Raw genomic sequence first — 49,574 nt, forward strand, 5'->3', positions numbered from 1 at the left:
CGTCGCTGGCAGCGGGGGCAGAAGTGGCTCGACCGGTTCATGAACGAGACCCGCACGATCGGGCGGCCGCAGCGCGCGCACGGCTCCCCCGTGCGTCCGTAGGCGTTCAGCGAGTGGGCGAAGTAGCCCGAGCGGCCGTTCACGTCGACGTACTGCGCGTCGAAGCTCGTGCCGCCCTCGGCGAGCGCCTTGTGGAACACCGCCCGCACGTCGGCGAGGAGGCGGCCGGCCGTCCGCGTCGACAGCGCCGCGGCGGGCGTCTCGGGATGGATGCGGGCCGACCACAGCGCCTCGTCGGCGTAGATGTTGCCGATGCCGCTCGCCACGGTCTGGTCGAGGAGCACGCGCTTGACGGCAGACCGCGATCGCCGCAGGACGGCGCGGAACGCCGCGTCGTCGAAGGCGGGATCGAGCGGGTCGCGCGCGATGTGCGCGACCTGGCTCGGGGTGGACGCGGCATCCGTCCCCCAGCCGCCGGCGGCGCCGTCGGGCGTCGGCACGAGCGCGTCGACGGCCAGCGAGCCGAACGTGCGCTGGTCGGCGAACACGACGGCCAGCTCGCCGTGTCGCGGATGCACGATGTCGAAGCGCACGCGCTCGTGACGCTCGGGCGCGGCGCCGGGCGCGCGCAGCAGGAGCTGGCCGCTCATGCCGAGATGTGCGACGACCGCCTCGCCGCCGGCTCCGCGCGACAGCGGGTCGACGAGCGGCATCCACAGGAACTTGCCGCGCCGGGCGACGGTGTGCACCGTCCGGCCGGTGAGCGCGGCCTCGAAGTCGACCGCACCACCGGGATGGCGCGTCAGCGCGCGCCCGTCGAGCACGGTGACGCCGGCGAGCAGCGCGCCGGTCATCGCCGGCGCGAGACCCGCGCGGACGACCTCGACCTCGGGCAGCTCAGGCACGTGGGCCGCTCAGGAACGCGCGGTCAGCTCGCGCCACACCGCGAGCGCGGCGGCCATCTGCGCCTGCTTCTTGCTCGTGCCCTGACCGTGCAGCGACACGTCGCCGACGGTCACCGTCGCGGTGAACAGGCGGCTGTGGTCGGGCCCGTCGGACTCGAGGTCGTACGTGGGCGGCGGCAGCTCGAGGCGTGCGGCGAGCTCCTGCAGGCTCGTCTTCGGGTCCATCGCGGCGCCGTAGCGCGTGGGGTCCTCCAGCAGCGGCTGCACGAGGCGGAGCACGAGCGCGCCCGCCGCCTCGGGACCGGCCGCGAGGAACGCCGCCCCGATCACCGCCTCCATGGTGTCGGCGAGGATCGAGTCCTTGTCGCGCCCGCCGGTCTGGTCCTCGCCGCGGCCGAGACGCACGTGAGCACCCAGGTCGATGCCGCGCGCGACCTCGGCGAGCGCGACGGTCGACACGACACTGGCGCGTCGCTTGGCGAGCGAGCCCTCATCGAGATCCGGATGCTGTCGGAACAGGTGGACGGTCACCGCCTGGCCGAGGATGGAGTCCCCCAGGAACTCCAGCCGCTCGTTGTGGGCGATGCCGCCGTTCTCATACGCGTACGAGCGATGAGTGAGCGCAAGGGTGAGCAGCTCCGGATCGATGTCGACCCCGAGCTGCTCGATCAGCACGTCGTGCCCCAGCAGGACGTCGGTCACGGCAGTGGGTAGGCCGCGGAAGGTCAGATGTCGGCGACCTTGCGGCCCTTGTACTCGAGGAACAGCTCGGTGCCCTGCGAGTCGGTGACGACCTTCGCCTGGTGCGGGCGGCTGTAGACGACCTTGCCGTTCTCGACCGACTTGACGAGGGCCGGGGCCTCCGCCTTCCACTGCGCGCGACGCGAGCGCGTGTTGGAGCGGGAGACCTTGCGCTTGGGGGGGTTGCCTGCCATGGCTAGCTCTTCTCTGTGTTGTCGGCGGCCGGGCGTGACGCCTCGGTGCCGCGGGTGAAGTTCTGGAGTTCGGCCCAGCGCGGATCGGCGACGGCGGGCTCGTGCCCTGCCTCGACGGTCAGCCTCTCGCCCGTGACCGGGTCGAGTCCGGGGCAATCCGGCTGACATACCGGCTGGAACGGAAGCGCGAGGACGATGGCATCACGAACAGGAGGTTCAAGATCCACGTGGTCGTCTTGAACCTCGAAGTCCGTCGCTTCTGTTCCAGGGTACCCGAACAGTTCCTGAAACTCGACTTCGACAGGCTGTGCGATGTCGATGAGGCACCGGCCGCACACGCCCTCGTACCGCGTCGCGATGTCGGCGGTGACCAGGATGCCTTCGTGCACGGACTCGAGACGGACCGACAGATCGATCGGTTCGCCCGCGGCGACGGCGACGAGTCCCTCGCCCCACTTCTCGGGGACGGGGACGTCGAGCTCGAACTCGCGCATCTCTCCCGGACGATGCACGATGTCGCGCACGGGGAGGATGAAGGGACCGTTCATGCGCTTCCTGACCACGGTCGTCCATGCTAGCCGCCGTGCGACGGCCCGGGGCCGAACTCAGTGGGCGGGAGCGCCCGTGTCGAGGAAGCGGGCGACGGCGGACGGCACGAACGGCGACACGTCGCCGCCGAGGGCCGCCACCTGCCGCACCAGCGAGCTGGAGACGAGCGCGTGCGCAGGGTCGGGTAGCAGGAACACCGTCTCGACGTGCGTGAGGTGGCGGTTCACGATCGCCATGGGCGTCTCGTATGCGACGTCGATCTGGGAGCGGATGCCTTTGACGAGCACGCCCGCGCCCACCTCGGTGGCGTAGTCGACGAGCAGGCCCATGCTCCACGACGCCACGACGACGTCGCCGGTGACGCCGGCCTCGGCGATCGACTGCTCGAGCAGGCTCACGCGCTGCGCGATCGGCAGCATCGCCGCCTTGTCGGGATTGTGCACCACCAGCACGTGCAGCTGGTCGTACAGCGTGGCCGCGCGCTGGATCACGTCGAGGTGCCCGAGGGTGGGCGGATCGAAGGAACCGGGGACGACCGCGATGCGGTTGCTCATGCCGCACAGCCTATCGGCCCCACGTGCACGCGAAGCGGGCGCGGTCGACGGGCGGGCGGAGCGGCGGCGTGCGCCCGCGTGTCAGTTCTTCGCGAGCGCGGCGCGCTCCTGCTGCCCCACCCGTCGTTCGATCGCCTCGGCGAGCCCGGGATGGCGCAGGAGCGCCGGATCCTCGTCGAGCACGCGCTCCGCCTCGTCGCGGGCGAGCGCGATGAGGTCGGCGTCGGCCACGACGCGCAGCAGCCGCAGCGACGAGCGCGCACCGGACTGCGCGTCGCCCAGCACGTCGCCCTCGCCGCGGAGCTGCAGGTCGACCTCGGCGAGCTCGAACCCGTCGCCCGTGGCGGCCACGGCCTCGACGCGGATGCGCGCGGGCGTTCCGGCGGGCGCCTCGGTCACGAGCAGGCACAGCCCGGGGATGCTCCCCCGCCCGACGCGACCGCGGAGCTGATGCAGCTGCGAGACGCCGAACCGGTCGGCCTCGAGGATGACCATCGTCGACGCGTTCGGCACGTCGACGCCCACCTCGACCACGGTCGTGGCGACGAGCACGTCGATCTCGCCGCGTGCGAACGCCTGCATGACCGCGTCCTTCTGCTCGGACGGCAGCTTGCCGTGCAGGAGCTCGACGCGGATCGACGCGAACGCGGGATGCCGCGACAGCAGGTCGCGCACCTGGACGACGCCCCACCGCGTGCGGCCGTCCTCGGGCGCCGCGGCATCCGTCGCGGGGTCGGCCTCCTCGCCGGTGGCGGTCTCGGCGTCGATGGCCGCGCACACGACGAAGGCCTGGCGCCCGAGCGCGACCTCCTCGGCGATGCGCTCCCACACGCGCGCGAACCAACCGGGCCGCTCGTCGAGCGGGGCGACGAAGGTCGAGATGCCGGACCGTCCGGCCGGGAGCGTCCGGATCGTCGAGACGTCGAGGTCGCCGAACACCGTCATCGCGACCGTCCGCGGGATCGGCGTGGCGGTGAGCACGAGGACGTGCGGCGAGGTGCCCTTGGCCCGGAGCGTCTCGCGCTGCTCGACGCCGAAGCGGTGCTGCTCGTCGACCACGACGAGCCCGAGGTCGGCGAACGTGGTGGAGGCGCTCAGCAGCGCGTGCGTGCCGACGACGATGCGGGCCTGGCCCGACGCGACGCGCAGCGCCGCCTTGCGCCGCTCGGGTGCGGAGAGCTGACCCGTCAGGAGCGTGGGCATGAGCTCGGGCGCGAGCTGCGGCCCCAGCATCCGGGCGATCGAGCGGAGGTGCTGCGCCGCGAGCACCTCGGTCGGGGCGATGAGCGCCGACTGGCCGCCCGACTGGGCGACCTGCAGCATCGCGCGCAGCGCCACGAGCGTCTTGCCGGAGCCCACCTCGCCCTGCACGAGCCGGTTCATCGGCCACGCGCCCTCGAGGTCGCGGGCGATGCGGTCGCCGACCGCGACCTGGTCGGGCGTGCGCTCGAACGGCAGGGCGGCGTCGAAGCGCTCGAGCAGATCGCCCGGCGGCCGCGCGGTGGCCGACAGCGCGCGCACGAACTGCCGCTGCTGCAGGAGAGCCGCCTGCAGCACGAACGCCTCGTGCATGCGCAGGGTCTGGCGCGCGGGCTCGACCTGCTCGATGAAGTCGGGTGCGTGGATGCGGTCGAGCGCGGTACGCGCGTCGAGCAGCCCCTGCCTGCGACGGAACCCGTCGGGGAGCGGGTCGGGCACGGGGCCCAGCACGGTGCGCGCGAGCTCGACGACCTTCTGGATCTGCCAGCTCGGCAGGGTGCTCGTGGCCGGGTAGATGGGGATGGGCTCGTGCTGCCGGGCCTCGGCGCTCATGCGGGCCTCGTCCTCGTCGTCGAACAGCTCGTAGTCGGGGTGCGCGAACTGTCTGTGCCCCTTGAACTCGCCGACCTTGCCCGAGAAGATGCCCTGCCTCCCCGCCTTGAGCTCGTTCTGCCGCCACGCCTGGTTGAAGAACGTGAGGGCCACGGTGCCGTGTCCGTCGCCGATCACGACCTCGAGGATCGAGCCCTTGCGGTTGCGCATGTGCCGCGCGTTCACCGAGCGCACCTCGGCGACGATCGTGACGGTCTCGCCCACGGGGAGCGACGAGATCGGCGTCAGCTCGCCGCGGAGCGCGTAGCGCCGCGGATAGTGCGCCAGGAGGTCGCCGACGGTCGCCATGCCGAAGGCGCGCGAGAGGGCCCCCGCGGTCTTGCCGCCCACGACGCCGTCGAGGCGCGAGGACAGCGTGACCGGCATGGCTCCGAGTCTAGGAGCGCGGTCCGACACCCGGCGAGACGTCGCCGAATGGCAGCGCGGCACGATCCGTGTCGGGTCCGCCCCGGCGACCCGGTTATCGTGAGCGTGTGACGCGCATCATCGCCGGCCGCGCCGGCTCGCTCGCCCTCGCGGTGCCGGGCTCGGGCACGCGGCCCACGAGCGATCGCGTGCGCGAGTCGCTGTTCGGCGCGCTCGACGCCGCCGATCGCGTGCGGGATGCCGCCGTGCTCGACCTCTACGCCGGATCCGGCGCTCTCGCGCTCGAGGCGATCAGCCGCGGCGCCGCGTCGGCGGACCTCGTCGAGAGGGCGCCGGCCGCGGCATCCGTCGCCGAACGGAACGCCCGGAACGTCGCGCGCGCGGCGGCCGGCGCCCGCGTGCGCGTCCACCGCGCGGGGGTCGACGCGTTCCTGCGCCGCGAGCCGGGCCCGTACGACCTCGTGTTCCTCGACCCGCCGTACGACCTCGGCGAGTCCGAGCTGGCCGCGACCCTGGAGCTGCTCGTGCCGGCCCTGGCCCCCGATGCCGTCGTCGTGATCGAGCGCGCAGCCAGGTCGCCGCAGCCCGCGCTGCCCGCCGGAGTGGAGCTCACCCGCTCGAAGCGCTACGGCGACACGACCCTGTGGTGGGTCGCCCGACCCTGATCGGCTCGGCGACCAGCCCTTCACCGAGCCCGATACGAGGCCGCCCGCGTGAGGCGCGCGCTCTGTTCGCTCGTGCGAGTCCGCGCCGTCGCACGCGGATACGCTGGTGCCGTGGGCGTGCGCGCGGTGTGCTGGGACTGGAACGGGACGCTCCTCGACGACGTCGAGCGCTGCCTGCGGATCATGAACAGCACGCTCACGGCGTTCGGCAAGCCGGTGATCGACGACACCGACGGCTACCGGGCGCTGTTCCGGTTCCCCCTGCAGGACTTCTACCTGGATGCCGGCATCCGCCCGCACGAGTACCGCCCTGCGGTCGACCACTACCTCGCCCTCCTCGCGCGCGACGACAGCGCGCTCGTGCTGCACGAGGGAGCGCGCGAGACCATCGCCGCGGTACGCGCGCGGGGCATCGGGCAGGTGCTCGCATCCGCGACCCAGGCGCCGCTGCTGGCCGCGCAGATGCGTCCGCACGCGCTCGACGGCGCGTTCGACGCGATCCTCAGCATCACCGACGCGCACGCCGCGTCGAAGCGCGACGTGATCGCGACGTGGCTCGACGGCGCCGGCCACGCGCCGCGCGAGGTGCTGCTCGTCGGCGACACGAACCACGACCACGAGATCGCCGAAGAGCTCGGGACGCGATACGTCCACTTCACGCGCGGGCATCAGCGGCCGCCGCGCCACGACGGCGTCGCGCGGATCTCGGCGCTCGAGGAGCTGATCCGCCACCTGGACTGACTCCGTCGCGCGGCCGTCCGGGCGCGGCGTGCGAGCCGGGTGGACTCAACCGGTGCGGTGGTCCCAGTCGCGGTAGGGGTCCCACCCGCCGGCGCGCTCGTAGGGTGCGCCGGCGACCGTGACGGGGGCCGCGGCGCGCGCCGTGACGCGGCCGATCGCGCGGAAGCCGTCGGGCAGCGACCGCCCGGGGAACGCGGCCAGCAGCGCATGGTCCTCGCCGCCGTCCAGCGCCAGGGCGGGATCGTCGCCGAGCGCCGCGACGTCGAGGTCGATCGTCACCCCGGAGGCCTCGGCCATGCGCCGCGCGTCGAGCGCCAGCCCGTCCGAGACGTCCATGAGGGCGTGGGCTCCGGCATCCGCCGCAGCGACGCCCAGCGTCACCGGCGGCGCGGGCCGCAGCTGCGCACGGAGCGCCCGGCGATCGTCCGCGGACAGGATGCCGTCGTCGACGGCGACCGGCTCGCCCGCGGCGTCGCGGAAGCGGTCGAAGAGCACCGCGAGGCCGCGCGCGGCGAGGCCGAGCTCGCCCGCGACGGCGACCACGTCGCCCGGCCGGGCGCCGGAGCGGAGGACCGGTGCGACCCCGTCGAGGACGCCGATCGCGGTGACGGCGATCGTGAGCGTCTCGGACACCGTGAGGTCGCCGCCCTCGACGGCGCAGCCGGGTGCGAGGGCGTCGCACGCCTCGCGCAGGCCCGCGGCGAGCTCCTCGACGAAGCCGATGCGCGTGTCGTCGGGCATCGCGAGGGCGACGAACAGCGCGGTGGGACGGGCGCCCATCGCGGCGACGTCGGCGAGGTTCACGGCCGCCGCCTTGAAGCCGAGGTCGCGGCCGCCCGACCAGGCCAGGCGGAAGTCGGGGCCGTGCACGAGCGTGTCGGTCGTGACGACGACGCGGCCGCCCGGTGCCGCGAGCACCGCGGCGTCGTCGCCCGGGCCGACGACGGCCCGCGAGGACCCCGCCAGCACCGCGAGGATGCGGTCGAGGATCTCGCCCTCGCTGAGCTCCCCCACCGTCGCCTCGTGCACCCCCCTACGCTACCCGGCCCCGTCCGCCCGCCCGCTCGGATGCCGCCTCAGACCGCGAGAAGTCAACGGTGCACCGAGAGTGCGCGACCAGCATGCGCTCTCGGTGCACAGTTGCACTCTCGCGGTCAAAAGGAGTCGGGGGTCGGGGGGAGGGGGCGAGCGCGGGTAGCCTGGAGGGATGCCCCGCCTCGCCCGTGCGCTCGTGGTCGTCGTCGCCGCGGCATCCCTCGCCGGCTGCGCCTCGTCGGTGTCGCTGCAGCCCGCGAAGGACGCGGACGATCCGCTGTGCGCCGAGGTCACCGTGCGCCTTCCCGCCACGATCGACGGCCAGGAGCGCCGCTGGACCGACGCGCAGGCGACCGGTGCGTGGGGCGAGCCGGGGAAGGGCACCGCGGTGATCCTGACGTGCGGCGTCGAGCCGCCCGGCCCGACCGAGGCGCGCTGCATCACGGTCGGCGGCGTCGACTGGATCGTCGACGAGTCGCAGGCTCCGCGCTACCTCGTCACGAGCTACGGTCGCACGCCCGCCGTCGAGGTCTTTCTCGACAACGAGGTCGTCGCGTCGAACGAGGTGCTCTCGGCGCTCGGCCCGCTCGTGCAGCGCATACCCGCCGAGCGCGCCTGCACGAACGTCGAGACCGTCGAGCCCTGACCGCTGTCAGCGACGCGAGCGCGCGATCTCGACCAGCTCGGTGATCAGATCGCCATAGGCGAGCCCCGACGCGATCCAGCACTTCGGGAACATCGAGATCGGCGTGAAGCCGGGCATCGTGTTGAGCTCGTTGACGTACAGCCCGTCGTCGGTGAGGAAGAAGTCCACGCGCGCGAGGCCCTGCCCGTCGACCGCGGCGAACGCGCGCAGCGCCTGCGCCTGCACCGCCTCGATCTGCTCGGGCGTGAGCGCGGCGGGGCACACGACCTCGGCGCCGTCGCCGCCGAGGTACTTGCCCTCGAAGTCGTAGAACTCGCGCGTCGTCAGCACGATCTCGCCCGGCAGCGACGCGCGCGCGGGCGCGCCGTCGCGGCCCTCGAGCACGGCGACCTCGATCTCGCGACCGGCGATGGCCTCCTCGACGAGCACCTTGTGGTCCTCGGCGAACGCGACGGCCATCGCGGCGTCGAGCTCGTCGGGACCGTGCACCTTCGACACGCCGACGCTGGATCCCGCGCGTGCGGGCTTGACGAAGACGGGGAAGCCGAGGGATGCCACGTCCGCCCGCACCCGATCGGCGTCGGCGTTCCAGCCGGCCGTCGTCACGGTGACCCAGGGCACGACGCGGACGCCGGTGGCCTCGAGCACGATCTTCATGAAGTGCTTGTCCATGCACAGCGCGGAGTCGAGCACGCCGCCGCCCGCGTACGGCACCTCGAGGGTGTCGAAGAAGCCCTGGATGGTGCCGTCCTCGCCGTGCGTGCCGTGCAGGATCGGGAGCACGACGTCGACCTCGCCGAGCTCCTCGACCGTGCCGTCGGCGCGGCGCACGCGCAGCTCGCGCGTGCCGGCGGCCTCGGGCCACAGCACGCGGGTGCCGTTGTCGGCGACCTCGGGCAGCCGCTCCGGGTCGAGCGCGAACTTCGCGGCGTCGTCGTCCTCGAGGACGAACGCGCCGTCGCGCGTGATGCCCACCGGGATCACGCGGTAGCGCTCGCGGTCAATCGCCCGCAGGACGCCCCCGGCTGTTGCGGAGCTGATCGAATGTTCGCTGGACCGACCGCCAAAGAGCACCGCCACCGCCGTCTTGTCCATTCTGGGTCCTCTCGCCGGTCGGCTGGTCGTCGTCGGTCGTCAGGTGGGGTGCGATGTCGCGGGGGTTCATCGTGCCGTCGAGCACCATCTTGACCTGCTCGACGATCGGCATGTGCACGTGCGTCGCCCGGGCCAGCTGCAGGACCGGCGCCACCGAGGCGAGTCCCTCCGCGGTCTGGTCCATCTGCTTCACGACGTCCTGGAAGCTGTATCCCTGGCCGAGCAGACGCCCGGCGGTGTTGTTGCGGCTCAGCGGCGACTGGCACGTCGCGATGAGGTCGCCGAGGCCCGCGAGGCCCTGCAGCGTCTCGGGCTCGGCGCCCTGCGCGACCGCGAAGTCGGTCATCTCGACGAGGCCGCGCGTGATGATCGACGCCTTCGTGTTCTCGCCGTAGCCGACGCCGTCGACGATCCCGATCGCGACGGCGATCAGGTTCTTGAGCACTCCCCCGAACTCGGTGCCGATGACGTCGGTGTTCACGAACGTCCGGAAGTACGAGTTGCGCGCGCGACGGGCGACGTCCTCGGCGGTCGTGCGGCTGATCGACGAGATGACGGCCGCGGTGGGCTGCTCGCGCGCGATCTCGAGGGCGAGGTTGGGGCCGGATGCCACGGCGATCCGCTCCGGGTCGCAGTGCAGCTCCTGCTCGATCACCTGGCTCATCCGCAGGCCGGTGCGCCGCTCGACGCCCTTCATGAGCGACACGATGGGCGCGCCGGTCTCGGCGACGAGGGGCCGCACCGCCTTGAGGTTCTGCCGCAGCGCCTGGCTCGAGATCGCGAGGTAGACCTGTGTGGCGCCGTCGAGGGCCTCGGAGATGTGGTGCGTGGCCGAGATCGACCGCGGCAGGTTGACGCCGGGGAGGTACTCGCTGTTGCGCTTCGCCTCCTGGATCTCGTGGGCGAGCTCGGCGCGGCGCGCCCACATCGTGACGTGCGCGCCGCCGTCGGCGAGCACCTTTCCGAACGTCGTGCCCCAGCTGCCGGCGCCCAGGACGGCGACGCGCGGCTTCGGCGCGGTCTGCTTAGGAGTCAAGGCGTCCCGTCTCCTTCTGCCCGTGCGTGGCCGGATCCCAGCGCTGCGCAGGCGCGGGCTCGCCGCGCAGCTGCGCCAGGAGGCCCGCGATGTCTGCCATCACCCGATCGGTCGCGGCCGCGAGGGTGGTCGGCTGCGACCGCGTGCGACGGTACTCGTCGAGGTCGACCGGCGGTCCGACGAGCACTCGCACCCGACGGCGCGGCGGCCACAGCCGCAGCTTGCCGTACCGCGGCATGATCTCCTGCACGCCCCAGTGCGCCAGCGGGATGACCGGGATGTCGCGGGTGAGCGCGAGCCGCACGGCGCCGGTCTTGCCGCGCATCGGCCAGAGGTCGGGGTCGCGCGTGAGCGAGCCCTCGGGATAGACGATGACGCCGCGACCGTGCGCGACGAGCTCCGCCGAGCTCTTCAGCGTCTGCCTGGCGGCGGCCGCCGAGGCGGAGCGGGCGACCGGCACCATGCCGGTCCTGCGCAGCGCCCAGCCGAGCACCGGCACGCGGAACAGGCTCTCCTTGGCCATGAAGCGGGGAGCCCGGCCCATCCGCCACGTGGCGACCGCCACGATGACCGGGTCGATCTCGCTGCAGTGGTTGGGGGCGAGCACGAACGCGCCTTCGCGCGGCAGGTGCTCGGCGCCCTCGACGTCGATCTTGGCCAGGAGTCCGACGAGCGGGACGACGATCGCGGCGAGCGGCCAGAAGATCGACGGACGGGTCTTCTCGTCGGATGCGCGCGGCATCGGGGCGGGCACGGCGCTATCCGATGATGTCGAAGTCGGCGCCGAGCGCGGTGAGCTTGTCGAGGAACTGCGCGTAGCCGCGGCGGATGATCCCGATGTTGCGCACGACCGACTCGCCGTCGGCGGTCAGCGCCGCGATCACGTGGCTGTAGCCGCCGCGCAGGTCGGGCACGACGATGTCGGCGCCGTGCAGGGGCGTCGGCCCGGTCACCACGGCCGCCTGCTCGAGCTCGCGCCGACCGACGCGTCGGTACGGCCCGTCCAGCCCGCGCGGATGGACGACGATGTCGGCGCCCATCTTCACGAGCGCCTCGGTGAAGCCGAGCCGGTTCTCGTACACCGTCTCGTGCACCACGGAGGTGCCCTCGGCCTGCGTGAGCGCGACGATGAGCGGCTGCTGCCAGTCGGTCATGAAGCCGGGGTGCACGTCGGTCTCGACGGTGACGGGCTTCAGGGGTCCGCCGCGACGGAAGCGGATGCCGTCCTCGGCGATGTCGAACGAGCCGCCGACCTTGCGGAACACGTTGAGGAACGTGAGCATCTCCTGCTGCTTGGCGCCGCCGACGAAGATGTCGCCGTCGGTCGCGAGCGCCGCGCTCGCCCACGAGGCGGCCTCGTTGCGGTCGAAGATGCAGCGGTGGTCGTAGCCCGTGAGCGTGTCGACGCCCTCGATGAAGATCACGCGGTTCGGCTCGTACGAGATGATCGCGCCCATCTTCTGGAGCACCGCGATGAGGTCCATGATCTCGGGCTCGATGGCCGCGTTGCGCAGCTCCGTGGTGCCGCGCGCGCGCACCGCCGTCAGCAGCACCTGCTCGGTCGCGCCGACGCTCGGGTAGGGCAGCTCGATGTCGGCGCCGCGCAGCCCGCCGGGGGCGGAGAGGCGGATGCCGCTGGGCTGCTTCTCGACGATCGCGCCGAACTTGCGGAGCGCGTCGAGGTGGAAGTTGATCGGCCGGTCGCCGATGCGGCATCCGCCGAGATCCGGGATGAACGCCTGGCCGAGCAGGTGCAGGAGCGGACCGCAGAACAGGATCGGGATGCGGGAGGCCCCCGCGTGCGCGTCGATCTCCTCCATGTGGGCCGAGACCGCGCCGCGCGGATCGAGCCGCAGGACGCCGTTGCCGTCGTCCTCCACACCGACGCCGTGGACCTCCAGGAGCGAGCGGACCACGTGCACGTCGCTGATGTCGGGCACGTCGCGCAGGACGCTCTCGGTCTCGCCGAGGAGCGCGGCGACCATCGCCTTCGTCGCGAGGTTCTTGGCGCCCTTGACGTCCACGCGTCCGGTCAGCGGCCGACCGCCCCGGATCGCGAGCACCTCGGCGCCCGCGTCTCGGTTGCGATCGGTGTCCGACGCCGACTCGCTCAGGAGGGTGTTCATCCGATGGACCTCACTCGTGTCTCGTGGAATCGCCGTGCGGATGCCGCGCCGCGGCTGCGGGGTCTGCTCCACGCTACGCGACCGGGAGCGTGCGCGGACGCCAGGCCTCGCGGCGCGCCTCGAACTGTGCGATGGCGCCCTCGTCGTTCAGGGTCAGCCCGATGTCGTCGAGGCCCTCGAGCAGCCGCCATCGCGTGTAGTCGTCGATGTCGAACGGCACCTCGAGCTCGCCCAGGGTCGCCGTGCGGCGCTCCAGGTCGACGGTCATCGGGACGCCCGGCTCGGCCTCGAGGAGCGTCCAGATGCTCTCCAGAGCGTCCTCCGAGATGACGCCGGTGAGCAGGCCCTGCTTGCCGGCGTTGCCGCGGAAGATGTCGGCGAACTTCGGGCTCAGCACGGCCTTGAAGCCGAAGTCGCGCAGCGCCCACACCGCGTGCTCGCGGCTCGAGCCGGTGCCGAAGTCGGGACCGGCCACGAGGATGCTGGCGCCGGCGTACGCGGGCTGGTTGAGCACGAACTCGGGATCCTGCCGCCAGTTCGCGAACAGCGCGTCGTCGAAGCCGGTCTTGGTGACCCGCTTCAGATAGACGGCCGGGATGATCTGGTCGGTGTCGACGGCGGCCCGCTTCAGGGGCGCCGCGATGCCGGTGTGCGTCGAGAACTTCTCCATGTCAGACCTCCACCCGGTCGTTCGCGCCGGCGGCTCGCGCGTCGTCCGCCGCCAGGTCGGACGGGCTCGACAGCGTGCCGCGCACGGCGGTCGCCGCGGCGACCAGCGGCGACACCAGGTGCGTGCGGCCGCCCTTGCCCTGCCTGCCCTCGAAGTTGCGGTTGCTCGTCGACGCGCACCGCTCCCCCGGAGCCAGCTGGTCGGGGTTCATGCCCAGGCACATCGAGCAGCCCGCGAAGCGCCACTCGGCGCCGAAGTCGACGAAGACCTTGTCGAGCCCCTCGGCCTCGGCCTCCAGCCGCACGCGCGCGGAGCCGGGCACGACCATGACCCGCACGCCCGGTGCCTTGGTGCGGCCGCGCACGATCGAGGCGAACTCGCGCAGGTCCTCGATGCGGCTGTTGGTGCAGGAGCCCATGAAGACCGCGTCGACCGGGATCGCCTTCATCGGCGTGCCCGCTTCGAGGTCCATGTACGCCAGGGCGCGCTCGGCCGCGGCGCGGTCGTTCGCGTCGGCGAACGACGCCGGGTCGGGGACCGCCTCGTTCAGCGACACGCCCTGGCCGGGGTTGGTGCCCCACGTCACGAAGGGCTCCAGCTCTGCGGCGTCCAGGTACACCTCGGCGTCGTACACGGCGCCCTCGTCGGACGGCAGCGTCCGCCAGTAGGCGACGGCATCCTCCCAGTCCTGGCCCTTGGGCGCGTGCGGACGGCCCTTCAGGTACGCGAACGTGGTCTCGTCGGGGGCGACCATGCCCGCGCGCGCGCCGGCCTCGATCGACATGTTGCACATCGTCATCCGGCCCTCCATCGACAGCGACCGGATGGCGCTGCCGCGGTACTCCAGGACGTAGCCCTGGCCGCCGTTGGTGCCGATCTTCGCGATGACGGCGAGGATGACGTCCTTCGCGGTGACGCCGGGCTTGAGCTCGCCCTCGACCGTGATGGCCATCGTCTTGAACGCCTTCAGCGGCAGGGTCTGCGTGGCCAGCACGTGCTCGACCTCGCTCGTGCCGATGCCCAGCGCCATGGCGCCGAAGGCGCCGTGGGTGGAGGTGTGGCTGTCGCCGCACACGACGGTGATGCCGGGCATGGTCAGGCCCAGCTGGGGCCCGACGACGTGGACGATGCCCTGCTCCTTGTCGCCCAGCGAGTGCAGGCGCACCCCGAACTCGGCGGCGTTGCGGCGCAGCGTCTCGATCTGCGTGCGACTGGTCAGGTCGGCGATCGGCTTGTCGATGTCGAGCGTCGGGGTGTTGTGGTCCTCGGTCGCGATCGTCAGGTCGGGCCGGCGCACCGGCCGCCCCTCGGCGCGCAGGCCGTCGAACGCCTGGGGGCTGGTGACCTCGTGCACGAGGTGCAGATCGATGTAGATCAGGTCGGGCTGGCCGTTCTCGCCCTTCACGACGAGGTGGTCCTCCCACACCTTCTCGGCGAGAGTGCGCGGGCGATCGGGGATCTGGATGGTCATGTGTCTCGTTCTCCTGGGATGGGGATCAAGCCCGCGACGGACTCCGCGACGAGAGAGGGCTCAGAACGAGGTCTCGTCGCGGCCGCTAAGGAGAAGACGAGCGATCCGCACCCGCCCAGAATACCACCGCCTCGCTGGGCGTCCGCCGAGGCGGCGTCGGACGCCCAGCGCGCGATCAGTGCTCGATGCGGCCCGCGGCGCGCTCGCGCGACGAGGCGACGAGGCTCGCGACCGTCGCGACGACCATCGAGACGACGATGACGCCGAGCGACATGAGCGTGGAGATCTCCGGCGCCCACTCGATGTGCTGGCCGCCGTTGATGAAGGGCAGCTCGTTCTCGTGCATCGCGTGGAACACGAGCTTCACGCCGATGAAGGCGAGGATGAACGCGATGCCGTAGTGCAGGTACTTGAGGCGGTCGAGGAGGTCGCCGAGGAGGAAGTAGAGCTGCCGGAGGCCCATCAGGGCGAAGATGTTCGCGGTGAACACGATGAACGCGCTCTGCGTGATGCCGAAGATCGCCGGGATCGAGTCCAAGGCGAACAGCAGGTCGGTCATGCCGATCGCCGCGAAGACGATGATCATCGGCGTCCACATCTTCTTGCCGTCGACGACCGTGCGCACCTTCGCGCCGTCGTAGCTGTCGCTGATGTCGATCGTGCGGCGCAGCACCCGCACGATGAAGGTCTCCTGCTTGACGTCGGAGTCGTGGTCGCCGCCGGGGAACGCCTGCTTCCACGCCGTGTAGACGAGGAACGCGCCGAAGATGTAGAACACCCAGCTGAACTGCTCGATGATCGCCGCCCCCGCCAGGATGAACGCGCCACGCAGGATGAGGGCGATGATGATGCCCACCATGAGCACCTTCTGCTGGTATCGGCGCGGCACCGAGAACTGGCCCATGATCAGCACGAACACGAACAGGTTGTCGATCGACAGACTGTACTCGGTCAGCCAGCCCGCGATGAACTGCCCGGCGTACTCGCCACCGGCGAACACCCACATCAACACCGCGAAGATGAGCGCGAGGGTGACGTAGAACACCACCCACAGCGTCGACTCCTTCGTCGAGGGGATGTGTGGACGCTTGACGATCAGGAGCAGATCGGCGACGAGGATGAGCAGTAGAACGACGAGTGAGCCGATCTCGAACCAGACGGGGAGGTCCATGCGGGCCTTTCAGCGGGATGACGGATTCTCGAAAGTCTCTCCCCCGCACGACGCGGCGCACGCCCGGGACCCCAACCGACGGGTTCCGTGATGACGGACGTGCAAGGACGGGATACTCCCTCTCGCTGAACGACCACTCTACAGGGCGGATGTTACGAGCATGAGACGAAGTCCGCGTCGCCGACACTGATCAGGTGAGAGACGATGGGAGCGGCATGATCGGAACGGATGCACGCGACGACCTCGAGCTGGTCGCGGCCGCCGCGGGCGGCAGCGAGCACGCGTTCCGCGCGCTCTACCGCCGGCACGTGCGCCCCGTGTTCTGGCTCGCGCACGGGCTCGTGGGGAGCACGGCCGACGCCGAGGATGTGACCCAGGAGACCTTCGTCGTCGCATGGCGCAAGCTCCCCGGCCTCGACCTCGCCGGCGAGTCGCTGCTGCCGTGGCTGGTCACGATCTGCCGCTACCAGTGCGCGAACCGCATCCGGCGTCAGCAGCGCGACCGGCTGCACACGTCCGAGGCCGCCGACGACGCCCTGCCGTCGACGGTCGACGTCGAGCGCCAGGTCGCCGACGCGCAGCTCGTCGAGCGGATCCTCGCGGAGGTCGCCGCGATGAGCCCGCTCGACCAGCGGATCTTCCGTCTGTGCGCCGCCGAGGGGTACGCGTACCAGGCGGCGGCCGCCGAGCTCGGCGTCAGCCATGGCGTCGTGCGCAACCGTCTCTCCCGCATCCGCACACGCGTGCGGACCGCCGTGGACCCGGAGGGATCATGAACGCCGAAGACATCGCACTGCCGCCTCTCGCCGACGCGCGCATCGACGAGATCGAGGATGCCGTGTTCGCACGGATCGCGCGCGAGCGCACCGCCGCCGCGCACGCCGAGCGGACGCGTCGCACGCGTCGCCGCCGCTGGTGGGCCGCCGGCGGCGCGGCGGCCGCCGTCGTGGTCGTCGCGGCCGTCATCGCGCCGACGGTGACCGGACTGATCGCCGGCCCCGCCGGCGGCGCCCACTCCACCGCCGAGCAGGCGTACGTCGAGCCCGCGCCCGACGCCCGCGACGCGGCCGGCGGTCCGGTCGCGCTCGACCCCGCGACCGGTGCGGCGGAGGACCTCAAGCTCGTCGAGCCCGGGGCCGGCGGCCCCGTGGCGGGCCGCGAGGTGATCACCACGGCATCCGCCACCGTCGAGGTCGACGACGTGCAGGCCGCGGCGCGCGCGATCGCCGCGCTCGCGGACGAGGAGGGCGGCTACGTCGAGTCGATGAGCGTCGGCGACGACCGCGCCGGTGTGAGCGGGTACGCGCCCGAGAGCCTCGTCTACCCGGGACCGACCGGCGCGTGGGTCACCGTGCGGGTGCCCGCCGACCGGCTGAGCGCCGTGACCGAGAGCCTCTCGGAGATCGGCGAGGTGTCGGGCTCGCGCATCGACCGCGCCGACGTCACGACCGCGGCCGTCGACCTGCGCGCGCGCGTGGCGGCGCTCGAGGCCTCGGTGGCGCGCCTGACCGAGCTGATGGCGCAGGCGACCAGCACGGGCGACCTCATCGCCGCCGAGAGCGCGCTGGCGCAGCGCCAGGGCGAGCTGGACTCGTACCGGCAGCAGCTCGAGGGGCTCGAGGGCCAGGTGGAGCTGTCGTCGCTGACGGTGTCGCTCGTGACGCCGGTCGAGCACGTCGAGGCCGATCCGGCGGGCTTCGTCGACGGCGTCCTGGCCGGCTGGAACGGGCTCGTGGCGACGCTCAACGGCATCGTCGTGGCGCTCGGCTTCCTGCTCCCCTGGCTCGTCGTGCTGGGCGTGCTCGGCATCGCGCTGTGGGCGGTGCGCCGCGTCGTCCGTCGCCGCCGCGCGCGCCGCCGCGCGGGCGACGACGCACCCGCGGACGCGCCTCGGCCCGGCGAGGAGCGCGTGCGCCCCTAGCTCTCGTCCGCGACGTCGAGGACTCCGTTGACGACCGCCGCCTGGATGCGCTCCGTCCGCAGCACCGCGCCGCCGGCGGCGGCGACCTTCTCGGCCAGCACGCGCATGTACGCGAGCTCGAATGCGACGATCACGGCGGATTCTCCCGGTGGAATGTACTCCGCCATCTCGTCGATGTCCTCGGCGCTCGCGATGCCCGCCTCGAGCAGCTCGATCCCCTCGATGCCGTAGTCGGCGGCCACGTCCGCGAAGTCGGCCACCGCGATCTCGCCGAACTCGGACTTCGTGACGAGCACGAGATCGAGCAGGCGGAGCGTGCCGCCCTCGACGAGCTCCATGAGCGCCCGGGCGACGGCGGGATCGGGACGCTCGCCGGCGAAGCCCACGAGATGCAGCTCGACCGGACCGTACGTGAAATGTGCCATTCGTGCTCCTTCGCTGCGCGGCGGTCGACGTGCTCGCGAGGCCGGTCGCGCCGAGACGGCGAGGTCGCGGCCCTCTGCCACTGAACCTATCGCGCGTCGAGGGACGGGCGCAGCGCCGACGGCGGCGGCGGGATGCCGTCCGCTCAGCGCCCCAGGAACCGGAGCACGCGTGCCCGCACGAGCCCCGCGCGCCGCCGCAGGCGCATCGCCCGCGGAGCGTCGGCGACGGCCGCCATGCTGCGCCCCGCCCGCAGGCCGTGGAGCTCGCGCGCCCACCGGCGTGTGATCGCGGCATCCGAGAACTCGCGCGCCCGCGCGCGGGCACGTCGCCGCATCGCCTCGAGGCGCGCGTGCGGCATGCGCTGCAGGTCGACGATGCGGCTCGCCATCGCGTCGATGTCGCCCTCGGCGACGAGGAAGCCGTCGCGTCCGTCGCGGATCATGTCGGCCGGTCCGTAGCGGATGTCGTAGGCGATCGGGATGCAGCCCGCGCCCATGCTCTCCACGAGCACGAGCGGCAGACCCTCCGACGACGAGGTCAGCAGGCTGAACCCGGCGCGCTGGAAGGACTCGCGCGCGTGCGGGTCGTGCCCGCGCAGGCGGACGACGTCCTCCGCGCCCAGGTGGGCGATCCGCCGGCGGACGGCATCGGCGTCCTCGCCGTCGCCGTAGACGTCGAGCACGACCCGCGGCTCGGCCGCGTGCGCCCGGACGGCGGCCTCGACGGCGTCGGCGACACGCTTGCGCGGTGTGAGGGATGCCAGCATGACGCCCTGGGCGGGCGCGTGCCCTCGCCGGCCGGAGCGCGGGACGGCGACGCCGTTCGGGATGACGCGGAGCCGGCCGCCGACGCCGTCGGCGACGAGGTCGTCGCGCTGGCGGCGCGTCAGCACCACGATCGCGTCGAAGTCCTCGGCGCGCCGCAGCGCGTACTCGCGCGACGAGCGCAGCTCGCCCGGTGCCGTCTCGTCGCGGTGGGCGCCGTGCACGACGTGCACCGTGACCACGTGGGCGCGGCGGTAGCCGGTGACGAACCGCGCCGCGGTCTTCGAGTCCACGAGCAGGAAGCTCTGCCGGCCGCCCGTGACGCGGTCGAGCCACCAGCGGTAGAGCCGCCAGGTCGAGGCCCACGCGCGCAGCGGCGACCCGTCGAGACCGTGGACGACGATCCGATGGTGCTTGCCGACCAGGCGGTCGGTGGCCAGCAGCGTGCCGTCGCGGCGGAAGCGGTCCACCGCGATCGTGCGCCCCTCGGCATCGCGACGCTCGCGGACCAGGACGACGCCCTCGTGCACGACGACGGTGTCGTCGTCGTGCGGCTCGAGCGGGTCGGCCGCGTCGACCGGCTGCCCCTTCGGCCGGGGCGGCCGCTGCCGCAGGTCGTCCCAGAGGTTGCGGATCCGCACGCCCGCGACGAGCTCGCCGGCGCGCAGCAGCCGCTGCTCCAGCTCGGGGTAGTCGGGACGGTCGTCGAGGGTCAGGATGCCGACGTCGACGCCGCCGAGGCGCCGGAACGCCCGCGAGCGATGCAGCAGCGCGCTCGTCATCCCGCCGTACTGGTCGGGGATGCCCCAGGTCAGGGCGAAGTGCCGGCCGCGCGGCAGAAGGGCTGATCCTCGGAGCACGTGATCAGGATAGGGGTCGGCGGCACCGCCGCGCGGGCCCTTTCAGACCGGCCGCGTTGCTGCTATGGATCCGCCGATGCCGTGAACGACGAGAGAGCCGGCCCTTGCGGACCGGCTCTCTCGTCATTGGTGACCCCAGCGGGATTCGGCCACTCCGCCACTCCACACGCCGCTGCGCGGCGCGCGGAGCCTCGGGCGGAGCGGGACCCCCCGAAGCGGGTCCTCCGCACCAACCGGCACCAGCAATGACAAGAGAGCCGGCCCTTGCGGACCGGCTCTCTTGTCATTGGTGACCCCAGCGGGATTCGAACCCGCGTTACCGCCGTGAGAGGGCGGCGTACTAGGCCGCTATACGATGGGGCCGCTGACAACCGTTCAAGTATGCATGACGATCACCCGCCGTACAAATCGGCGGCGACCGCCTTGCCCCGGCCGCCGCGGAGGGGCTTGACTGGAGCCATGCGCGTCACGAAGCACGAACACGCCTGCCTCCGTCTCGAGGAGCAGGGCAAGACCCTCGTGATCGATCCGGGGAACTTCACGCGCCCTCTGGAGGGCCTGCACGACGTCGTGGGGATCGTCCTGACGCACGAGCATCCCGACCACTGGACGGGCGAGCACCTCGACCGCATCCTGGCCGGCTCCCCCGGCATCCCGATCTTCGGTCCCGCCGGGGTCGCCGCGGCCGCGTCGGGCTACGACGTCACCGTCGTGGCGCCCGGCGACACCGTCACCGCCGGCCCGTTCACGCTCTCGTTCTTCGGCGGACGGCACAACGTCATCCACGAGTCGATCCCGGTGATCGACAACGTGGGCGTGCTCGTGAACGGCGCGTTCTACTACCCGGGCGACTCGTACGCGGTGCCCGGCGACGTCGACGTGCAGCTGCTCGCCGCCCCGGTGGGCGCCCCCTGGCTCAAGATCGGCGAGGCGATGGACTTCGTGCTCGCCGTCGCCCCGCGTCGCGCCTTCGGCACGCACGACATGACCCTCTCGGCGATCGGCCTGGGCATGCACCGCCAGCGCCTCGACTGGGCCGTCCAGCAGGGCGGCGGCTCGTTCGTCGCGCTCGATCCCGGCGACCACGCCGACGTCTGATGCGACGGGACGGAAGACGATGACACCCTTGCGGATCGCGCTGTTCGCGATGCTCTGGCTGCTGCTCGGCATCTGGGGGCTCGTCGGCGGCAACCTCCTCTTCGGCTTCGGCGGCGCCGCCCTCGCGCTCGCCTTCCTCGTCTACGCGTGGGTGCTGCGGCGCGGCTCGGGACGCGGCTCCCGCCCGCGCGACTGACGCCGCGCGAGCGCGCCAGGCCGGCGAGTCGGCGGGACGAGAGAAGCGGATGCCGTGGGCGTGAACCCACGGCATCCGCTCTTCGTCCGCGCGATCAGGCCGCGTCGTGGTCGATCTCGAGGAACGCGACGAGGCTGTCCAGCGCCTCCTCGGCGCCCTCGCCCTCGGCCTTGAGGGTCACGACGCTGCCGTGCGTCGCGCCGAGGCCCATGAGGGTGAGGATGCTGCCTGCGTTCAGGTCGGGACCGCCCTCGACGGCGATCGTCACGGGCACGCCGGTGGCCTGGACGGCCTGCACGAAGAGCTTCGCGGGACGGGCGTGGAGGCCCGAGCTGCTCGCAATGGTGGCGGTGCGTTCTGCCATGTTCTTCTCTTTCTGGTTGGGGTTGTGACGGATGGAAGGGTGTGCTCAGGCGGCGACGGCGACCGGCGCGGCGGCCTCCTCGACCACCGGACGCTTGCGCACGAACGCCTTGAGGGCGATCACGACGAGCGCCGTGACGACGGTCCCCGCGGCCAGCGCGACCACGAAGCCCCAGAAGGGGTCGATCGCGAAGAACACGAAGATGCCGCCGTGCGGTGCGCGCGACTCCACGGCGAGGGCCATGCTCAGGGCGCCGGTCACGGCGCCGCCCACCATCGAGGCGGGGAGCACGCGGAGCGGGTCGGCGGCCGCGAACGGGATCGCGCCCTCCGAGATGAAGGCCGCTCCGAGCAGCCACGCCGCCTTGCCGTTCTGCTGCTCCACCGGGGTGAAGAGCTTGCGGCCGAGCACCGTGGAGGCCAGCGCCATCGCGAGCGGCGGCACCATGCCGGCGCACATGACCGCGGCCATGATGAGGTACGGCGTGGTGTTGGTCGCCGAGCCGGCGCTCAGACCCGCCGCGGCGAACGCGTAGGCCGTCTTGTTGACCGGACCGCCGAGGTCGAAGCACATCATGAGGCCGACGATGATGCCGACGACCACGATCGCGCCCGTGCTCGCGAGGCTGTTCAGGCCCTCGGTCATCGCCGCCATGAGCGAGGCGATGGGCCGCCCGAGGAACGCGATCATGAGGCCCGACGCCACGATGGAGGCGAGGAGCGGGATGATCACGACCGGCATCAGGCCGCGCAGCCAGCGCGGCACGTCGAGCCGGCCCAGCCACCAGGCGATGAAGCCGCCGAGGAGACCGCCGATGATGCCGCCGAGGAAGCCCGCGGACATGATGTTCGCGACCGCGCCGGCGACGAAGCCGGGCGCGATGCCGGGTCGGTCGGCGATCGCGAACGCGATGTAGCCGGCCAGCGCCGGGACCAGGAAGCCCATCGAAGTCGAGCCGATCATGAACGCGACCGAGCCCAGGTACTGTCCGACGCCGCCCGCGGGCAGATCCCACAGCGAGTTCTGGATGATCACCGTCGCGGCGTCGTCGGTGACGTTGTAGCCGCCGAGCAGGAAGCCCAGCGCGATCAGCAGACCGCCGCCGGCGACGAACGGGATCATGTAGCTCACACCGGTGAGCAGCCACCGCTTGATGCGTGCGCCGACCGACTCGCTCGGCGCGTCGGCGGCGGCGGCCGCCGCGGCGGCCGAGCCGCTCACGCGCTCCGCGCTCGGGTCGTTCACGGCCGCCACGGCCTGCCTGATCAGCTCGCCGGGACGCTCGATGCCCGCCTTCACGCCCGCGCGGACGACCGGCTTGCCGGCGAAGCGCTGCGGGACGCGCACGTCGACGTCGACGGCGAAGATGACGGCATCCGCGCGGTCGATGACGTCCTGCGGGAGCGCCTTGTAGCCGCTGGAGCCCTGCGGCTCGACGATGAGGTCGACGCCCTCCTTCTTGCCGGTCGCCGTGAGGGCGTCGGCCGCCATGAAGGTGTGCGCGATGCCGGTGGCGCACGCCGTGACCGCGACGATGCGCGCGGGGCGCCCGTCGACGGTCAGACCGCTCGCGACCGGTGCGGCGGCCGCTGCCGCCGCGACGGGGGCGGCGGTCTCGGCCACGGGTGCGGCCTCCTCCTCGCCGATCGCGACGCGCACGATGTGCGCGACCTCGTCGGCGCTCGAGGCGGCGCGCAGGCTCGAGGTGAACTCGTCCTGCATGAGGCTGCGGGCGAGCTTGGAGAGCACGGCGAGGTGCTCCTCGGCGGCCGTGTCGGGCGCGGCGATGAGGAACACGAGGTCGGCCGGGCCGTCCGGGGCGCCGAACTCGACGCCCGGCTTCAGCCGCGCGAACGCGAGCGAGGCCTGCTGCACGGCGGGGCTCTTCGCGTGCGGGATCGCGATGCCGCCCGGGAGGCCGGTCTCGTCCTTCTGCTCGCGCGCCCACGCGTCGGCGGCGAGCCGCTCGGCGTCGTTCGCGCGTCCCTGAGCGGTCACGCGCGCGGCGAGCGACGCGATCACGGCCTGCTTGTCGGCTCCCAGATCCTCGTCGATGCTGATGAGCGCGGGCGTGATCGTGCCGGTCTCGGCGACGGGCGCCGGCTCCTCCTCGCCGATCGCGACGCGCACGATGTGCACGACCTCCTCGGCGCTCTTGGCCGCGCGCAGGCTCGAGGTGAACTCGTCCTGCATGAGGCTCCGGGCGAGCTTCGACAGCACGGCGAGGTGCTCCTCGGCCGCGGTGTCGGGCGCGGCGATCAGGAAGACCAGATCGGCGGGCCCGTCGGGTGCGCCGAACTCGACGCCGGGCGTCAGGCGGGCGAACGCGAGCGAGGCCTGCTGCACGGCGGGGCTCTTCGCGTGCGGGATCGCGATGCCGCCGGGAAGCCCGGTCTCGTCCTTCTGCTCGCGCGCCCATGCGTCGGCGGCGAGCCGGTCGGCATCGGACGCACGACCTTCGGCGGCCACACGCGCCGCCAGCGACGCGATCACCGCCTGCTTGTCGGCACCGAGATTCTCGTCAAGGCTGACGAGCGCCGGTGTGATGGTGTCGGACACGTGGACCTCCTCTGGTCAACGGGGGTTCAGGGGCTGGACCGACACGTCCCCGGCGGGGAGATCGGCGGGAGTGGGGGCCTGGGTGCCGGGCAGCGACGCCGCGGCCGCGCCGTAGCGGATGCTGTGGCGGAGGCTCTCGTCGGCGGCGCTGCCGGCGGTGTCGGCGAGCAGGAAGCCGGCCAGCGAGCTGTCGCCCGCGCCGACCGTGCTGCGCACCTGGATGCGCGGCGGCGTTCCCACGAGGGCGCCGTCGGCGGTGACGAGCACCGCGCCGTGCGCGCCGAGGGTCACGAGCGCCGCGCGGGAGCGCTCCGGCACCAGCGTGCGCGCGACCGAGAGCACCGCGTCGGCGAGCTCGGCGGACGGGTCGAGGTCGATGCCGGCGAGCTCGGCGAGCTCCTCGTCGTTGGGCTTGATGAGATCCGGGATGCCGTCGGCCACCACCGCGTGCAGCGCCGGGCCGGACGTGTCGACCGCGATGCGCGGCGCCGCGCTCCCCCAGCGCTCGCGGACGGCGCGGATGACGGTGACGTAGAAGTCGGTCGGCAGCCCCGGCGGCAGCGAGCCGGCCAGCACGAGCCACGTCGCCCCCTCGGCGGCGTCGACGACCGCGTCGACGATCGCCGCGGCATCCGCGTCGGTGAGGGTCACGCCGCGGAGGTTGAGCTTCGTGGTCGTCCCCGCTGGATCGGTCACGGCGATGTTCGAGCGCGCCGACCCGGTGATCGGGACCGCCCGGGTAGGGATGCCGGTGCCCGCGAGCGCCGCCGCGAACGGGTCGGCGTCGTCGAGCGGCAGCACGGCGATCGTGGGCACGCCCGCCGCGGCCACGACGCGCGACACGTTGATGCCCTTGCCGCCGGCGTCCTCGCGGACGTCCGTCGCGGTCTGCACCTGGCCGGGCCGCAGCGGGGCCTCGAGCGTGATGGTGCGATCGAGCGAGGGGTTGGCGGTGAGAGTGACGATCATGCGATCCAGACCTCCGTGTCGGCGTCGCGAAGCGCTGCGGACAGCGCGGTCGGTGGGGGGCAGTCGGTGACGAGCACGTCGATCTCGGCGAGGTCGGCGAACGAGAAGAGCAGCTCGTGGTCGAACTTATCGGCGTCGGCGACGACGATGACGCGACGCGCGGAGCGGACGATGGCGCGCTTGACGGCGGCCTCGTCGGGGTCGGGCGTGCTCATGCCGAACGCGGCGGAGATGCCGTTCGTACCGACGATCGCGAGATCGGGGCGCAGCGCCGAGATCGCCTGCACGGTGCCGGCTCCCACGGCCGCGGCGGTCAGGCTGCGGACGCGTCCGCCGATCGCGGTGAGCTCGACGCCGGGCGCGCCGGCGAGGATGTGGGCGATCGCCATGGAGTGGGTGACGACCTCGACCTGGCCGCCGCCGTGGCGCACGCGGTCGGCGAGCTGCTGCGCGACCGCGGCCACCGTCGTGCCCGCGTCGAGGTAGACCGAGCCGACCGCGGCGGTGTCGACGGCGGCGAGCGTGCGGTGCCCGATCGCCTGCTTGCTCTCGTTGTGCCGGAAGGCGCGCTCGGCGATCGACGGCTCGGCGGTGCTCGCGCGGCCCGGGGCCACCGCACCGCCGTGCACGCGGCGCACCGCGCCGGCGCGCTCGAGCTGGTCGAGGTCGCGACGCACCGTCTCGGTGGTGACCCCGAAGCGCTGCGCGAGCTCGACGACCGCGACACGACCGTCGACGGCGATCAGCTGCTCGATGTGCTGCTGGCGCTCCGTCGCGTACATGCGGTCCCCTTCGGGTCAGGCCACACGTTACAACACAGACCAAAGCAAAGACAACGGTGCGCACCGGGAAAAAGCGGCGCCCCGGTCCGCGTGGACCGGGGCGCCGTGAGGGAATCGCCGTGCGATCAGGCCTCGCTCATCGCGAGGACCTCGGCCTGGCCCTTGGCGGCGTAGTACGCCGCGCGCGCGGCGTCCTTGCGGGCCTGCTCGGCGTAGCCGGCGTCGAGGATCTCCTGCGGCACCTCGACGCTCTCGACGTGGTTCACGCCGTTGTGCTTCTCGATGTAGGCGTCGAGCTCGGGGCCGCTCGTCCACGACGTGATCAGGCAGTAGCGCGGCTCGGTGCCGTTGTGCGTCGCGGCGTGCCACAGGCGCTGCGTGTCGATGATCAGCTGCGCGCCGGCCGGGAGCGCGATGCGGACCTCGCCCTGCGGGTCGGTGCGGTTCTCGCGCAGGACGAAGTAGCTGTCCTTGTCGTCGGTGAGGTTGAAGAAGCCGCGCACGACCCAGCCGGTGCCGTCGGGGTTGAGACGGTTGTTGTCGTCCTGGTGCAGGTTGTAGAGGCACTCGCCGTAGGGCGTGGGCTGCAGCTCGATGACGCGGCAGCGGCCGACGTTGGCGCCGGGCTCCTGCGCGCGGCGGGTGAGGTTCGGGGCCTTCTCGACCTGCGAGTCGATCCAGACGCCGTCCTTGTCGGTGCGCGGCGGCTTGTGGTTCCAGAAGCCGTTGCACTCGATCTCGCCGAACGCGCTCGCGAGCGGCGCGAAGCGGGTGTCGCCCGAGGACTTCCAGTCGTTGTACTCGATGTCGAGCCACTCCTTGGGGTCCAGCTCCTGGTTGTAGCTGTCGAGGACCACGTAGCCGGTCTCCTCGAGAGCGGCGGACTTGATGTAACCCATGATGTGAATCATGCCTTTCGTAGGGGGCCAGCACGTTTTAACAGGCCCGACTTAGGCGAGCCTACCTTCGAGGGTCTGAAAGGCCGCTCAATCACGGCCGAGGATATTCGCGCGTACTAGACTCGGCGGCGTTTGGAGAGGTATGAGCACTGCCACGAACGTCGAAGCGACCGCCGTCAACACGATCTCCTGGCTCTCGGCATCCGAGACCACGATCGTCGTCCCCGTCTATCAGCGGCAGTACCGCTGGGACATCGGCGGGTGCGAGCAGCTGCTCGGCGACGTGCGCGCGGTGGCCGCGGCCGACGACGCGCACACCCACTTCATCGGGTCGATCCTGTCGACGGCGAGCACCCACGGCGACGACGACGCGCACCTCGTGCTCATCGACGGCCAGCAGCGCATCACGACCCTCATGCTGCTGGTCGCGGCCCTGCACCACTCGCTGAAGGGTCAGGACGCCGCCCTCGCGGCCGAGCTGGAACGCGTGCTCGTCCGCGCCGAGGACGCCGGCCGCACGAAGCTCCGCCCCCACCGGGCGTGGGCGGACGTGTTCGAGAGCGTCGTGCTCGACCGCCGCGCGCCCGAGGACGCGCAGCGCGAGTCGCGCTTCGACGACAACTACGCGTTCTTCCGCAGCCAGATCCGCCCCGACGAGGCCGCGCACGTCTGGAACGGGCTCCGCAAGCTCGAGCACGTCTCGATCACGCTCGGCGAGGACGCCAACGCCCAGCAGATCTTCGAGAGCCTCAACTCCACCGGCGAGCCGCTGCGCGACCACGAGCTGATCCACAACTACGTGCTGATGGGCCTCTCGCACGCGGAGCAGAGCGAGATCGAGGACGAGTACTGGCTGCCCATCGAGCAGAACACGGGCGAGGCGATCGGCGCCTTCTGGCGCCACTACCTCGTCATGCTCACCGGTCGCGAGGTGACCGCCGCCGGCGGCCGCGGCGTGTACGACGCGTTCCGCCAGGAGTTCCCCCGGCTGGAGGCCGAGACCCTGCGCGAGCACGCCGCGCGCTGGCGCGAGCTCTCCGAGATCTACGGGCTGCTGCTCGACCCGGCACGCGTCCCCGACCCCGGCATCGGCCGCCACGTGGCCCACCTCAACACGTTCGGGCGCGCGACGTACCCGCTCGCGATGCGCCTGTACCGCGATCACGCGCACGGGTCGCTGAGCCGCGACGAGCTGATCGCCGCGCTCGAGCAGCTGCAGTCCCTGCTGCTGCGCCGCAAGGTCGTCGGCATCGGCGACGACCGGCTGGTCGCCCGCCTGTGCCGGGCCGCCGACGAGGGCGGCGACGCGCTCGCGCGCGCGTTCGCCCGCATCACCCCCTCCGACGAGCGCATCCGCATCGCGCTCCGCTACAGCGCGCTGCCGCACGCGGCCTACGTGCTGGGCCGGCTCGCCGACGTCGACCCGCGCGGTCTCGACGTCGAGCACGTGTTCCCGCTCGTCCCCTCCGAGGACTGGAGCGGCGACGGCATCCGCCCCTGGTCGGAGTACTCCGACGACGAGCAGAACAGCCATCGTGCCCTCGCGCCCACGCTCGGCAACCTGGCCCTCCTCGAGCAGCCGCTCGCCGAACGCGCGCTCGACGCCTCGTTCCCGCAGAAGCGCGCGCTGTACGCGCGCAGCGCCGTGCCGCAGACGCGTGCGCTGGCGGATGCCACGGCGTGGGGCACCGGGGCGATCGCCGCGCGCACCGAGGCGCTCACCGACCTGTTCGTGCGGGTGTGGCGCCGGCCCGTGGTGACCGACATCGACGACGACGGCCTGACCCCGATCCTCGACGCCCGGCAGCGCCGCGGCTGGCCGCCCGGCTGGCAGCGCGAGTTCGACTACGTCGAGTACCGCGGCGAGCACTGGGAGGTGCCCGACGTCAAGTACCTCTTCAACCGCATCTTCAAGCGGCTGTGGGCCGACTCGCGGCAGAGCGTCGTCGACTTCAGCGCCCGTCGCGGCGGGCCGGTCTATCCCGCGCGCGCGTGGAACGGCCAGTGGGACGAGCTCGGCGAGGGGCAGTACCTCTACATGGGCTGGGACTCGAAGTACATGCTCACCGCGGTGCAGGGGGTGCTCGACGAGGCGGGCTACGCGCCCGAGGTCTTCCTCAAGTACTCCTACATCGGCGACGCGATGTAGCCGACGGCGTCAGTCGACCGCCGGAGGCGCGGACGCCTGCGCCCTCCCCCACGCCGCACCGAGCGAGAAGTGGCTGGTGACGCCGAAGTGGGCCATCGCCTCGGCGACGCGACGACGTCCCGTGCGCGGGGTGAGGCCGAGCGCGTGCGCGGCCGCCTCCATCGTCAGGCCGCGGCTCATGAGCCGCAGCATCGGCTCCCACGAGCGCGGTCCCGTGCCGCCCACCGGCAGCGCCTCGCCCCAGAGCCGCTCGAACAGCCACGCCAGCACGGCGGCCAGAGCGGGCGACTGCACGGCCATGACGCTCGTGGGCCATCCCTGGCCCCATTCCAGGGGGATGCCGACGGTGTCGCGATCGGACACCCAGAACAGGCTCGGGAGGTGCGGGTGCATGCGAACCTCCACGCCGGCGTCGAGCTCCGCCTGCAGCCGGGCGCGCGCGGCCGGGTTCGTCGCGTCGGCGACGCTGAGCAGCAGCCGGACGCTCAGCCCGTCGCCGACCCGCGCCGCCCACAGCGACGCGGCGTCGCGCGGGCGGTCGAACAGCAGCGAGGTCTCGGGCATGCACAGGTCGCAGTGCGCCGGAGTGCTGCGCGCGAAGTGCAGCGTCCACATCTCGGCGGGCGCCCACGGGCCGTGCAGCACGTCGATCGGCAGCGCGTGCTCGCCCGAGTTGCCGAGGTTCCACGCCTGGATGAGGCCGGGCAGCGCCTGCAGCACGTCCTGCGCGTTCGCGATCGTCTCGTCGAGGTGCTCCGACACCGTCATCAGCAGGCGTCGCGACACGCCCGAGACCGTGACGTCCGGGCGACGGTAGGTGATCACGCCGCTCGTGACGCTGAGGAAGCCGAGCCGCTGGAGCTGGCCGACCGCCTCGCGCGTGGCCTCGGGATCGGCGTCGGTCAGGGCGACCAGCTCGTCGACGCTCGCGACGCGCGTGCGCAGCGCCGTGTTCAGCAGCGCCGTGAGCTCCGGCATCCGTCCCATGCGTCCTCCTCGCCCGCTGTGGGCCAGTATTCCGCATCGCGCGGTGGACGGGAGCGGCCATTCGCCGATGCGGCCGCGAGACGCTAGGAGAAGAACGCGCCGGAGTAGCGGTCGAAGTGGATCGCGTCGCCGATCAGGTACTCGTACAGCTCGTCGACGATGTCGACGCCCTCCCGCAGCGACCGCTCATAGCGCTCGTGCTCGGGCTGGCCCGGGTAGCGCACGCGATCGACGCCCTCGGCCGGGCGCGACGACGTCAGCTCGTCGAGCATGCGGCCGATCTCGGCGGCGAACCCGCCGTCGCCGCGGAAGACGGCGGGGTCGAGCGCGATCTGCAGCTGGCCCAGCTCGCGGCCGGCGGTGAGGTCGCCGTACATCGACGTGACGTGCGGACCGAACGGCAGGCCGAGCATGGGGCCGGACAGGATGTCGACCATCGCCATGAGGCCCATGCCCTTGGGGCCCGCGATCGGCAGCAGGCCGTGCACGTCGTTCGGGTCGGTCGTCGGCAGGCCGTCGTGGCCGACCGCCCACGTGTCGGGGATCGCGACGCCCCGAGATCGGGCGTCGAGCACCTTGCCCCACGCCTGCACGGTCGTGGCCATGTCGACGACGAACTCGCGGTCGTCGTCGACGGGCGCCGCGAACGCGATCGGGTTGGTCCCGAAGAACGGGTCGGCGCCGCCGAAGGGCACCGCCATCGGATCGGACTGGCACAGGGTCAGGCCGACGAGGCCGGCCGCGGCCAGCTGCAGCGAGTAGTAGCCGATCGGGCCGGAGTGGCCCATGCGGCGCGTGCCGACCACGGCGACGCCGTGCTCGCGCGCGGTCTCGATCGCGAGCGCGGTCGCCGCGCGGGCGGCCACGAAGCCCGAGCCGTTGCCGGCGTCCACGACGTGCGTCGTCGGGGTGCGCGAGGTGATCTCGATCGGCGCCGGCACGGTCAGGCCGCCCTTGGCGATGCGCTCGCAGTAGTACTCGACCCGCACGACGCCGTGCGAGTGCACGCCGCGCGCGTCGGCCCAGGCCAGCACGTGCGCCGTGAAACGCGCCGCGTCGTCGTCGAGCCCGGCCGCGCGCAGCTTGGCGTCGATGAGCTCCTCCAGTCGATCGATCGGGACGAGCACGGCGGACCTCCACGGGACGATGGGGCGGACGATGTGCCCACATGGTATGCCATCAGAGAGGATCGTGCACCCTGGCCGTGGCGCCTTCGCTCGAGCCGCGCCAGCATCTACTGTGGTGGTAACGAATATCCACGGTGAACCGGTCCCGTGGTCGATTCTCGCTTGGTATACAACCGAGACGAGAACGTCTGAACGAAAGGATGCCGATGTCCACATCGACCGAGACACCGCCGCGCGCGACGACGCGATGGTGGGTCGTCGCCCTCCTGTTCTTCCTCGGCTGGGTCTTCATCTACGCCGATCGCACGATCCTCAACCCCGTCATGGCGGACATCGGCGCGGAGTTCGGCCTCGACAAGGCGGGACTGGGCCTGCTGAACTCGGTCTTCTTCCTCGTCTACGCGATCGTGCAGGTGCCCTCCGGCATGCTGGGCGACAAGTTCGGGCGCCTGAAGTTCATCGTCATCGGCTTCTTCATCTTCGGCATCTTCACCGGGCTCACCGGGTTCGCCGGAGCCGTCGGCATCCTCTTCCTGATGCGCGCGTTCGCCGGCTTCGGCCAGGGCTTCTACTACGGCCCGCAGTACTCGCTGTCGGGTCAGATGATCCCGGAGCGGTTCCGCACGCTCGGCACCGCGATCATCAACTCCGGACAGGCCTTCGGCATCTCGATCGGCCTCATCGCCTCCAGCTACATCGCGTTCGACCTCGAGGCCGGCTGGCGCGCACCGTTCTACGTCTTCGCGATCCCGACCGTGATCGCCGGCATCCTGATGTGGATCTTCATCAAGGAGCCGCCGCGCAAGGCCTTCGACGCGGACGCCGGTCCCAAGCCGGGCCTGTCGAGCCTGTTCAAGAGCCGCAACCTCGTGCTCACGTTCATCATGGTGTTCTGCTCGATCTACGGGTTCTTCGTCATGATCACGTGGCTCCCGACCTACCTCGCCGAGGTGCGCGGGGTGCCCGCCACCGAGACCGGCTTCGTCTCGTCGCTGACCGCGTGGACGTCGGTGCCCGCGGCGCTCCTGATCGCGTACTTCTCCGACCGGATCGGGCGCCGCAAGCCCCTGCTCATGGTCGTCTTCCCGACGGCGATCGCCTCGATCCTGCTGCTGATGTTCGCCCCGTCGATGCCGCTCGTCATCACCGCGCTCATCCTGTACGGCGTGTCCGGCAAGCTCGCGACCGACCCGCTGCTGGTGGCCCTCGCCGGCACCAACGCCCCGCCGCAGATCACCGCGACGGCGTTCGGCATGTTCAACTTCATCGGCATGTCGTCCGCGATCCTCGCGCCGTACATCACCGGCTTCCTCGTGGACGCGACCGGATCGTGGGACACCGGCTTCTACTTCGCGATCGGCCTGCTGGCGATCGCCTTCATCGCCGCCCTCGCCCTCAAAGAACCCAGAAAGGCCGTGAGCTGACGTGCTGTCGATCGTCATCAAGCCCAACACCTATCAGGACTCCGTCAGCCTGATGATGCTCAGCTCGCAGCTGAGCGGACTGCCCGAGGTCGACCGCGTGTCGATCATGATGGGGACCCCCGCCAACAAGGACATCTTCGCCGACACCGGGTTCGGCTCCCCCGACCTGGAGCCCGCCGGCCCCACCGACATGGTGATCGCGCTGGAGTCCGCGGACCCCTCCGCGGTCGCCCTGATCGAGGAGAAGGTCGCCGAGTTCATCAAGAACCAGGCGAGCCGCTCGGCCGCGGCGACCTACCCGCGCGTGCGCTCGCTCGAGCGCGCCCTCGCCGCCGAGCCCGACGCGAACCTCGCGCTCGTGTCCATCCCCGGCGAGCAGGCGGCTCCCGAGATCGAGCGGCTCATCGACAAGGGCCTGCACGTGTTCGTCTTCTCCGACAACATCCCGGTCGACGACGAGGTGCGCCTGAAGTCGAAGGCCCGCGACAAGGGACTGCTCGTCATGGGCCCCGACTGCGGCACCGGGAGCCTCGGCGGGCTGCCGCTCGCGTTCACGAACGTCGTGAACCCGGGCCCGATCGGCATCGTGGGCGCCTCCGGCACCGGCACGCAGGAGGTCATGGTCCAGATCGACAAGGCCGGCGGGGGCGTCAGCCAGGCCATCGGCCTGGGCGGCCGCGACCTGTCCGAGAAGGTCGGCGCGATCACGTGCCTGCAGGCCCTCCGGGCGCTGGATGCCGATCCCGCCACGCGCGTCATCGTGCTGGTCTCCAAGCCCCCGGCCCCCTCCGTGCGCGCCCGCGTGCTCGAGGTCTGCCAGGAGCTCGCCACGCCGGTGGTCGCGATCCTCCTCGGCGAGCGTCCGGAGACGGAGCAGGACGGCAACATCCGCTTCGCCGGCACGCTCGAGGAGGCGGCGCGCCTCGCGGTGAGCGTCGCCGGCCCGGTCGGCGAGGCCCCCGCGGCCTTCGCCGCGGGGCAGCGCACGATCAGGGGCCTCTTCTGCGGCGGCACGCTCGCCAGCGAGGCGGCGATCCTCATCGCGCGGGCGCTCGACGTGCCCACCGACGCCGACCACCACGCCGGGTTCATGCTGCACCACGACGGCCACACGGTCATCGATCTGGGCGACGACATGTACACGCAGGGCCGCCCGCACCCGATGATCGACCCGTCGCTGCGCGCGCACATGATCCGCGACGCGTTCGACGACCCGGAGCTCGCGGTCCTGCTCCTGGACGTCGTGACCGGCTTCGGCTCGCACGCCGATCCCGCCGGCGCGATCGCCCCCGCGCTCGTCGAAGGTCAGGAGGCCGCTCGCGCCGCCGGGCGCGAGGTCGTCGTGATCGCCAGCGTGTGCGGCACCGACAAGGACCCGCAGCCGCTCGACGAGCAGGTGCGCATCCTCGAGGACGCGGGCGTCGTCGTCCTCGACTCCAACGCCGCCGCCGTCCGCCACGCCCTCGCCGTGCTCGAGGGCATCGGCGCGTCGCGCACCGCGCAGGAGGTGCCGGAGGCGACCCGCCGGCTGGTCTCCGAGACCCCGCAGGTCGTCAACGTGGGCCTCCCCGCCTTCGCCGACCCCATCCAGCAGTACGGCGGGCGCGTCGTGCAGTACACCTGGTCGCCGCTGGCGGGCGGCAACCGCCGCCTGCAGCGCATCCTCGCGGCGCTGACGTGACCCGCTCCGACTCTCACCTGACAACCAAGGAGGTCCCCATGAACCACGCCGCCACCATCGAGGCCGCGAACGAGCGGGTCGTCGAGAAGATCGCCGCCGCTCAGCCCGTGCTCGTCGACGTCGTCCGCGCCGGCGACGTCATCCCCGAGCTGGAGGAGGGCAAGGTCCTGCTGCACGCCGGACCGCCCATCACCTTCGAGGAGATGACCGGCCCCATGCAGGGCTCGTGCGTCGGCGCCGCCCTCTTCGAGGGCTGGGCCGACAACGAGGAGGACGCGCGCGCGCTCCTCGCGTCGGAGGTCGCCTACATCCCGTGCCACCACGTCGGCGCCGTCGGCCCGATGGGCGGGATCACGAGCCGCTCCATGGCCGTGCTGGTCGTCGAGGAGCGCTCGAACGGCAACCGCGCCTTCTGCACCATGAACGAGGGCATCGGCAAGGTGCTGCGCTTCGGCGCCTACGACGACGAGGTCGTCGCGCGCCTGCACTGGATGGCCGACGACCTCGGCCCGGCGATCGCCGGCGCGCTCGCGACCATGCCGGACGGCCTCGCCCTCATGCCGCTCATCGCGCGCGCCATCACGATGGGCGACGAGTTCCACCAGCGCAACATCGCGGCATCCGCCCTGCTGTTCACCAAGCTCGCCGGCCCGATCGCGACGCTCGACCTGGAGCCGGCGCGCAAGGAGCGCATCCTCACGTTCCTCGCCGACACCGACCAGTTCTTCCTCAACGTCATGATGGCGACCTGCAAGGCGATCATGGACGCCGCGCGCACGATCGAGGAGGGCTCGATCGTCACCGCGATGACCCGCAACGGCAAGAACTTCGGCATCCGCGTCGCGGGCCTGGGCGACCAGTGGTTCGAGGCGCCGGTGAACACGCCCGAGGGCCTGTTCTTCACCGGGTTCAGCCAGGACGACGCCAACCCCGACATCGGCGACTCGGCCATCACCGAGACGTACGGGGTGGGCGGCATGGCGATGATCGCCGCTCCCGGCGTCACGCGCTTCGTGGGCGCCGGCGGGTTCGGCGACGCCCTCGCGGTCTCGAACGAGATGCTCGAGATCGTCCATGGCCACAACTCGGGCCTGCCGATCCCGACGTGGGACTTCCAGGGCGCGTGCATCGGCGTCGACGTCCGCAAGGTCGTCGCGACCGGCATCACCCCGCTCATCAACACCGGCATCGCGCACCGCATCGCCGGCAAGGGACAGGTCGGCGCGGGCACCGTGCGCGCGCCCCTCGCGTGCTTCGAGCAGGCCCTCGAGGCCCTCGCCGCGAAGTACGGCGTCGAGGTCGACTGATCCCGATGGAGCCGATGTGGGTCGGGGCGACGGCGGCGGAGCACCTCCGCCGTCGCCGCCGGTGGCGCGTGCACAGCCTGTTCGCGTCGTCGGCGAACCTGCGCCTCGAGCCGGACGCGTCAGGCCCCGCGCCCGCCCTGATCCACATCGGCGCCGGCGCCGTCGAGGCGCCGTTCGGCATCGACGTCACCGCCGCGGACTGGCGCGCCTGGCGGAGCCGCCTGCACGGCGCCTCGGCCCGCGGCGACTGGGACCCGGTGCGAGGCCGCCTCGGCGGCGTCGCACCGCTCGACCTCGGCGCGCGGTGGCGGGAGGCGACGGGCGACAGCACCGTCCCCGCGCTGCCCTCGGCGGCATCCGTCGCGGTCCAGCCGCCGGCGCCGGTCGTCGCGGTGCACGCGTCCGGCCTGTCGGCCGGGTCGGATGCCGCGACCGTGCTCGATCGGGTGCGCGCCGCCTTCGACGGGCTCCTGGCCGGGAGGACGGATGCCGCGACGTGGCTCCTCGGTCGCGGCCCCGGCGTCACCCCCAGCGGCGACGACGTGCTCGTCGGCATGCTCGGCGTCCTCCACCGGACCGGGCTCCCGGGCCGGTCGGCCGACGCCGCCGCGTCCCTCCGCGAGCGCGTCACGGCCGACCCGGTCACCACCGACGTCTCGATCGCCTACCTCGACGACGCCTGCCGCGGGCGCTTCGCCTCGCCCTTGCGCCGCGTCCTCCTCGCGGCCGACCCGGCCGAGGGGGTCGCGAGGCTCGCGGCCCTGCGCACGATGGGTCACACCTCGGGCGCCGACACGATCCTGGGCCTCGCCATCGCCGTCGACGCCCTGCGCCACCTCCCCGCCCCCTCTCCACACACGCCGAGGTCGCACACATGGGCCGCATGACCCGCCCCCAGCCGAATCCCGCCGAGACGGACGGCAGTCGCCGCTGGGTGCTCTACAGCATCCTGTTCTTCCTCGGCTGGGTGATGATGTACGCGGATCGCTCGATCCTCGCCCCCGTGCAGTCGCTGGTCGCCGACCAGTTCCAGCTCACCAACGCCGAGGTCGGCCTCGTCTCCAGCGTCTTCTTCGGCGTGTACGTGCTCACTCAGATCCCCTCCGGGATCCTCGGCGACCGCGTGGGACGCGTGCGGCTGATCTTCGTCGGCTTCCTGATCTTCGGCGTCGCGACCTCGCTCACCGGCGTCACGGGGCTCATGCACGTCTTCGGCCTGTTCCTGCTGATGCGCGCCTTCGCGGGGCTCGGCGAGGGCCTCTACTACGGTCCGCAGTACGCGAAGTCGGGCGAGGAGACGCCGCTGAAGCACCGCGCGCTGGGCGCCGCGATCATCAACTCCGGACAGGGCTTCGGAACCGCGATCGGCATCACCGCGGCATCGTTCTTCACGTTCACGCTCGGCTGGGAGTGGCCATGGACGTTCGTCGTCTTCGGCGGGCTGACCCTCGTCGTGGGCCTTCTCATCCGCTTCCTCATCCCGGAGTCCAAGCCCGCCCGCGAGCCGGAGCGGCTCTCGAGCGAACTGCGCCGGTTCGGTTCGCTCCTGAAGTCGCCGGTGCTGCTCGGCACCTTCGTCATGCTGTTCTGCGGCGTGTACACGTTCTTCGTGATGGTCACGTGGCTGCCGACCTTCCTCGAGGCCGAGTGGGGCCTCGAACCCTCCCAGGCGGGCCTGATGGCCTCGCTCGCGTTCTGGATCGCGATCCCCGGCGGCATCCTCATGGGCTTCCTCTCCGATCGCGTGCGCAGCCGGCGCCCCTTCGTGCTCGTGCTGGTGCCGCTCGCCGTCGGCGCGATCCTGCTCCTGACCTTCGCGCCCAACGAGGGCGTGCTGCTCGCCGCGATCCTCCTCTACGGCGCGTTCGGCAAGCTCGCCCTCGACCCGGTGCTGATCAGCTCGGTCGCCGACAACATCCCCAACGACATGCGCTCCAGCGCCTACGGCCTCTACAACTGCATCGGCATGGCGGCGGCGATCCTCGCACCTCCCGCCACCGGCGCGCTCGTCGACACGACGGGGTCGTTCCAGACCGCCTTCCTCGTCGCCGCGGGCCTGCTGGTGCTGGGGGCGGTCGTGTTCCTCAGCCTCTTCCGCGAGCGGAAGAACCCGATCGGACCCCGCGAGAACGCCGTCACCCCCCACACCGCACCCGTCGCCGACGCGGCATGAAAGGACACACCCCATGAAGATCGTCGCAGCCCTCGGCGGCAACGCCCTCTCCCGGCGCGGTGAGGCCATCACCGCGCAGAACCTCCGCAAGAACGTGCGCGAGGCCGTCACGCCGCTCGCACGTCTGGCACTGGAGCACCAGCTCGTCCTCACGCACGGCAACGGTCCGCAGGTCGGCCTCCTGGCGCTGCAGAACCTCGCCTATGGCGAGGTGGCCGCCTACCCGCTCGACATCCTCGGCGCCGAGACGCAGGGCATGCTCGGCTACGTCGTCGGCCAGGAGCTCATGAACGCCGTCAAGCTCAAGAAGGAGATGGCGACGATCCTGACCACCACCGCGGTCTCGGCCGACGACCCGGCGTTCCAGAACCCGACCAAGTTCGTCGGACCCGTCTACCCCGAGGCCGAGGCGCGCGCGCTCGCGGAGAAGTACGGGTGGGACATCGCGCAGGACGGCGACTGGTGGCGCCGCGTCGTGCCGTCGCCCGAGCCGATGCACATCCGGCAGGCCGACACGATCAGCATGCTCTCCGACACCGGTCTCATCGTCCTGTGCGTCGGCGGCGGCGGAGTGCCGGTCATCGCCGACTACGAGAAGGGCACGATGCGCGGCGTCGAGGCCGTCATCGACAAGGACCTCGCTTCGGGCGTGCTCGCACGCGACGTGGGGGCCGACGTGCTCCTCCTCCTCACCGACGCGGATGCCGTCTACCTCGACTGGGGCACGCCCGAGCAGCGCGCCATCAAGCGCGCCACGGTCGACCAGCTCGCCGGCTTCGGCTTCGCCGCCGGCTCGATGGGGCCCAAGGTCGACGCCGCGCGCCGGTTCGTGAGCGAGGGCAGCGGCGAGGCGATCATCGGATCGCTGGCGCGGCTCGACGACATCCTCGACGGCACGTCGGGGACCCGCATCGTCGCCGAGGGCGAGCTGGAGTTCTACTCTTGAACACGTGACCTCGCAGACCCCGCCGCTGAAGGCCTCGGCGCCCAAGGCGCCGGCACGGCGCATCGACGTGGTCGACCGCATCCGTCGGCAGATCGTCGAGGGCGACCTGATCGACGGCCAGCGACTCAACGAGCGCGACCTGTCGCTGCAGTTCGGCGTGTCGCGAGTACCGGTGCGCGAGGCGCTCCTCGTGCTCGCCGGCGAGGGCATGGTCGAGATGCGTCCGCGGCAGGGGGCCTTCGTCGCGCCGCTGACGCGGCGGGTCGTGCGGGAGCTGTTCGAGGTGCGCGGCGCGCTCGAGCCCATGGCGGCCCACTGGAGCGCTCTGCGCGCCACGCCCGCCCACCTGGTCGAGTTCGGCGCGCTCGTGGAGCGGGCGCGCAACGCGGCCCTGTCGCACGACATCGACAAGGGCTCGCACGCGAACACCGACTTCCACGAGCTGCTCTTCCGCGCCTCCGGCAACGACCTGCTCGGGGGCGTCATGCCCGCCGTCATCGGCATCACGCGCCGCGTGTTCCGGCTCAGCATCGTCGATCACGAGACGATGATGTGGGAGGAGCACCGCGACATCGTGCGGGCGATCGAGCGCGGCGACCCCGACGAGGCGGCGGCGCTCACCGCCGCCCACCTCGAGCACACGCGCCGGCACACGTTCGAGATCTTCGACTCGATCGACGACGAGCCGCCCCGACAGGGGTCCGACGGCGGGGCCGCACCGACCAGGTGACCGCTCCGCGTTCCCCGCGCGCACGATGCCCGGGTCAACCCTCGAGCTGATCGTCGGTGACCGGGCCCCGCTCGTGGCGCGGCCGGATCCATCGCGTCAGATCGTAGCCCTGTCGCTCCGCCTCCCCGAGGAAGACCTCCTCGACGGATGCCGCGACGCCGGGATCGCGTGCCAACAGCCACAGGTACCTGCGATCGGGCGTTCCGACCAGCGCGTGCCGGTAGTCGGCATCCACCATCAGCACCCAGTAGTCCGCGCGCGTGAACGGGATCCAGCGCAGCACCTCGGGCAGAAAGCTCACGCGCAGGCGCCCCGCGTGCTCGTCGTCGACGACCGCCTGTCCGAGCGCTCGCGTCGGTCGCCCCTCGTCGTCGTAGCAGCGATTGTCGACCCGCACCGTGCCGTCGTCGCGCAGCGAGTACTCGGCCGTGACGTCCGTGGCTCCCTCGTCCTCGAACCGGAGGGGCAGCCGTCCGACCTCGTACCACAGTCCGAGGTAGCGACCGAGGTCGAGTGCGGGCACGGAGGCGACCGAGGGTCGTGTGTCGTCGTCCATGCCCTCACGCTACGCGCCCGAGCCGCGATGCGGGCCGGTCAGTGCGTTCCCGCGACGCGGACGAAGCGCAGCGTCGCGATCTGGAAGCGGCCGAGCTCGAGGTGCACGACGCCGTCGTTCACGGCGCGCACCGCGCGGGTCGGCACGGTGCGCTCCAGCAGGTCGGTCTCCTCGACGCTCCGCCACGCGAAGCCGGGTCGCACGCGCGCGCGACGGAACGACCCGAACGCCTCGTAGAGGCGCACGATCACGTCGCCCGAGCGGTCGTCGGCGAGCTTGACCGCCTCGACCACGACGCCCTCGTCGGCCTCGACGAACGGCGCGATCGCGCCGGTGGCCTCGCGCAGCGGCAGGTTCAGCCGGAAGCCCTCGGCGATGGCATCCGCGACCCCCGCACCGGGCAGGAGCGACACGGTGAACTCGTGTCGGCCCTCGTCGGCGGTCGGGTCGGGGAAGAGCGGCCCGCGCACGAGCGTCACGCGGGCGATCGTCAGGTGGCCGCCGTCGGTGCCGCCGCCGCGACGGACGTCGTGCCCGTAGCTGGCGTCGTTGGCGACGCAGACGCGGTACGCCCCCTCGTCGAGGAGCATCCACCGCTGCGCGACCGTCTCGAACCGCGCGGCATCCCACGACGTGTTCGCGTGCGTGGGACGCGACAGGTGGCCGAACTGGATCTCGGAGGTCGCCGTGTCGGCGGCGAGGGCCAGCGGGAACGCCAGCTTCAGCATCTTCTGGCGCTCGTGCCAGTCGACCTCGACCCGGATCTCGAGGGCGCCGGTGCCGGCCACGCGGTACGTCTGGACGATCGAGGTCCGGCCGACATGGCGGCGGACGACGACGGACGCGCCGTCATCGCCCACCGCCACGTCGTCCACGACGAGAGGCTCCGCCACCAGATCGGAGTCCTCTCGGTCGATGTTCCACGCGTCCCAGTCGCGTGGCGTGTCCCGCAGCAGCTGCAGGGCACCTGCCGGGTGCGCCGGATCGACCAGCTCGCGGTCGGTCGTCTGGTCGACGGCCGACACGACGAGCCCCAGCGGACCGATGGTCCAGCGCATGCTCCCGGCCGCGAGGACGTGACCCCGCTCCGCGACGGTGAGCGACGGCACGGATGCCGCCGCCCCGGGGGCGGCCGACATCGCCGGCACACCCCCCACCGCCACGGGCGCCCCATTGACGAGCGCGGCCGGTCCGGTCTCCCCACCGAGTCCGGCCAATGCCCGTCCGATCACATCCTCGACATCTTCTCGTACTTCCTCGTATCTCCGCTCCGCCTCGCGGTGCACCCACGCGATGGACGACCCGGGCAGGATGTCGTGGAACTGCTGCAGCAGCACGGTCCGCCACGCCCGCTCCAGTCGTTCGTAGGGGTACTCCGCCCCGGTGCGCACCGTCGCCGCCGTCGCCCACAGCTCGGCCTCGCGCAGGAGGTGCTCGCTGCGCCGGTTGCCGCGCTTGGTGCGCGCCTGCGCGCTGTAGCAGCCGCGGTGGTACTCGAGGTACAGCTCCCCCGACCACACCGGCGGGTGCGCGTACTCCGCCTCGGCGTCGGCGAAGAACGCCGCGGGCGACGCCATGCGCACGCGCGGCGAGCCCTCCAGGTCTGCCGTGCGGTGCGCCTGGGCGATCATCTCCCGCGTCGGGCCGCCGCCGCCGTCGCCCCAGCCGAACGGCACGAGCGACGAGCCCGCGTGCCGCTTGTCGGCGTACTGCCGTTCGGCGCGCGCGAGATCGGCCGCCGACAGGTCGGAGCTGTACGAGTCGACGGGCGGGAAGTGCGTGAACACGCGCGTGCCGTCGATCCCCTCCCACAGGAAGGAGTGATGCGGCATGCGGTTCGTCTCGTTCCACGAGATCTTCTGCGTCAGGAACCACCGGGAGCCCGCCGCGGCGAGGAGCTGCGGCATCGCCGCCGAGTAGCCGAACGAGTCGGGCAGCCACACCTCGCGCGGCTCGACGCCGAAGCGGTCGAGGAAGAAGCGCTTGCCCGCCACGAGCTGACGGGCCAGCGACTCGCCGCCGGGCAGGTTGGTGTCGGACTCCACCCACATGCCGCCGACCGGCACGAAGCGACCCGCGCGCACGGCATCCGCGACGCGCGCGAACAGCGCCGGATAGTGCTCCTCGAGCCACGCGTACTGCTGCGCCGACGACGCCGCGAACACGAACTCGTCGTCGGACTCGATCAGCTCGAGCACGTTCGAGAACGTGCGCGCGACCTTGCGGACGGTCTCGCGCGCCGGCCACAGCCACGCCGAGTCGATGTGCGCGTGCCCGACGGCCGTGACGCGATGGCCAGTGGCGGATGCCGGCGACGAGAGCACGCCGGCCAGTTCGGCGCGCGCGCGCGCCGCGGTGCCCGCGACGTCGTCGGGGTCGAGCGCGTCGAGCGCGTCGAGCATGGCCTGGACGACGCGCGCGCGACGCGTGCGGTCGGGCTCGAGCACGTCGACGAGGCCGCGGAGCGTCGTGAGGTCCTGATCGAGCTCCCACACCTCGAGGTCGAGGAGGGCGAGCTCCAGGCGCTCCAGCCGGTACAGCGGGCCGTCGCCGGCCGTGGCGAGGTCGCCGTACGGCGTGGGCTCGAAGGTGAACTCGCGCGCGACGTTCGGGTTCGCGGCGGCCTCGACGAACAGGTCCACCCGGTCGCCGACGACCCGGACCTCGCGGTTGCGCGGCTCGACCGCCTTGACGACGTGCCCGTCCGGCCGGAACACGAGCCCCTCGGCCTGGAACCCGGGCAGCGTGGACGACACGAAGCCGAGGTCGGCGACGAGCACCGTGGCCGCGGCATCCTGCCCCGCCCACTCGGCGGGCACCGCGCCCTGCACGCGGAACCACACCGTGCCCCACGGGCGGCCCCACGCGTCGCCGACGGCCACGGGCGCGAACTCCTGCGCCGCGGCGACCTCGAACGGCACGGGCTCGCCCGGCACGGTCCACGCGGTGATCTGCAGCGGCGCGGTCGCGCGGTAGCGGGCCGGCTCCACGCGGTCGCGGCGCAGGCGGTCGATGCGCTGCAGGCTCAGTCGGTCGTCGGTGTGCATGCGGTCATCCCTTGACGGCGCCGGACATCGCGAAACCCCCGCCGAAGACTCGGGTCACGAGGACGTAGAGCATCAGGACGGGGAGCGAGTAGAGGATGGAGAAGGCCGCGAGGCGCCCGTAGGCGATCGCCCCGTACTGGCCGAAGAACGAGTAGATCGACACCGCCGCCGGCTGCCACTCCGACGAGGTGAGCAGCACGAACGGCACGAAGAAGTTGCCCCACGCCTGCAGGAAGCTGAAGACGAACACGACCGCGATGCCGGGGCGCATGAGCGGCACGACGATGCGCTGCAGCGCCACCATGCGCGAGGCCCCGTCGACCCAGCCGGCCTCTTCGAGCGAGACCGGGACGGAGTCCATGAAGTTCTTGGTCATCCAGATGCACATCGGCAGCGAGCTGGTCGCGAGGAACAGCACCACCGCCCACGGCTTGTCGATCAGCTGCAGGCGCACGAACAGCGAGTAGACCGGCACCATGATGGCCGTGATGGGCAGGCAGCTGGCGAACAGGATGCCGTAGAGGAACGGCCCGTTCACGCGCGAGCGGTAGCGCGACAGCGGGTAGGCGGCCAGCACCGACACGATCACGGTGAGCGCCCCGGCGCCGAACGAGAGCAGGAGGCTGTTCGCGAGCGGCAGGAGGGTGAGCTCGGGCGTGAGGATCGAGGAGAAGTTCTCCAGCGTGAACTGCTCGGGGATCTTCGCGCGGTAGTCGGCGCGCGCGTCGAACGCGGCGAGCACCACCCACGCGAGCGGGATGAGGAACAGGAGCGCCACCGCGAGGAGGACGACGTCGGCGGCCACCCGGCCGCCGCGGCGCCGCGCGGTCATGGTGGCGGTCACGACTCGCGCTCCCCGCGCCGCAGCGAGAAGACGTAGGCCGCGGCGAACACGGCCCCGATCGCGACCATCACGACGGCGATCGCGTTGCCGTAGCCGATGTCGCCGAACTTGAACGCCTCGCGGTACGCGAGCACCGGCAGCGTGCTCGACAGGTCGCCGGGCCCGCCTGCGGTCATGACCCAGATGAGGGTGAAGACCGACAGCGTCTGGAGGGTCGTCAGCATGAGGTTGGTGAAGATCGAGCCTCTGATCATCGGCAGGGTCACGTACCGCAGCCGCTGCCACGCGGTCGCGCCGTCGAGCATCGCCGACTCGGTCAGCTCGGGCGGCACCTCGTTCAGTGCCGCGCGGTAGATGAGCATCGAGAACGCGGTCCCCCGCCACGTGTTGGCGAGGACGATCGCCGCGAGCGGCGTGGCGTAGAGCCAGTTCTTGCCGGTGACGCCGAACCACGCGAGCACCTGGTTGAGCGTGCCGTCGCCGGAGAAGTACGCGTAGCTGATGAACGCCGCGACGATCTCGGGCAGCACCCACGCCGTCACGACGATCGTCCCCGTGACCGCGCCGCTCCAGCCGCTCGAGACCCGCATGAGGAGGGCGAGGCCGATGCCGAGCACGTTCTGGCCGACGATCGCCGAGCCGACCACGAACGCGACGGTCACGCCGAGCGAGAGCAGCAGCACCGGATCGGCGAACAGCCGCTCGTAGTTGTCGAGCCCGACGAACTGCGGGTTCGCCGCGGCGGGGCCGGTGAGCGCCGTGTCGGTGAGCGAGCCGACGACCGCCCAGACGATCGGGCCGGCGAGGAAGATCGCGATCAGCGCGACCGCGGGCAGCAGCGGCGTCATCCGGAGGCCGCGGCGCGACCCCGGTGACACGCTGCGGCCCGCGGACGCGCGCGGGCGCGCGTCCGCCGACCCGACCGTCGGGAGGCTCATCGTCTGCGGCGGGTCAGCCGGTGGTGACCTTGTCGTCGCCCACGATGCGGCGCACGGCCGCGTCGTAGTCGGCGGCGGCATCCTTCGCCGACTTCTGACCGGTGATGACCGCCTCGGTCGCCTCCTGCACCGCGACGGAGATCTGCGGGTAGTCGCTGTCGGCGGGCCGGAAGTGGGTCACCGGGACTGCGGCCGTGACATCGGCGACGAAGGGGTTCGCGGCCTGGTAGCTCGGCTCGTCGGCGACGTCGGAGCGCACCGCGATCTGCGCGTTGTTGATCGCGTACCAGAGCGCGTTCTCCTTGTTCAGCGCGTAGGTCATGTACTCGAACGCCAGGTCCGCGTTCTTCGTCTTGGCGGATGCCGCGAGGGTCCAGCCGCCCGACATGCTGACGCCGCCGGGCTCCTCGCCGTTCTGCGTCGGGAAGAGCGCCACGCCCATGTCGTCGGCGTACTCGGGCCACGCGTACGAGCCGCCCTCGATCCAGAACGACGGCGTGTACGAGCCCTCGACGGTGCCGCCCATGCGGCCCTGCGGCAGGTACTCGCCGAACACGGCCTTCCAGATGTTCGGGTCGAGCGCCTGGTCGACCGGCAGCGCGTAGCCGTCGGCGTAGAGGCTCTCGAGGAACTCCAGCGAGTCGACGAAGCCCTGCGACTCGACGATCCACTTCCCGCTCTCGTCGTCGAACAGGCCCTTGCCGTCGCCCGTCCCGTAGAGCAGCTCGTAGAAGCTCTGCATGACGGTGCCCTCGCCGGTGCCCGTGCCCGCGTACATGTTGAACGGCACGACGTCAGGGCTGCTCGTCTTGATCTGCGCGGCCGCGTCGAGGATGTCCTGCCAGGTCTCCGGCTGCCACGGGACGTCGACGCCGGCGGCCTCGAGGACGGTCTTGTTGTACCAGATCACCCGGGTGTCGGTGCCGAGCGGGATCGCGTAGACGGTGCCGTCGGCACCCGCGCCGGCGAGCTTGGCGTTGTCGTCGAACAGCTTCCAGTCCGCCCAGTCGGCCAGATGGTCGTCGAGGTCGAGGAGATAGCCGGCCTCGGCGTCGCTGCGCACCGTGAAGGTGTCCTCGTAGAACACGTCCGGCGCGGAGTCGCCGGATCCGAGGGCGAGCTGGAGCTTGGTCTTGTAGTCGTCGTCGCTGGCGGTCACCGGCTCGAGCTTCACCGTGACGCCCGGATTGTCCTTCTCGAAGTCCTCTTTGGCCTTCGTGAGCACGGTGTCGAGGGCCGTGAAGGAGTCGGTCTTCGAGTACATCACGGTGATGCTCTCGTCCGCCCCGTCGTCGGAGCCGGAGGGGGCGCCGCCCGAACATCCGGCCAGTCCTGCCATGCCGACGGCCGCGATCGTCGCGGCGGCCAGCGTGCTGCGCGCTTTCATGATGCTCCTTTGCCGTGCGCCCGATCTGGGGGTACGGGCGTCTCTGATTAGTAAAACAATTGGAAGTATTGAGGACAAGGGGGTCGCGTGCACGCGGCTCGCGATGCGTGTCCGAGCATCGGGTCGCTCACTGCAGGATCAGCGAGCTCGTCCGCGGCGTGTGCACGGCGTCCAGCACCAGGCAGGCGGCGCCGACGGCGCCCGATCCGCCGCCGAGCAGCGAGTCCTCGACCTCGACGCGGTGCACGCCCCGCGCCGCGCGCAGCTCGTCCAGCAGGGCGGCGACCCGCGCGAACACCTGTCCGCCGATGCGGTCCCACGCGGGTCCCCCCAGCACGACGCGGTCGACGTCGAGCAGGTTGCACACGACGGCGGTCGCACGCGCGAGCCGCTGGGCGAACCGGTCGAGCACCGCGACGGCGCCCGGGCGGCCCGAGGCGGCGAGGTCGACGAGGGCAGTGACGCGGTCGTCGATCGTGCCGACGTCGTCGCCGGTGCCCGCGGCATCCAGCACGCCCGCCTCCTCCGCCTCGCGGACCAGGTCGGCCGGGCCCAGGGTCACCGCGATGCAGCCGCGCATGCCGCACGAGCACGGCGGACCGTCCGGGTCCACGATGATGTGCCCGATCTCGCCCGCGTTGCCCGATCCGCCGCGTACGACCTCGTCGTGCACGACGAGGCCGACGCCGAGACCGGTGCCGAGATACAGGTACGCGAAGCTCGCGCCGACCTGCTCGCTCATCCACAGCTCCGCGACCGCGGCGGCGGTCACGTCCTTCTCGAGCACCACCGGCAGGCCGGTGGCCTCGGCGACGGTGTCGCGCAGCGGCACGCGATGCCAGCCGGACAGGAACGGCGGGTCCACGATCGCGCCGTGCGCGACGTCGATCGGGCCGGGCGCCGCGATGCCGATGCCCGCGATGCGCGCCCGCTCGATGCCGGCGCGATCGACGATCCGCTCGATCTCGTGCGTGATGTACGAGCTGATCTCCTGCGCCGGGATCTGCGCCGGGGTCGCGCGGCGCTCGGTCGCCACCACCCGCCCGCTCAGGTCGAGGATCGAGAACGTCACGACCGACGGATCGATGTGCACGCCGACGGCGAACCGGCTGCCGGGGTTCAGGCGCAGGAGGGTGCGGGGCTTGCCCGGCTTGCCCTGCTCGCTCGTGCGGCCGGCCTCCTCGATGAGGCCCTCGTCGAGGAGGCGCTGACAGATGTTCGAGACGGTCTGGGCCGAGAGCCCCGTGCGACCGGCGAGCTCCACGCGGCTCACCGAGCGGGCGCGCCGGATCTGGTCGAGCACGACCGCCTGATTGAACTCCGCCACGCTCGGCAAGTTCGTCCCCCTGCGCACGGCCCTCCCTCCGTCCGGCTCCAGCATCGTCCCCATCGACGGTACTCCCCCGCGCCGCGCGGGCCTACCGTCGTCCGCGCCGAGACGGCGACCGAGATCGGGACACGTGTCCCGTGACAGCGGGACACGCGGGCTGACACGATGATCGGATGACCCGCGCCGACCCGATGATCCCCTCTCAGGGCATCGACACGGGCCGCGTCGCAGGTCTCGCGTCGAGCCGGGTCGCGACCGTCGTCGCGATCTGCGTGTCGGCGATCGCCGCCGTGGGCGCGCTGGCGTTCGACGCCGTGCTCCTCTCCGCGAACGCACCCGCTCCGCTGTCGTCGGGGTGGTCGGGAGTGCTGCCCGGCGTCGCGATGCTCGTGCCGGGATGCCTTCTGCTCTGGCGGCTGCCGTGGCATCCGATCGCCGTCGTGCTCACCGCGTTCGGCACGCTGTGGGTGCTCGACGGGCTCGCCTCGGCCGCCGTCAACGCGGCGTGGTCGTTCGACCGCACGGCCTGGTGGGCGGTGCCCGCCTTCTGGTTCTTCAGCCGGTTCGGCGCCGTGCTCATCTACCCGATCGTGCTGCTCCTCGTGCTGTTCCCCGACGGACGGCTCCGGCGCGGCCCGTGGCGCCTCGTGTCGATCGCCGCGATGGTGCTCGGCCTCGTGCTGCCGTTCGCGTTCCTGTTCGCGCCGGCCGACGCCCTGAGCGCCGACAACGCCGACCGGACCGACCTCATCGACGCGTTCGAACCGCACCTCGCCACTCTCCCGCTGCCGCACGAGACCTGGCTGGTGCTGCTCGCGGCGGCGGGACCGTGTCTCGCCCTCGCGCTGCTGCTCGCCCTCGCCGTGTGCGTCGGCCGTCGCTTCGGCGCCTCGCCCGAGGAGCGCGCGCAGCTGCGCTGGCTCGTGTGGTCGGGCTCGCTGTTCCTCGTGGCGCTCGTCGTGGTCTTCCCGCTCGTGCCCACGGTCGTCGTCGACGTGCTGCTCGGCGTCACGATCGGGCTGGTCAGCGCGTCGGTCGTGGTCGCCGTCACCCGGTACCGTCTGTACGCGATCGACCGGCTGCTGTCGTGGACGCTCGTGTACGGCATCCTCGTCGCCGGGATCGTCGCCCTCGACGTCGTGCTCGCCCTCGCGATCGGCGGCGCGATCGACGACCGCGTCGCGATGCTCCTCGCGGTGGTCGCCGTCACGGTCGTCTACGCGCCGCTGCGCGGACGCCTCTACGCGCTCGCGACGAGGCTCGTGAGCGGCCGTCGCGGCGACCCGTACTCGGTGGTCTCGTCGCTCGGCGACCGTCTCGACCGGTCTGCGGATGCGCGCGCGCAGCTGGCCGAGCTGGCCGCGGCGATCGCGGAGGCCTTCGCGTCGCCGTACGTGCGGGTCGAGCTCGACCGCCCGGGCGGCGAGCCGGCCGTGGCCGATCACGGATCGGCGCGGGCCGTGCCGGAGGAGCTCCCCATCACGCACGGGGGCGCCGTGATCGGCCGCATCCTCATGGAGCCCGGACGCCGTCCGCTCGTGTCGTCGCGCGATCAGCGACTGCTCGGCGACCTCGTGCGCCTCGCGGCCGCGTCGCTGCACGAGGCCGAGCTGAGCCGCGAGCTGCAGGCCGGGCGCGAGCGGCTCGTGCTCGCGCGCGAGGAGGAGCGCTCCCGCCTGCGACGCGAGCTGCACGACGGGCTCGGGCCGTTGCTGGGCGGGGTGAAGCTGCGCCTCGAGACCGCCCGCAACCTCGCCGCGCGCGAGCCCGCGCGCTCGCTCGAGCTGCTCGACGCGGCGATCGCCGAGCAGGCGGACGTCATCGACGAGATCCGGCGCATCGTCCACGACCTGCGTCCGCCCGCTCTCGACGACCTCGGACTCGTGCGCGCGCTCGAGCAGCTCGCGGCACGCCTCACCGGTGCCGGCATGACCGCTGAGGTGTCGGGCGAGGCGCCGGCGACGCTGACCCCGGCCGTCGAGGTCGCCGCGTACCGCATCGCGTCGGAGGCCCTCGCCAACGCGCGCAAGCACTCCGGCGCGCGCCGCGTGCGCGTGCGGATCGACCACGACGAGCGCGTGCTGCACGTCGAGGTGAGCGACGACGGCACCGGCATCCCGGCCGACGCGGTGCCCGGTGTGGGGCTGCGCTCGCTCCGCGAGCGGGCCGCGGAGCTCGGCGGCACGCTCGAGGTGCGCACGGATGCCGGGGGCACCGTCATCCGCGCCGCGCTCCCGCTCGCGCACGAACGGCCGGGGGCGTTGCCCGCGTCC

Annotated in this window: 45 protein-coding genes and 1 tRNA gene; 16 read left to right on the forward strand and 30 right to left on the reverse strand. The window is 72.1% G+C overall.

Annotated elements, in window-relative coordinates; translation table 11 throughout:
* The 6 genes from mutM to WML84_RS00605 form a co-directional block, all read right to left on the reverse strand.
* Window positions 1-905: bifunctional DNA-formamidopyrimidine glycosylase/DNA-(apurinic or apyrimidinic site) lyase (mutM, locus tag WML84_RS00580; RefSeq protein WP_347344211.1), on the reverse strand; the 905-nt coding region annotated here is incomplete at its 3' end.
* A gap of 9 nt (window positions 906-914) precedes the next feature.
* Entirely contained in the window at window positions 915-1,607 is a 693-nt protein-coding gene (gene rnc, locus WML84_RS00585; protein ID WP_347344212.1) for a ribonuclease III, read from the reverse strand.
* 23 nt (window positions 1,608-1,630) lie between these two features.
* Window positions 1,631-1,840 carry a 50S ribosomal protein L32 gene (gene rpmF / locus WML84_RS00590; RefSeq protein ID WP_347344213.1) on the reverse strand — a complete coding sequence of 70 codons (210 nt, stop codon included), beginning with the start codon at window positions 1,838-1,840 and terminating at the stop codon, window positions 1,631-1,633.
* A 2-nt stretch (window positions 1,841-1,842) separates the two neighbouring features.
* Window positions 1,843-2,388 carry a YceD family protein gene (locus WML84_RS00595; protein WP_347344214.1) on the reverse strand — a complete coding sequence of 182 codons (546 nt, stop codon included), beginning with the start codon at window positions 2,386-2,388 and terminating at the stop codon, window positions 1,843-1,845.
* Window positions 2,389-2,445: 57 nt separating this feature from the next.
* Window positions 2,446-2,943 (reverse strand): pantetheine-phosphate adenylyltransferase, encoded by a 498-nt coding sequence (gene coaD, locus WML84_RS00600; RefSeq protein WP_347344215.1) that lies wholly within the window; start codon window positions 2,941-2,943, stop codon window positions 2,446-2,448.
* A gap of 81 nt (window positions 2,944-3,024) precedes the next feature.
* The gene (locus WML84_RS00605; RefSeq protein WP_347344216.1) at window positions 3,025-5,181 is read right to left on the reverse strand and encodes an ATP-dependent DNA helicase RecG; all 2,157 of its coding nucleotides are present in this window, start codon (window positions 5,179-5,181) and stop codon (window positions 3,025-3,027) included.
* A 107-nt stretch (window positions 5,182-5,288) separates the two neighbouring features.
* Here WML84_RS00605 and rsmD point away from each other — a divergent pair, with 107 nt between their 5' ends.
* Together rsmD and WML84_RS00615 are read left to right on the forward strand one after the other, a co-directional pair.
* Entirely contained in the window at window positions 5,289-5,846 is a 558-nt protein-coding gene (rsmD, locus tag WML84_RS00610) for a 16S rRNA (guanine(966)-N(2))-methyltransferase RsmD (RefSeq protein ID WP_347344217.1), read from the forward strand.
* 111 nt (window positions 5,847-5,957) lie between these two features.
* Window positions 5,958-6,587, forward strand: a complete 630-nt coding sequence (locus WML84_RS00615; RefSeq protein ID WP_347344218.1) for an HAD hydrolase-like protein — start codon at window positions 5,958-5,960, stop codon at window positions 6,585-6,587.
* A gap of 45 nt (window positions 6,588-6,632) precedes the next feature.
* On the opposite strand, the gene thiL is transcribed toward WML84_RS00615, so the two are convergent.
* A complete protein-coding gene (gene thiL / locus WML84_RS00620; RefSeq protein WP_347344219.1) occupies window positions 6,633-7,616 on the reverse strand; it encodes a thiamine-phosphate kinase in 984 nt (327 codons plus the stop codon).
* A 178-nt stretch (window positions 7,617-7,794) separates the two neighbouring features.
* Here thiL and WML84_RS00625 point away from each other — a divergent pair, with 178 nt between their 5' ends.
* Window positions 7,795-8,268 carry a DUF3515 family protein gene (locus tag WML84_RS00625; protein ID WP_347344220.1) on the forward strand — a complete coding sequence of 158 codons (474 nt, stop codon included), beginning with the start codon at window positions 7,795-7,797 and terminating at the stop codon, window positions 8,266-8,268.
* Between the two features lie 6 nt (window positions 8,269-8,274).
* Here WML84_RS00625 and WML84_RS00630 read toward each other — a convergent pair whose 3' ends face one another.
* The 7 genes from WML84_RS00630 to WML84_RS00660 all read right to left on the reverse strand — a co-directional run bounded on the left by WML84_RS00630 (window position 8,275) and on the right by WML84_RS00660 (window position 15,837).
* Window positions 8,275-9,363 carry a D-alanine--D-alanine ligase family protein gene (locus WML84_RS00630; protein WP_347344221.1) on the reverse strand — a complete coding sequence of 363 codons (1,089 nt, stop codon included), beginning with the start codon at window positions 9,361-9,363 and terminating at the stop codon, window positions 8,275-8,277.
* A complete protein-coding gene (locus WML84_RS00635) occupies window positions 9,269-10,399 on the reverse strand; it encodes an NAD(P)H-dependent glycerol-3-phosphate dehydrogenase (protein ID WP_347344222.1) in 1,131 nt (376 codons plus the stop codon). The genes WML84_RS00630 and WML84_RS00635 overlap by 95 nt, the downstream gene beginning before the upstream one ends.
* Window positions 10,389-11,141 carry a lysophospholipid acyltransferase family protein gene (locus WML84_RS00640; protein WP_347344254.1) on the reverse strand — a complete coding sequence of 251 codons (753 nt, stop codon included), beginning with the start codon at window positions 11,139-11,141 and terminating at the stop codon, window positions 10,389-10,391. The genes WML84_RS00635 and WML84_RS00640 overlap by 11 nt, the downstream gene beginning before the upstream one ends.
* Before the next feature lie 16 nt (window positions 11,142-11,157).
* The gene (murA, locus tag WML84_RS00645; RefSeq protein WP_347344223.1) at window positions 11,158-12,525 is read right to left on the reverse strand and encodes a UDP-N-acetylglucosamine 1-carboxyvinyltransferase; all 1,368 of its coding nucleotides are present in this window, start codon (window positions 12,523-12,525) and stop codon (window positions 11,158-11,160) included.
* 73 nt (window positions 12,526-12,598) lie between these two features.
* The gene (gene leuD, locus WML84_RS00650) at window positions 12,599-13,195 is read right to left on the reverse strand and encodes a 3-isopropylmalate dehydratase small subunit (RefSeq protein WP_347344224.1); all 597 of its coding nucleotides are present in this window, start codon (window positions 13,193-13,195) and stop codon (window positions 12,599-12,601) included.
* Window position 13,196: 1 nt separating this feature from the next.
* The gene (leuC, locus tag WML84_RS00655; protein ID WP_347344225.1) at window positions 13,197-14,666 is read right to left on the reverse strand and encodes a 3-isopropylmalate dehydratase large subunit; all 1,470 of its coding nucleotides are present in this window, start codon (window positions 14,664-14,666) and stop codon (window positions 13,197-13,199) included.
* A 175-nt stretch (window positions 14,667-14,841) separates the two neighbouring features.
* The gene (locus WML84_RS00660) at window positions 14,842-15,837 is read right to left on the reverse strand and encodes a TerC family protein (protein WP_347344226.1); all 996 of its coding nucleotides are present in this window, start codon (window positions 15,835-15,837) and stop codon (window positions 14,842-14,844) included.
* A gap of 215 nt (window positions 15,838-16,052) precedes the next feature.
* Here WML84_RS00660 and WML84_RS00665 point away from each other — a divergent pair, with 215 nt between their 5' ends.
* Window positions 16,053-16,613 (forward strand): sigma-70 family RNA polymerase sigma factor, encoded by a 561-nt coding sequence (locus WML84_RS00665; protein WP_347344227.1) that lies wholly within the window; start codon window positions 16,053-16,055, stop codon window positions 16,611-16,613.
* Window positions 16,610-17,758: a DUF4349 domain-containing protein gene (locus WML84_RS00670; protein ID WP_347344228.1), complete on the forward strand. Its 1,149-nt coding sequence runs from the start codon at window positions 16,610-16,612 to the stop codon at window positions 17,756-17,758. Before WML84_RS00665 ends, WML84_RS00670 begins: the two co-directional genes overlap by 4 nt.
* On the opposite strand, the gene WML84_RS00675 is transcribed toward WML84_RS00670, so the two are convergent.
* From WML84_RS00675 to WML84_RS00685, 3 genes are all read right to left on the reverse strand, one after another.
* The gene (locus tag WML84_RS00675) at window positions 17,755-18,183 is read right to left on the reverse strand and encodes a DUF6325 family protein (RefSeq protein WP_347344229.1); all 429 of its coding nucleotides are present in this window, start codon (window positions 18,181-18,183) and stop codon (window positions 17,755-17,757) included. The genes WML84_RS00670 and WML84_RS00675 overlap by 4 nt on opposite strands.
* A gap of 143 nt (window positions 18,184-18,326) precedes the next feature.
* Complete coding sequence (locus WML84_RS00680) at window positions 18,327-19,808, reverse strand: glycosyltransferase (protein ID WP_347344230.1); 1,482 nt, start codon at window positions 19,806-19,808, stop codon at window positions 18,327-18,329.
* A gap of 287 nt (window positions 19,809-20,095) precedes the next feature.
* Window positions 20,096-20,171 (reverse strand) — tRNA-Glu (locus WML84_RS00685).
* 96 nt (window positions 20,172-20,267) lie between these two features.
* On the opposite strand from WML84_RS00685, the gene WML84_RS00690 reads away from it, so the two are divergent.
* Window positions 20,268-20,906, forward strand: a complete 639-nt coding sequence (locus tag WML84_RS00690) for an MBL fold metallo-hydrolase (protein ID WP_347344231.1) — start codon at window positions 20,268-20,270, stop codon at window positions 20,904-20,906.
* 19 nt (window positions 20,907-20,925) lie between these two features.
* Window positions 20,926-21,102, forward strand: coding sequence for a hypothetical protein (locus WML84_RS00695; protein ID WP_347344232.1), 177 nt, complete (start codon window positions 20,926-20,928; stop codon window positions 21,100-21,102).
* Between the two features lie 94 nt (window positions 21,103-21,196).
* Here WML84_RS00695 and WML84_RS00700 read toward each other — a convergent pair whose 3' ends face one another.
* From WML84_RS00700 to WML84_RS00720, 5 genes are all read right to left on the reverse strand, one after another.
* Window positions 21,197-21,466: an HPr family phosphocarrier protein gene (locus WML84_RS00700; protein ID WP_347344233.1), complete on the reverse strand. Its 270-nt coding sequence runs from the start codon at window positions 21,464-21,466 to the stop codon at window positions 21,197-21,199.
* Between the two features lie 45 nt (window positions 21,467-21,511).
* On the reverse strand, window positions 21,512-24,025 hold the full coding sequence (locus WML84_RS00705) for a fructose-specific PTS transporter subunit EIIC (RefSeq protein WP_347344234.1): 2,514 nt from the start codon (window positions 24,023-24,025) through the stop codon (window positions 21,512-21,514).
* A 15-nt stretch (window positions 24,026-24,040) separates the two neighbouring features.
* Window positions 24,041-24,994 carry a 1-phosphofructokinase gene (gene pfkB / locus WML84_RS00710; protein ID WP_347344235.1) on the reverse strand — a complete coding sequence of 318 codons (954 nt, stop codon included), beginning with the start codon at window positions 24,992-24,994 and terminating at the stop codon, window positions 24,041-24,043.
* Window positions 24,991-25,776 (reverse strand): DeoR/GlpR family DNA-binding transcription regulator, encoded by a 786-nt coding sequence (locus tag WML84_RS00715; RefSeq protein WP_347344236.1) that lies wholly within the window; start codon window positions 25,774-25,776, stop codon window positions 24,991-24,993. Before WML84_RS00715 ends, pfkB begins: the two co-directional genes overlap by 4 nt.
* A gap of 125 nt (window positions 25,777-25,901) precedes the next feature.
* Window positions 25,902-26,675, reverse strand: a complete 774-nt coding sequence (locus WML84_RS00720) for a hypothetical protein (protein ID WP_347344237.1) — start codon at window positions 26,673-26,675, stop codon at window positions 25,902-25,904.
* A 142-nt stretch (window positions 26,676-26,817) separates the two neighbouring features.
* Here WML84_RS00720 and WML84_RS00725 point away from each other — a divergent pair, with 142 nt between their 5' ends.
* Complete coding sequence (locus WML84_RS00725; RefSeq protein ID WP_347344238.1) at window positions 26,818-28,824, forward strand: DUF262 domain-containing protein; 2,007 nt, start codon at window positions 26,818-26,820, stop codon at window positions 28,822-28,824.
* A gap of 9 nt (window positions 28,825-28,833) precedes the next feature.
* On the opposite strand, the gene WML84_RS00730 is transcribed toward WML84_RS00725, so the two are convergent.
* Together WML84_RS00730 and allD are read right to left on the reverse strand one after the other, a co-directional pair.
* Window positions 28,834-29,811, reverse strand: coding sequence for a hypothetical protein (locus WML84_RS00730; protein ID WP_347344239.1), 978 nt, complete (start codon window positions 29,809-29,811; stop codon window positions 28,834-28,836).
* An 83-nt stretch (window positions 29,812-29,894) separates the two neighbouring features.
* Entirely contained in the window at window positions 29,895-30,938 is a 1,044-nt protein-coding gene (gene allD, locus WML84_RS00735) for an ureidoglycolate dehydrogenase (protein WP_347344240.1), read from the reverse strand.
* A 206-nt stretch (window positions 30,939-31,144) separates the two neighbouring features.
* Between allD and WML84_RS00740 the strand changes: the two genes are divergently transcribed.
* The 7 genes from WML84_RS00740 to WML84_RS00770 are packed head-to-tail and all read left to right on the forward strand — an operon-like array spanning window position 31,145 to window position 39,199.
* Window positions 31,145-32,362: an MFS transporter gene (locus WML84_RS00740; protein ID WP_347344241.1), complete on the forward strand. Its 1,218-nt coding sequence runs from the start codon at window positions 31,145-31,147 to the stop codon at window positions 32,360-32,362.
* A 1-nt stretch (window position 32,363) separates the two neighbouring features.
* The gene (fdrA, locus tag WML84_RS00745) at window positions 32,364-34,043 is read left to right on the forward strand and encodes an acyl-CoA synthetase FdrA (RefSeq protein ID WP_347344242.1); all 1,680 of its coding nucleotides are present in this window, start codon (window positions 32,364-32,366) and stop codon (window positions 34,041-34,043) included.
* 38 nt (window positions 34,044-34,081) lie between these two features.
* Window positions 34,082-35,350, forward strand: coding sequence for a DUF1116 domain-containing protein (locus WML84_RS00750; RefSeq protein WP_347344243.1), 1,269 nt, complete (start codon window positions 34,082-34,084; stop codon window positions 35,348-35,350).
* Between the two features lie 5 nt (window positions 35,351-35,355).
* Window positions 35,356-36,237 carry a DUF2877 domain-containing protein gene (locus tag WML84_RS00755; RefSeq protein WP_347344244.1) on the forward strand — a complete coding sequence of 294 codons (882 nt, stop codon included), beginning with the start codon at window positions 35,356-35,358 and terminating at the stop codon, window positions 36,235-36,237.
* Entirely contained in the window at window positions 36,234-37,523 is a 1,290-nt protein-coding gene (locus WML84_RS00760; RefSeq protein WP_347344245.1) for an MFS transporter, read from the forward strand. The genes WML84_RS00755 and WML84_RS00760 overlap by 4 nt, the downstream gene beginning before the upstream one ends.
* A gap of 13 nt (window positions 37,524-37,536) precedes the next feature.
* A complete protein-coding gene (gene arcC / locus WML84_RS00765; RefSeq protein WP_347344246.1) occupies window positions 37,537-38,469 on the forward strand; it encodes a carbamate kinase in 933 nt (310 codons plus the stop codon).
* A 4-nt stretch (window positions 38,470-38,473) separates the two neighbouring features.
* Window positions 38,474-39,199, forward strand: coding sequence for a GntR family transcriptional regulator (locus tag WML84_RS00770; RefSeq protein WP_347344247.1), 726 nt, complete (start codon window positions 38,474-38,476; stop codon window positions 39,197-39,199).
* Between the two features lie 34 nt (window positions 39,200-39,233).
* On the opposite strand, the gene WML84_RS00775 is transcribed toward WML84_RS00770, so the two are convergent.
* The 6 genes from WML84_RS00775 to WML84_RS00800 form a co-directional block, all read right to left on the reverse strand.
* Complete coding sequence (locus WML84_RS00775; protein WP_347344248.1) at window positions 39,234-39,755, reverse strand: lipocalin family protein; 522 nt, start codon at window positions 39,753-39,755, stop codon at window positions 39,234-39,236.
* 38 nt (window positions 39,756-39,793) lie between these two features.
* Window positions 39,794-42,802, reverse strand: coding sequence for a glycoside hydrolase family 38 C-terminal domain-containing protein (locus WML84_RS00780; protein WP_347344249.1), 3,009 nt, complete (start codon window positions 42,800-42,802; stop codon window positions 39,794-39,796).
* Between the two features lie 4 nt (window positions 42,803-42,806).
* Complete coding sequence (locus WML84_RS00785) at window positions 42,807-43,634, reverse strand: carbohydrate ABC transporter permease (RefSeq protein WP_347344255.1); 828 nt, start codon at window positions 43,632-43,634, stop codon at window positions 42,807-42,809.
* A gap of 8 nt (window positions 43,635-43,642) precedes the next feature.
* On the reverse strand, window positions 43,643-44,584 hold the full coding sequence (locus WML84_RS00790; protein WP_347344250.1) for a sugar ABC transporter permease: 942 nt from the start codon (window positions 44,582-44,584) through the stop codon (window positions 43,643-43,645).
* A 13-nt stretch (window positions 44,585-44,597) separates the two neighbouring features.
* Window positions 44,598-45,971, reverse strand: coding sequence for an extracellular solute-binding protein (locus WML84_RS00795; RefSeq protein WP_347344251.1), 1,374 nt, complete (start codon window positions 45,969-45,971; stop codon window positions 44,598-44,600).
* 127 nt (window positions 45,972-46,098) lie between these two features.
* Window positions 46,099-47,298, reverse strand: a complete 1,200-nt coding sequence (locus WML84_RS00800; protein WP_347344252.1) for an ROK family transcriptional regulator — start codon at window positions 47,296-47,298, stop codon at window positions 46,099-46,101.
* A 176-nt stretch (window positions 47,299-47,474) separates the two neighbouring features.
* Here WML84_RS00800 and WML84_RS00805 point away from each other — a divergent pair.
* Window positions 47,475-49,574 (forward strand): sensor histidine kinase (locus WML84_RS00805; protein WP_347344253.1); only part of this gene is annotated, 2,100 nt, incomplete at its 3' end.

The sequence above is a fragment of the Microbacterium sp. genome (assembly GCF_039812165.1).
Taxonomy (GTDB): domain Bacteria; phylum Actinomycetota; class Actinomycetes; order Actinomycetales; family Microbacteriaceae; genus Microbacterium.

Coding starts and splice junctions, on each gene's coding strand:
- rpmF (WP_347344213.1), bottom strand. CDS start 1,840: ATGGCAGGCAACCCCCCCAAGCGCAAGGTCTCCCGCTCCAACACGCGC.
- WML84_RS00595 (WP_347344214.1), bottom strand. CDS start 2,388: ATGAACGGTCCCTTCATCCTCCCCGTGCGCGACATCGTGCATCGTCCG.
- coaD (WP_347344215.1), bottom strand. CDS start 2,943: ATGAGCAACCGCATCGCGGTCGTCCCCGGTTCCTTCGATCCGCCCACC.
- WML84_RS00605 (WP_347344216.1), bottom strand. CDS start 5,181: ATGCCGGTCACGCTGTCCTCGCGCCTCGACGGCGTCGTGGGCGGCAAG.
- WML84_RS00625 (WP_347344220.1), top strand. CDS start 7,795: ATGCCCCGCCTCGCCCGTGCGCTCGTGGTCGTCGTCGCCGCGGCATCC.
- WML84_RS00630 (WP_347344221.1), bottom strand. CDS start 9,363: ATGGACAAGACGGCGGTGGCGGTGCTCTTTGGCGGTCGGTCCAGCGAA.
- WML84_RS00640 (WP_347344254.1), bottom strand. CDS start 11,141: ATGCCGCGCGCATCCGACGAGAAGACCCGTCCGTCGATCTTCTGGCCG.
- murA (WP_347344223.1), bottom strand. CDS start 12,525: ATGAACACCCTCCTGAGCGAGTCGGCGTCGGACACCGATCGCAACCGA.
- leuD (WP_347344224.1), bottom strand. CDS start 13,195: ATGGAGAAGTTCTCGACGCACACCGGCATCGCGGCGCCCCTGAAGCGG.
- leuC (WP_347344225.1), bottom strand. CDS start 14,666: ATGACCATCCAGATCCCCGATCGCCCGCGCACTCTCGCCGAGAAGGTG.
- WML84_RS00660 (WP_347344226.1), bottom strand. CDS start 15,837: ATGGACCTCCCCGTCTGGTTCGAGATCGGCTCACTCGTCGTTCTACTG.
- WML84_RS00665 (WP_347344227.1), top strand. CDS start 16,053: ATGATCGGAACGGATGCACGCGACGACCTCGAGCTGGTCGCGGCCGCC.
- WML84_RS00670 (WP_347344228.1), top strand. CDS start 16,610: ATGAACGCCGAAGACATCGCACTGCCGCCTCTCGCCGACGCGCGCATC.
- WML84_RS00675 (WP_347344229.1), bottom strand. CDS start 18,183: ATGGCACATTTCACGTACGGTCCGGTCGAGCTGCATCTCGTGGGCTTC.
- WML84_RS00690 (WP_347344231.1), top strand. CDS start 20,268: ATGCGCGTCACGAAGCACGAACACGCCTGCCTCCGTCTCGAGGAGCAG.
- WML84_RS00695 (WP_347344232.1), top strand. CDS start 20,926: ATGACACCCTTGCGGATCGCGCTGTTCGCGATGCTCTGGCTGCTGCTC.
- WML84_RS00700 (WP_347344233.1), bottom strand. CDS start 21,466: ATGGCAGAACGCACCGCCACCATTGCGAGCAGCTCGGGCCTCCACGCC.
- pfkB (WP_347344235.1), bottom strand. CDS start 24,994: ATGATCGTCACTCTCACCGCCAACCCCTCGCTCGATCGCACCATCACG.
- WML84_RS00715 (WP_347344236.1), bottom strand. CDS start 25,776: ATGTACGCGACGGAGCGCCAGCAGCACATCGAGCAGCTGATCGCCGTC.
- WML84_RS00720 (WP_347344237.1), bottom strand. CDS start 26,675: ATGGGTTACATCAAGTCCGCCGCTCTCGAGGAGACCGGCTACGTGGTC.
- WML84_RS00725 (WP_347344238.1), top strand. CDS start 26,818: ATGAGCACTGCCACGAACGTCGAAGCGACCGCCGTCAACACGATCTCC.
- WML84_RS00730 (WP_347344239.1), bottom strand. CDS start 29,811: ATGGGACGGATGCCGGAGCTCACGGCGCTGCTGAACACGGCGCTGCGC.
- WML84_RS00740 (WP_347344241.1), top strand. CDS start 31,145: ATGTCCACATCGACCGAGACACCGCCGCGCGCGACGACGCGATGGTGG.
- WML84_RS00750 (WP_347344243.1), top strand. CDS start 34,082: ATGAACCACGCCGCCACCATCGAGGCCGCGAACGAGCGGGTCGTCGAG.
- WML84_RS00755 (WP_347344244.1), top strand. CDS start 35,356: ATGGAGCCGATGTGGGTCGGGGCGACGGCGGCGGAGCACCTCCGCCGT.
- WML84_RS00760 (WP_347344245.1), top strand. CDS start 36,234: ATGACCCGCCCCCAGCCGAATCCCGCCGAGACGGACGGCAGTCGCCGC.
- arcC (WP_347344246.1), top strand. CDS start 37,537: ATGAAGATCGTCGCAGCCCTCGGCGGCAACGCCCTCTCCCGGCGCGGT.
- WML84_RS00775 (WP_347344248.1), bottom strand. CDS start 39,755: ATGGACGACGACACACGACCCTCGGTCGCCTCCGTGCCCGCACTCGAC.
- WML84_RS00780 (WP_347344249.1), bottom strand. CDS start 42,802: ATGCACACCGACGACCGACTGAGCCTGCAGCGCATCGACCGCCTGCGC.
- WML84_RS00785 (WP_347344255.1), bottom strand. CDS start 43,634: ATGACCGCGCGGCGCCGCGGCGGCCGGGTGGCCGCCGACGTCGTCCTC.
- WML84_RS00790 (WP_347344250.1), bottom strand. CDS start 44,584: ATGAGCCTCCCGACGGTCGGGTCGGCGGACGCGCGCCCGCGCGCGTCC.
- WML84_RS00795 (WP_347344251.1), bottom strand. CDS start 45,971: ATGAAAGCGCGCAGCACGCTGGCCGCCGCGACGATCGCGGCCGTCGGC.